Source organism: Brassicibacter mesophilus, from assembly GCF_050433385.1.
Lineage (GTDB): Bacteria > Bacillota > Clostridia > Tissierellales > Proteiniboraceae > Brassicibacter > Brassicibacter mesophilus.
This window is the reverse complement of sequence record NZ_JBNPXI010000009.1, coordinates 57,672-115,342: the sequence shown is the minus strand read 5'-3', so window position 1 is coordinate 115,342 and position 57,671 is coordinate 57,672. Positions and strand designations below refer to the sequence as shown.

General features: G+C 28.3%; 69 protein-coding genes (2 of these 69 cut by a window edge). 66 read left to right on the top strand and 3 right to left on the bottom strand.

The window, feature by feature from the left end; translation table 11 throughout:
* From HNR33_RS11665 to HNR33_RS11515, 31 genes are all read left to right on the top strand, one after another.
* Nucleotides 1–236, top strand: the 3' end of a protein-coding gene (locus HNR33_RS11665; protein WP_429083485.1) for a DNA adenine methylase. It extends 808 nt beyond the left edge of the window; the window shows 236 of its 1,044 coding nt (coding positions 809–1,044); its start codon lies beyond the left edge, outside the window; its stop codon occupies nt 234–236.
* 166 nt (nt 237–402) lie between these two features.
* A complete protein-coding gene (locus tag HNR33_RS11660; RefSeq protein ID WP_429083483.1) occupies nt 403–990 on the top strand; it encodes a hypothetical protein in 588 nt (195 codons plus the stop codon).
* Between the two features lie 21 nt (nt 991–1,011).
* Nucleotides 1,012–1,596, top strand: coding sequence for a hypothetical protein (locus tag HNR33_RS11655; protein WP_429083482.1), 585 nt, complete (start codon nt 1,012–1,014; stop codon nt 1,594–1,596).
* 66 nt (nt 1,597–1,662) lie between these two features.
* On the top strand, nt 1,663–3,174 hold the full coding sequence (locus HNR33_RS11650) for a hypothetical protein (RefSeq protein WP_429083480.1): 1,512 nt from the start codon (nt 1,663–1,665) through the stop codon (nt 3,172–3,174).
* A gap of 111 nt (nt 3,175–3,285) precedes the next feature.
* Nucleotides 3,286–4,509 carry a hypothetical protein gene (locus tag HNR33_RS11645; RefSeq protein WP_429083478.1) on the top strand — a complete coding sequence of 408 codons (1,224 nt, stop codon included), beginning with the start codon at nt 3,286–3,288 and terminating at the stop codon, nt 4,507–4,509.
* 435 nt (nt 4,510–4,944) lie between these two features.
* Nucleotides 4,945–9,369: a M23 family metallopeptidase gene (locus HNR33_RS11640; RefSeq protein ID WP_429083476.1), complete on the top strand. Its 4,425-nt coding sequence runs from the start codon at nt 4,945–4,947 to the stop codon at nt 9,367–9,369.
* Between the two features lie 130 nt (nt 9,370–9,499).
* The gene (locus tag HNR33_RS11635) at nt 9,500–9,688 is read left to right on the top strand and encodes a hypothetical protein (RefSeq protein ID WP_429083474.1); all 189 of its coding nucleotides are present in this window, start codon (nt 9,500–9,502) and stop codon (nt 9,686–9,688) included.
* A gap of 107 nt (nt 9,689–9,795) precedes the next feature.
* Nucleotides 9,796–10,104: a hypothetical protein gene (locus HNR33_RS11630; protein WP_429083472.1), complete on the top strand. Its 309-nt coding sequence runs from the start codon at nt 9,796–9,798 to the stop codon at nt 10,102–10,104.
* 211 nt (nt 10,105–10,315) lie between these two features.
* Complete coding sequence (locus tag HNR33_RS11625; protein WP_429083470.1) at nt 10,316–10,987, top strand: JAB domain-containing protein; 672 nt, start codon at nt 10,316–10,318, stop codon at nt 10,985–10,987.
* Nucleotides 10,988–11,029: 42 nt separating this feature from the next.
* Nucleotides 11,030–11,164, top strand: coding sequence for a hypothetical protein (locus tag HNR33_RS11620; RefSeq protein ID WP_429083468.1), 135 nt, complete (start codon nt 11,030–11,032; stop codon nt 11,162–11,164).
* Nucleotides 11,165–11,274: 110 nt separating this feature from the next.
* Entirely contained in the window at nt 11,275–11,607 is a 333-nt protein-coding gene (locus HNR33_RS11615) for a DUF2958 domain-containing protein (RefSeq protein ID WP_429083466.1), read from the top strand.
* 16 nt (nt 11,608–11,623) lie between these two features.
* The gene (locus HNR33_RS11610; RefSeq protein WP_429083464.1) at nt 11,624–12,010 is read left to right on the top strand and encodes a hypothetical protein; all 387 of its coding nucleotides are present in this window, start codon (nt 11,624–11,626) and stop codon (nt 12,008–12,010) included.
* A gap of 11 nt (nt 12,011–12,021) precedes the next feature.
* Nucleotides 12,022–12,372: a hypothetical protein gene (locus HNR33_RS11605; protein ID WP_429083462.1), complete on the top strand. Its 351-nt coding sequence runs from the start codon at nt 12,022–12,024 to the stop codon at nt 12,370–12,372.
* 48 nt (nt 12,373–12,420) lie between these two features.
* Nucleotides 12,421–12,873 carry a hypothetical protein gene (locus HNR33_RS11600; RefSeq protein ID WP_429083460.1) on the top strand — a complete coding sequence of 151 codons (453 nt, stop codon included), beginning with the start codon at nt 12,421–12,423 and terminating at the stop codon, nt 12,871–12,873.
* 65 nt (nt 12,874–12,938) lie between these two features.
* Entirely contained in the window at nt 12,939–13,247 is a 309-nt protein-coding gene (locus HNR33_RS11595) for a hypothetical protein (protein WP_429083459.1), read from the top strand.
* Complete coding sequence (locus tag HNR33_RS11590) at nt 13,231–13,512, top strand: hypothetical protein (RefSeq protein ID WP_429083457.1); 282 nt, start codon at nt 13,231–13,233, stop codon at nt 13,510–13,512. The genes HNR33_RS11595 and HNR33_RS11590 overlap by 17 nt, the downstream gene beginning before the upstream one ends.
* A gap of 2 nt (nt 13,513–13,514) precedes the next feature.
* A complete protein-coding gene (locus tag HNR33_RS11585; RefSeq protein ID WP_429083455.1) occupies nt 13,515–13,994 on the top strand; it encodes a hypothetical protein in 480 nt (159 codons plus the stop codon).
* Nucleotides 13,995–14,053: 59 nt separating this feature from the next.
* Nucleotides 14,054–14,410: an AbrB/MazE/SpoVT family DNA-binding domain-containing protein gene (locus HNR33_RS11580; RefSeq protein ID WP_429083453.1), complete on the top strand. Its 357-nt coding sequence runs from the start codon at nt 14,054–14,056 to the stop codon at nt 14,408–14,410.
* Between the two features lies 1 nt (nt 14,411).
* Nucleotides 14,412–14,693, top strand: coding sequence for a type II toxin-antitoxin system RelE/ParE family toxin (locus HNR33_RS11575; RefSeq protein ID WP_429083452.1), 282 nt, complete (start codon nt 14,412–14,414; stop codon nt 14,691–14,693).
* A gap of 287 nt (nt 14,694–14,980) precedes the next feature.
* Nucleotides 14,981–15,982, top strand: coding sequence for a hypothetical protein (locus tag HNR33_RS11570; RefSeq protein WP_429083450.1), 1,002 nt, complete (start codon nt 14,981–14,983; stop codon nt 15,980–15,982).
* Nucleotides 15,983–16,071: 89 nt separating this feature from the next.
* The gene (locus HNR33_RS11565) at nt 16,072–16,926 is read left to right on the top strand and encodes a hypothetical protein (RefSeq protein ID WP_429083448.1); all 855 of its coding nucleotides are present in this window, start codon (nt 16,072–16,074) and stop codon (nt 16,924–16,926) included.
* A 200-nt stretch (nt 16,927–17,126) separates the two neighbouring features.
* Nucleotides 17,127–17,333 carry a hypothetical protein gene (locus HNR33_RS11560; RefSeq protein WP_429083446.1) on the top strand — a complete coding sequence of 69 codons (207 nt, stop codon included), beginning with the start codon at nt 17,127–17,129 and terminating at the stop codon, nt 17,331–17,333.
* A 142-nt stretch (nt 17,334–17,475) separates the two neighbouring features.
* Complete coding sequence (locus tag HNR33_RS11555) at nt 17,476–17,757, top strand: hypothetical protein (RefSeq protein WP_429083444.1); 282 nt, start codon at nt 17,476–17,478, stop codon at nt 17,755–17,757.
* A gap of 17 nt (nt 17,758–17,774) precedes the next feature.
* Nucleotides 17,775–18,497 carry a hypothetical protein gene (locus HNR33_RS11550; protein WP_429083442.1) on the top strand — a complete coding sequence of 241 codons (723 nt, stop codon included), beginning with the start codon at nt 17,775–17,777 and terminating at the stop codon, nt 18,495–18,497.
* A 102-nt stretch (nt 18,498–18,599) separates the two neighbouring features.
* Entirely contained in the window at nt 18,600–19,370 is a 771-nt protein-coding gene (locus HNR33_RS11545) for a hypothetical protein (protein WP_429083440.1), read from the top strand.
* Between the two features lie 17 nt (nt 19,371–19,387).
* Complete coding sequence (locus tag HNR33_RS11540; protein ID WP_429083439.1) at nt 19,388–20,311, top strand: hypothetical protein; 924 nt, start codon at nt 19,388–19,390, stop codon at nt 20,309–20,311.
* 1,539 nt (nt 20,312–21,850) lie between these two features.
* Nucleotides 21,851–22,336, top strand: coding sequence for a hypothetical protein (locus HNR33_RS11535; RefSeq protein ID WP_429083437.1), 486 nt, complete (start codon nt 21,851–21,853; stop codon nt 22,334–22,336).
* A 133-nt stretch (nt 22,337–22,469) separates the two neighbouring features.
* The gene (locus HNR33_RS11530; protein WP_429083435.1) at nt 22,470–23,015 is read left to right on the top strand and encodes a hypothetical protein; all 546 of its coding nucleotides are present in this window, start codon (nt 22,470–22,472) and stop codon (nt 23,013–23,015) included.
* A gap of 151 nt (nt 23,016–23,166) precedes the next feature.
* The gene (locus tag HNR33_RS11525; RefSeq protein ID WP_429083433.1) at nt 23,167–23,385 is read left to right on the top strand and encodes a hypothetical protein; all 219 of its coding nucleotides are present in this window, start codon (nt 23,167–23,169) and stop codon (nt 23,383–23,385) included.
* A 29-nt stretch (nt 23,386–23,414) separates the two neighbouring features.
* Nucleotides 23,415–23,576 carry a hypothetical protein gene (locus HNR33_RS11520; RefSeq protein ID WP_429083432.1) on the top strand — a complete coding sequence of 54 codons (162 nt, stop codon included), beginning with the start codon at nt 23,415–23,417 and terminating at the stop codon, nt 23,574–23,576.
* Nucleotides 23,577–23,929: 353 nt separating this feature from the next.
* A complete protein-coding gene (locus HNR33_RS11515; protein ID WP_429083430.1) occupies nt 23,930–24,598 on the top strand; it encodes a hypothetical protein in 669 nt (222 codons plus the stop codon).
* Nucleotides 24,599–24,652: 54 nt separating this feature from the next.
* On the opposite strand, the gene HNR33_RS11510 is transcribed toward HNR33_RS11515, so the two are convergent.
* Nucleotides 24,653–24,907: a hypothetical protein gene (locus tag HNR33_RS11510; RefSeq protein WP_429083428.1), complete on the bottom strand. Its 255-nt coding sequence runs from the start codon at nt 24,905–24,907 to the stop codon at nt 24,653–24,655.
* A 125-nt stretch (nt 24,908–25,032) separates the two neighbouring features.
* On the opposite strand from HNR33_RS11510, the gene HNR33_RS11505 reads away from it, so the two are divergent.
* From HNR33_RS11505 to HNR33_RS11405, 21 genes are all read left to right on the top strand, one after another.
* Nucleotides 25,033–26,199, top strand: coding sequence for a DUF4116 domain-containing protein (locus HNR33_RS11505; protein WP_429083427.1), 1,167 nt, complete (start codon nt 25,033–25,035; stop codon nt 26,197–26,199).
* Between the two features lie 56 nt (nt 26,200–26,255).
* On the top strand, nt 26,256–26,564 hold the full coding sequence (locus tag HNR33_RS11500; protein WP_429083425.1) for a hypothetical protein: 309 nt from the start codon (nt 26,256–26,258) through the stop codon (nt 26,562–26,564).
* Nucleotides 26,565–26,784: 220 nt separating this feature from the next.
* Nucleotides 26,785–27,006: a hypothetical protein gene (locus HNR33_RS11495; protein WP_429083423.1), complete on the top strand. Its 222-nt coding sequence runs from the start codon at nt 26,785–26,787 to the stop codon at nt 27,004–27,006.
* Between the two features lie 5 nt (nt 27,007–27,011).
* A complete protein-coding gene (locus HNR33_RS11490; RefSeq protein ID WP_429083421.1) occupies nt 27,012–27,227 on the top strand; it encodes a hypothetical protein in 216 nt (71 codons plus the stop codon).
* 11 nt (nt 27,228–27,238) lie between these two features.
* Nucleotides 27,239–28,096 (top strand): hypothetical protein, encoded by an 858-nt coding sequence (locus HNR33_RS11485; protein WP_429083419.1) that lies wholly within the window; start codon nt 27,239–27,241, stop codon nt 28,094–28,096.
* A 42-nt stretch (nt 28,097–28,138) separates the two neighbouring features.
* The gene (locus HNR33_RS11480; protein WP_429083417.1) at nt 28,139–29,779 is read left to right on the top strand and encodes a hypothetical protein; all 1,641 of its coding nucleotides are present in this window, start codon (nt 28,139–28,141) and stop codon (nt 29,777–29,779) included.
* A 213-nt stretch (nt 29,780–29,992) separates the two neighbouring features.
* Nucleotides 29,993–30,910, top strand: coding sequence for a hypothetical protein (locus HNR33_RS11475; protein WP_429083415.1), 918 nt, complete (start codon nt 29,993–29,995; stop codon nt 30,908–30,910).
* A 13-nt stretch (nt 30,911–30,923) separates the two neighbouring features.
* The gene (locus tag HNR33_RS11470; protein WP_429083414.1) at nt 30,924–31,196 is read left to right on the top strand and encodes a hypothetical protein; all 273 of its coding nucleotides are present in this window, start codon (nt 30,924–30,926) and stop codon (nt 31,194–31,196) included.
* Between the two features lie 57 nt (nt 31,197–31,253).
* The gene (locus HNR33_RS11465) at nt 31,254–31,532 is read left to right on the top strand and encodes a hypothetical protein (RefSeq protein WP_429083412.1); all 279 of its coding nucleotides are present in this window, start codon (nt 31,254–31,256) and stop codon (nt 31,530–31,532) included.
* A gap of 151 nt (nt 31,533–31,683) precedes the next feature.
* Nucleotides 31,684–32,223: a hypothetical protein gene (locus HNR33_RS11460; protein WP_429083410.1), complete on the top strand. Its 540-nt coding sequence runs from the start codon at nt 31,684–31,686 to the stop codon at nt 32,221–32,223.
* A gap of 176 nt (nt 32,224–32,399) precedes the next feature.
* Nucleotides 32,400–32,717, top strand: a complete 318-nt coding sequence (locus HNR33_RS11455) for a hypothetical protein (protein ID WP_429083408.1) — start codon at nt 32,400–32,402, stop codon at nt 32,715–32,717.
* A 61-nt stretch (nt 32,718–32,778) separates the two neighbouring features.
* Complete coding sequence (locus HNR33_RS11450; protein WP_429083407.1) at nt 32,779–32,937, top strand: hypothetical protein; 159 nt, start codon at nt 32,779–32,781, stop codon at nt 32,935–32,937.
* 35 nt (nt 32,938–32,972) lie between these two features.
* Entirely contained in the window at nt 32,973–33,464 is a 492-nt protein-coding gene (locus tag HNR33_RS11445) for a hypothetical protein (RefSeq protein ID WP_429083405.1), read from the top strand.
* 43 nt (nt 33,465–33,507) lie between these two features.
* Nucleotides 33,508–33,816 (top strand): hypothetical protein, encoded by a 309-nt coding sequence (locus HNR33_RS11440; RefSeq protein ID WP_429083404.1) that lies wholly within the window; start codon nt 33,508–33,510, stop codon nt 33,814–33,816.
* 15 nt (nt 33,817–33,831) lie between these two features.
* Complete coding sequence (locus tag HNR33_RS11435) at nt 33,832–34,206, top strand: hypothetical protein (RefSeq protein ID WP_429083403.1); 375 nt, start codon at nt 33,832–33,834, stop codon at nt 34,204–34,206.
* Between the two features lie 69 nt (nt 34,207–34,275).
* Nucleotides 34,276–34,794 (top strand): hypothetical protein, encoded by a 519-nt coding sequence (locus tag HNR33_RS11430; RefSeq protein WP_429083401.1) that lies wholly within the window; start codon nt 34,276–34,278, stop codon nt 34,792–34,794.
* A 149-nt stretch (nt 34,795–34,943) separates the two neighbouring features.
* Complete coding sequence (locus HNR33_RS11425; protein WP_429083400.1) at nt 34,944–37,898, top strand: hypothetical protein; 2,955 nt, start codon at nt 34,944–34,946, stop codon at nt 37,896–37,898.
* A gap of 382 nt (nt 37,899–38,280) precedes the next feature.
* The gene (locus HNR33_RS11420; protein WP_429083398.1) at nt 38,281–39,168 is read left to right on the top strand and encodes an ArdC family protein; all 888 of its coding nucleotides are present in this window, start codon (nt 38,281–38,283) and stop codon (nt 39,166–39,168) included.
* A 144-nt stretch (nt 39,169–39,312) separates the two neighbouring features.
* Nucleotides 39,313–40,188, top strand: coding sequence for a copper amine oxidase N-terminal domain-containing protein (locus tag HNR33_RS11415; RefSeq protein WP_429083396.1), 876 nt, complete (start codon nt 39,313–39,315; stop codon nt 40,186–40,188).
* A gap of 90 nt (nt 40,189–40,278) precedes the next feature.
* The gene (locus tag HNR33_RS11410; RefSeq protein ID WP_429083394.1) at nt 40,279–43,794 is read left to right on the top strand and encodes a hypothetical protein; all 3,516 of its coding nucleotides are present in this window, start codon (nt 40,279–40,281) and stop codon (nt 43,792–43,794) included.
* A gap of 180 nt (nt 43,795–43,974) precedes the next feature.
* Nucleotides 43,975–44,277: a hypothetical protein gene (locus HNR33_RS11405; RefSeq protein ID WP_429083392.1), complete on the top strand. Its 303-nt coding sequence runs from the start codon at nt 43,975–43,977 to the stop codon at nt 44,275–44,277.
* Nucleotides 44,278–44,322: 45 nt separating this feature from the next.
* Here the strand turns inward: HNR33_RS11405 and HNR33_RS11400 are convergent, their stop codons facing one another.
* Nucleotides 44,323–44,832, bottom strand: coding sequence for a hypothetical protein (locus HNR33_RS11400; protein WP_429083390.1), 510 nt, complete (start codon nt 44,830–44,832; stop codon nt 44,323–44,325).
* 136 nt (nt 44,833–44,968) lie between these two features.
* Complete coding sequence (locus tag HNR33_RS11395) at nt 44,969–45,697, bottom strand: hypothetical protein (RefSeq protein WP_429083388.1); 729 nt, start codon at nt 45,695–45,697, stop codon at nt 44,969–44,971.
* 1,112 nt (nt 45,698–46,809) lie between these two features.
* Here HNR33_RS11395 and HNR33_RS11390 point away from each other — a divergent pair.
* The 14 genes from HNR33_RS11390 to HNR33_RS11325 all read left to right on the top strand — a co-directional run.
* On the top strand, nt 46,810–46,968 hold the full coding sequence (locus HNR33_RS11390) for a hypothetical protein (protein WP_429083386.1): 159 nt from the start codon (nt 46,810–46,812) through the stop codon (nt 46,966–46,968).
* A gap of 1,333 nt (nt 46,969–48,301) precedes the next feature.
* On the top strand, nt 48,302–48,526 hold the full coding sequence (locus tag HNR33_RS11385) for a hypothetical protein (RefSeq protein WP_429083384.1): 225 nt from the start codon (nt 48,302–48,304) through the stop codon (nt 48,524–48,526).
* A 45-nt stretch (nt 48,527–48,571) separates the two neighbouring features.
* Nucleotides 48,572–49,324: a ParA family protein gene (locus tag HNR33_RS11380; RefSeq protein WP_429083382.1), complete on the top strand. Its 753-nt coding sequence runs from the start codon at nt 48,572–48,574 to the stop codon at nt 49,322–49,324.
* Nucleotides 49,317–49,625 (top strand): hypothetical protein, encoded by a 309-nt coding sequence (locus HNR33_RS11375; RefSeq protein ID WP_429083380.1) that lies wholly within the window; start codon nt 49,317–49,319, stop codon nt 49,623–49,625. The genes HNR33_RS11380 and HNR33_RS11375 overlap by 8 nt, the downstream gene beginning before the upstream one ends.
* A 121-nt stretch (nt 49,626–49,746) precedes the next feature.
* On the top strand, nt 49,747–50,271 hold the full coding sequence (locus tag HNR33_RS11370; protein WP_429083378.1) for a hypothetical protein: 525 nt from the start codon (nt 49,747–49,749) through the stop codon (nt 50,269–50,271).
* A gap of 4 nt (nt 50,272–50,275) precedes the next feature.
* Nucleotides 50,276–50,899: a hypothetical protein gene (locus HNR33_RS11365; protein WP_429083376.1), complete on the top strand. Its 624-nt coding sequence runs from the start codon at nt 50,276–50,278 to the stop codon at nt 50,897–50,899.
* Between the two features lie 104 nt (nt 50,900–51,003).
* On the top strand, nt 51,004–51,171 hold the full coding sequence (locus tag HNR33_RS11360) for an aspartyl-phosphate phosphatase Spo0E family protein (protein ID WP_429083374.1): 168 nt from the start codon (nt 51,004–51,006) through the stop codon (nt 51,169–51,171).
* 169 nt (nt 51,172–51,340) lie between these two features.
* Nucleotides 51,341–52,249 carry a hypothetical protein gene (locus tag HNR33_RS11355; protein WP_429083372.1) on the top strand — a complete coding sequence of 303 codons (909 nt, stop codon included), beginning with the start codon at nt 51,341–51,343 and terminating at the stop codon, nt 52,247–52,249.
* Nucleotides 52,250–52,256: 7 nt separating this feature from the next.
* On the top strand, nt 52,257–53,525 hold the full coding sequence (locus tag HNR33_RS11350; protein WP_429083370.1) for a PDDEXK-like family protein: 1,269 nt from the start codon (nt 52,257–52,259) through the stop codon (nt 53,523–53,525).
* Between the two features lie 181 nt (nt 53,526–53,706).
* Nucleotides 53,707–54,279, top strand: a complete 573-nt coding sequence (locus tag HNR33_RS11345; RefSeq protein ID WP_429083368.1) for a restriction endonuclease subunit S — start codon at nt 53,707–53,709, stop codon at nt 54,277–54,279.
* 241 nt (nt 54,280–54,520) lie between these two features.
* Nucleotides 54,521–54,712 (top strand): YegP family protein, encoded by a 192-nt coding sequence (locus tag HNR33_RS11340; protein ID WP_429083367.1) that lies wholly within the window; start codon nt 54,521–54,523, stop codon nt 54,710–54,712.
* 68 nt (nt 54,713–54,780) lie between these two features.
* Nucleotides 54,781–56,304: a type I restriction-modification system subunit M gene (locus HNR33_RS11335; protein WP_429083365.1), complete on the top strand. Its 1,524-nt coding sequence runs from the start codon at nt 54,781–54,783 to the stop codon at nt 56,302–56,304.
* A gap of 9 nt (nt 56,305–56,313) precedes the next feature.
* Nucleotides 56,314–57,609 (top strand): restriction endonuclease subunit S, encoded by a 1,296-nt coding sequence (locus HNR33_RS11330; RefSeq protein ID WP_429083364.1) that lies wholly within the window; start codon nt 56,314–56,316, stop codon nt 57,607–57,609.
* A gap of 33 nt (nt 57,610–57,642) precedes the next feature.
* On the top strand, nt 57,643–57,671 hold the 5' end (the start) of the coding sequence (locus HNR33_RS11325; protein ID WP_429083362.1) for a hypothetical protein. It continues 298 nt past the right edge of the window; the window shows 29 of its 327 coding nt (coding positions 1–29); its start codon is at nt 57,643–57,645; its stop codon lies off the right edge, out of view.

Genomic DNA, 57,671 nt, shown 5'->3' with positions numbered 1-57,671 from the left:
AAGTAAAAGAAGCATTTAAAACACTTATAAAAAGTAATCAAGCCAAGAATGTTTTTCTTTCATATAATGATGAAGGAATACTGTCTCATACAGAGATTATAGATATTTTTAATAGTAATAATTATCAAGTAGAACTACATAAACAAGAATATAAACGATATAAGAGTAATAATCATAAACAAAAAAGAGATAAAGTATATGAATATCTTTTCTCTGCTAAAAAAATAGTTTCCTAACAATTAACTCCTAGACTTCTAGGAGTTTTGTTATTAGACCAGATAAAATCAAATTTGTATTATATGCACGATATTTCTGCATAACATATAATGTTCCAATAAAAACAATATAAAAAGTTGTAATTAGACATTAAATGCATAATATGAAAGGAGAGTGAAATTGCTTATGTCAAATAATAAAGAATCCAAAAATCAATCCAAAAGAATTATAGTCACAGTAATTATTCTACTTCTATTACTTATTGTTTCAGTTTTAGTTTTGTCTTCAACAGGATATATAAATTCACAAAGAAATGATAAAAATCAAGAGGAACAAGTTAAAAAAGATCTGGATAAGTATAAGTTGAAATTAACGGGTGATACTGATGGAATTATAGAAGGGGAACTGGATTTATCAAACGTAAAAGAAATTAAATTAGATTTGCAAGCAAAAACAAATGCTTCTTATGTTAATCACAAGGTAAGCAATTCCTGTGAATTTGAAAATGGTAAAGCTAAAGGTAATTATTTTATACAAAATAGTCCAGAAAATAAGGTTTTAATGCAAGTGGAAATTGAACATGATGATTTGGGAATCATTTATAAGTCTCCTGTAATTAAGCCTAATCAAGGTATTGAAAGTATTAAATTCGACAAAGAATTAGAAAAAGGGCTACATAAAGTAACTACTCATGTTAAATTTTATGACATGTCTTCTCTTTTACAGGTAGGCAAAACTGAGTATGAAAGTGTGAAAATTTTAATCAAAAATTAAAGAAAGGAGAGTGTTTTTTTTATGAAAACAAATTTTAAGTCATTAATAAGCATATTAATAATTTTAGTATTATCATCAAATGGGGTAGTATTTGCAGAAACAGGTGATGTAGCTGTAAATGGAGATATTCAAGCTACAGTATTAAATGTAACTGTTCCAATATCAACAGGATTTGTTATTGATCCGAATGGTGCTACCGCTGAAGAGAGATTTATAGCACCAGATTTTACGGTTTCTAGTGGAACAAATGCCCCTTTAAAAGTCTCTGTTAGCAGTTTAGAGCAAGCACTTGATACACAATATTCTTTCACTGATGTATTACCTACAAATTTTACTGATGAAGAATGGGAAAAATTAGGAATAACAGATTCTTCTGCATATTTAGCATTAGCTTTAAAAGCAAAAGATAATACAGAATGGAGAAGTTTAACTCAAACAGATCCTTTATACGTAAAAGAAGTCTTAGATGCAGGACAAGCTGTAGAAATAGGCAGTTTAGATCCTAATAGTTCAGCAACATTTACATTAGAAGCTAAACATGGTAATGCTTTTGATTCAGCTATTCAGTCTAAATATACTATAACTTTTGTATTTGAGTTACTGTAACAATAAGGGGGAAAAATTCTCCCTTATTAAATTAATTATGATTTAATGAAAGGAGTGTAAATTTCTATGAAGAATAAAAAAATAATTAGCATTATGTTAATGATTACAGTTTTACTTTCAACATTTACAAGTAATGTTTTTGCAGAAGATAATATTACTGTATATCAAGATTTTGGAAATTGGAATGGGGAGCTTAAAAAGATGTCTGTTGGAGGAACTATATATGAAGATGGGAAACTATACTATACTCAATCTAATGATTATAAGATTAGAATTTATGATTTAAACACTAAGCAGGAGACAAGTAGTGAGCAATTTTTAAAAGATGAAGGTTTAATTGCGATTCAGCATATGGCCAAGATAGAAGAAAGTATAATATTTAATTATATGTATGGGAGCACTTCTAGCCCTAGTGAAGGGGTAGGGTTATATAATCTAACAACAGAAGAAGTTATATTGGATTATGGAAATGATATAACAGGAGATGTATTTGCTTCCACTTCAGGAACGACAAAATTTCCTGTTATTGTAGATAATAATAAAGTATATACGATTGATACAGGAAATTTAAATATCTATGATGATTCTGTTAAAGCTGGCACAGTAATAAATATTGCCTCTGAGTTGTATAGCCAATTTGCTAAAAGTTATCAACTACAAGATGTTGAGAAAGTAGGAGATAAATTATACTTTTTAACATTACAAAAAGATCTAATTTCATATGACCTAACTGATGGTTCATATAATCTTGAATATACCTTTGATAGTGTTAATAATTATGAAACCGTGGCAATAAACAATTTGATATTAATTCAACAAAGTGACAATAATATTTATAGCTTTAATGTGGATACAGGTGAATTTAGTAGTAGAATTGAATTAGTAGATAATACATCAAATAGCTTTGATTGGGCACATTTATTAAGTGATGGGAACTCTATTTTTGGATTTGAAAATGTCTTTGGATCAACAAATACATATTTTACTCAAAAATATTCTACAGGGCATGCATTTAAATTAATGCTAGGAACACAGATAGATCCAGAAGAGCCAGAACTTGATTTATCACAAGGAGAAATGGTAGTAAATGGAGACATTCAAGCTACAGTATTGAATGTGACTGTCCCAATTTCTACAGCTTTTGTTATTAATCCAAATGGAGCTACTCCAGAAGAAAGATTTATAGCACCAGATTTTACGGTTTCTAGTGGAACAAATGCCCCTTTAAAAGTCTCTGTTAGCAGTTTAGAGCAAGCACTTGATACACAATATTCTTTCACTGATGTATTGCCAACACAATTTACCGATGAAGAATGGGAAAAATTAAATAAAATAGATTCTTCTACATATCTAGCATTAGCTTTAAAAACAAAAGATAATGCAGAATGGAGAAGTTTAACTCAAACAGATCCTTTATACGTAAAAGAAGTCTTAGATGTAGGACAAGCTGTAGAAATAGGCAGTTTAGATCCTAATAGTTCAGCAACATTTACATTAGAAGCTAAACATGGTAATGCCTTTGATTCAGCTATTCAGTCTAAATATAGCATTACTTTTGTATTTGAGTTATTAGATTAAAAATAGAGCAATTGCTCTATTTTTTTTATGCTTATTCAAACTTCCGAAAATAATTATATTTACTAATGTGCATATAATGACAATATACAACTAAAATAGGAGGTGAAATATATGAACTTGAAAACAGTTATTAATCTTGTGATTATATTATTTTTTACAATGAATACGGTCTCAGCATTGGAAAATGCTATATCAACTGATGTAGAACAGAAGGAAATCTATTTAAGAGAAGAACTGCAATATAAAGAAGATGAATTAAAAAGTTTAGAAGGTATTTTAGATCATTACTATAATTTCAGAGAAGTAGATCTTAATATAGAAACCCTAGACATTAATCTAAATAGTAGTAAAAACCTTTTTAGAACGAATTTGTGGCTAGAAAACAGGAATAGTATAACAGCAGAAATAAAAATAAGATTGAAGTTTGATAATAGATATTCATTTGCTCCAGAGAGCTTGATAAAACCTAATAAAATAGACTTTTCCAATTTAGATACTAGAGAAACTCAAGATATAGCTTCATTAGGACTAGACATTAATAACAAAGACCATTTTATATCTAATAACAAAGACTATATTACAATCATATTAGAACCTAGGGAAAAGATAGATGGTAAATTCTTATTAGGAATAGGAAGAGCTTTTAGAGAACAAGTTAATTTTAATATTTTATTCAATATAGAAGCTAATCCTATAATTGATATTGCTGAAATAAAAAAAGAGGTTGAAGAACTTAACAAAGATATAAATGATATTAAGATACAAATCAGTTCTCTTGAAGAGCTAGGTGAAACTATAGAACAAGAAGAATTTGAAAATACTGAAGAACAGGTAAAAGAAAAAGTGGCTAATGAAATCGAAGCTATTGAAAATAAAACAGAAATTATAGGAGTTAAAGAAGGTTTGGGAAATAACACTGTAGAAGATGATAACACAATTACAGAAGGAACAGCTGATGCAGAAGAACAATATATCGAAGTTAAAGAGGTAGCTGAAGAGATAGAAGAAACAACAGTTACGGAAGACAAAGATCAAGAAGTTAATAAAGCGGTGATAGAATATAAGGTAGATAAAGAAGATCAAAAGAATGAAACCGTTGAAAAAACTGATGTAGATAGCTATATTAGTGATCAGGAAATAGAAGAAGCCCAGGATGATATAGTTGAAGAAGAACATTTAGAAGAATATAATGACCAAGAAACAATAGATCTGGAGGAAAATACTTTAGAGATAGAAAATGAAATTAATCAAGAAGACTTCAGTATTATCAATAAAAATAATGTAATTGAAGATCAGCAAGATAAAAAAGAAAATGATTCTATAGAATATCAATAAAAGTAAAATTGAAATTAGTTGAATAATTCAAGATTTAAGTGCATTACAATATAACAAATGAAAAAACAAGTATGGATTTGATAATGGTTCTTAATATTTAAAGGGGATAGAATTTACATAGGTATTTAACAAAGATATAAGTTTCCCAGAGGATTAGGGAAAAAAGTTGAGGGAGCTTGGCAAAACCCTCATAGAAGACTGTAAAAGTAAGCAGAAGTCTTTCTTATGATGATGGTTTTATTGAATATGTGCTAGTAGTTAGATGTTAGTATTAGGCTAATACACTATTAGATATTCATAAAGCCTAGTAAGGAAGGTTTTTTTGTTGTATAAACCTATTTAATATAGGTTTTTCTTATGGATGATAAATGAGATGCATATGATGATTATATAAAGTTCATAAATAGACATTATTGAGAAAGGAGGATAAATAATATGTTTAACAAAACAAAATCAAGAATTAAGAAATGGTTAATTGTATTAGGTTTAAAAGGAGCAGTAATAATTGCTGTTATTATGATAATTGTTATTATTTTTTCATGGGTTTTCAATATGCTGAATAACTTATTTGAGTTCGAATTATATGGAGGAGATATAACACAAAAGGAACAACAGCAATTCGATAAAAGTGTAGAAATGCTAGCTCAAAGATCATCGGATACTTCGTTCTACCAGATGCTATCTCCAATAGGATCTTATAATCAAAGCTGGCTAGACAAGACTTTTGATCAATTGGATTATAAGACTCAAGAATTAATTAATAACAACATTAAATATACGAGGGATGCAAATGGAGAAAAAACATTCTTAAAACCAGCAAAAGCATTTGATGTTACTGATAGTAAAATAGATGAATATTATAGAAGTGCTGATGGAGCAGAACAGCAATATATATTCAGCCCTGAAGCATTGATTGTATTAAACCAAGAACTAAATGATGAAGGAATATTTAATGGTAATACAAAAGTTTTCTATTATGAAGCTTTTACAAAACCTGTAGCATTTGTTTATGACTATTTAAGAGTAGATGAATTAAATAATGATTTTATTTATATTAAGGAAAGATCAGAAGATGGTATTATCATTAATCAAGATAAATTAGAAAATAGTAGAGTTTATGATTTTGAATATGAATATAACAATATTGAATATTTTAAAGAGACTGATAACATTCATCTTCAAATACCTAAATCAGCAGAGTTAGGAGATAAGGAAGAAAATAAATTTGGTAATGAAGCTGAATCACTAAAAAGAAGATATTTTGAAACTGATAATGAAGGAAATCCTATTATTACTGAAGGTGAATTAGAACCAAGAAAATATCTACAGTTAGTAGAGCTTACAGATAAAGATGGAAAAGTTAATATTCAAAGTTTAGTAAAATACAATACAAGCACTAAAAGAGAAAAAAGAGCTATTATTACGGAAGATGATGAAATAGAAATAGAAAGAAGAATTGATGAATATTTTGAACAAAATCCAGTTAATAGCTATGAAGGAGATTATTATTCTGACTATCAAGTTAAAAAGGATAATATTAGAAATGAGTATGAACAAGAAAAGCTTGAAGGAAAAGAAGGGGAAGATTGGTATTGGGAGTATGATGGTAAGGTAGAGTTTTTAGGAGATAGTCAAAAAGACGGTAGCTTAAACTATAATGCCAACAAAGAAGATTTTAGGTATATTGCAGAAAAAGATGCTTCAGGCAAAATACATATTATTGATAGAGCTTTAGAAGATCCAAAATATGAATTTAAAAATCTAGCATATGCTTGGAGTGATGAAGCTATTAGTCCTAATGGAGAAAGGGGAGCATTGGTTAGTAAAGAGACAGGAGAACCTATTCCAATGGAAATTGAAAGTGTTAGAGATTATGGATTAGGAGTCATATTCTCATATTTTGAAGCTAGAAGTGTTAAATTCAATCAATCACTAGCAATGGATGAAGAAAGAGATTCTAAAAAAGTTGAAGAATATATTGTTAATAATTATAGCGAAGCATTTCAGGAAGCTGAAGATGGTTATTATCCTAAATTTATTGAATTAGAAGATGAAAAATTAAAAGAGTATAGCTATAATACAGAAGAATTAAATTATTTTAATGATATGTCAGATAAGCATGGAAAACTAGGACAAACCAATCCACTTCTAACAGAAGAAACAATAGGGACGAATGGAGAATTCCTAGGAATAGGCGAATTTAATAACCACGAAATAAACAATAAGATACAAGTAAAAGCTCCGTATATTAAAAAGGGATTATTTAATTTTCTAAGTGATATATCAAAGAAAAATCAAGTTCTAAACCCTGAAAAATATTATTTATATTGGTTTGACAAAATAAATCAAGATAATAGAACATTAGAATATTGGATGCCAGAGGTTGCTTCAATTGCTGAAAAAGTAAATGAGTTTGTTAATAAAGATGAGAAAGTAAATGCTAATATAGATTTAGAAAAATATAGTTATAATGAAAAACTTGAAGATAAAAGAGAAGAATTAGCTGAAAGAGGAGAATATTATCTTACCCAGCCAAGCTGGACAGAAAGAATGTATCTATTAGATACTGCTTTGACTTTTGCAGGAAGATTCATGGAGACTTATGTTGAAGAAGTTAGAGTAGATAGACCATTAAGTGATTTAGAAGAGCAAGCTGTCATTGATCTTTATGAGTATGATAGGCATTGGTTAGCTAAAAGTTGGACAACCACACTTGAAATAGAAGAGAAAACATATAGTAGAGAAAGTGAAGTGATAGAACACGAAGATGGAAGCATAAGTATTAATTACTATTGGGAAGCTAAATATGATACAAGATACATTGATGTATCAAATAATGTAGATGGAGATGTTAGTCCTGATTTAGTTTTTTATCAAAGTCATATACCAGGTTTAACTTACAAAGAAAGTGATTCAGGTAAGGTTATAGCTGAAAATGGATTTGATAAAGACCAAGAGTTTAAACCTAATACTGATATAGCAACATATGAGTTAAAAGTTCCTAAAGTGAAAGATAGCATAGTAGGTAGATATACTTATGAACGAGGAGAGTCTAAATCTAGTAGCTATAAGAGAAGTAGAGTTACAGGAGTAGAGTATGAACTTGATATTGAAGACAATAGAAATAAAGGAGAAATAGGAAATCTATATAGGCGATATGAGGGAGCTATTTATGAAGTCAGACCATTCCCTAATGAGACATATTTCAATGAAGAAAGGTTAAGCGATTGGAGAAATAGAATGACAGTAACAAATGAACATACAAGCCTAGAAGCCCGAAGAATTAAAGATGAAGAAAATAATACTATTAAATATTTATATGACTTTATCAAAAACTATGAAAAAGATATTCCATTGCAGGTATTACAAGATGAATATGTATTCGAACAAACAGAAGATTATTATTGGGATGCAGTTCAAACACAGGATCATTCAAAAGAAGTTAGCAAAGAATTAGAGGGATATAGAAATACGGTATTAAGTGTTTTATCTTCATCAGAGTGGAAAAAGGCTTTTGATAAAATGAATTTAAATCAGAAGTATGATCAATATATGGTTAGTGATATTATTTTAGGTGTGATAGAAGAAGAAAAACTCCTAGATAATCCTAATACAGAAGGTTTTGCTAATATATATTTCCCTCAAGAAAATAGTTCTATAGATGCTAATGAATTTTGGATTAATGGCAAAGAGTCTAGGACATATAAATTAGATAAAGAAGATATAGAAAATCCATATAAAAGTATTAGTTATGTAACTGCTTCGTTGAGGAATCTAATATTAAGATATGATGGAGATATATTAAAAGCTGTGTTTGCTTATCATATAGGACCTGAAACATTAGATGAATTAGTTGATAGAAATCCTGATACCTTCACACATAGAAGTAAAGAAGAAATTCTAAATATAGCAAACTCCTATTGGAGAGGAAGAAACTTTGAAGATATTAATCCTAGATTTGTTGAAGATGTATTAAGCTATGTAGATGCAAATGAAGCAAAGCAGAAATTAGCAAATACTAATACAAAGTGGTATGAAGAACTATGGGACAAAATAAAAACTTCAACTAAGAGTATAGTTTCTGCAGGAGATTTATTATTAGAAAGAATATCAAACGGATTATATACTTCAATGGAGAACAAAGGAATTATTCATATAAAGAACCATAAGTCAGATGACGAAGTGAAATGGACACTTTTAAGAATGTTGAGTTTGAAGAAGAAAGTTCCAATTGATGAAATAACATGGGAAGTGTTCGATTTCTTCGGTAAAGGTAGCTCTACAGTATTATCTACTAGCAAATCTCCGAATTTAGAGTATTTTAGAGACTTAATTTATAATATTGATGACTATGTAACCCCATACTCAGATCCTGATGTAAGAATAAGTTCCTCTTGGGGATGGAGAATTCATCCAATTTTAAAGACTAAAAAATATCATACAGGAATTGACCTAGCAAAGCCAACAGGAGAGCCGATACAGGCAATAGCAGATGGTGAAGTAATTAGTTCGGGCTGGCGAGGGGGCTACGGTTATGCTGTGTATATTAAACACCCTATTGAAGAAGGCAATACCAAAGATTATATTATTAGTTTATATGCCCATATGGTTAGACAACCGATGGTAAGAGTTGGCGAACAAGTTAAAGCTGGACAATTAATAGGAGAGACAGGAAATTCAGGAATGTCAAAAGGAGCACATCTTCATTTTGAAATGAGAGGCTATATAAGTAAAGAAAACAAGAATTATGACAAGTGGATGGAGATAATAGATTTAAATCATAATAACAGCTTTAATCCGTTTTGGTTCTCTAAGGCTAATCCAACTCCTGAAGATATTGAAAAAAATATAAAAGAGTAGTTATAATGTTCTAATATAAACAATAATATATAGTATATTAAATATTCTAGGTGATATTAAAATATCAGATAAGTAAGGTTAGAAATCACTCCTTATTAGTAAGTGTGCAAAGTTTTTGGAGGTGTTAGAAATGAGAAATAATTATAATTTTTATAATTATGTTATGTTTATGATTAACAAGGTTAGAAACACAAAGGGATATGTAAGAGGTCTGCCATATTCACCAGATGCATTAGGTAAAAGAGGTTATATGAACTACAGACAGCTAAGAGAAGTTTATAGAAAAGTTCAAGCAGACCAAAGAAAAATGGGCTACTAGACATTAGAGTTTAGTAGTCTTTTTTATTGAAATTATTCTGTTTGAATGGAATTAAGGGAAAATACTATATGCCATTATAAGATTATCAAAGAAAAGGAGGAAACAAGATGAATATAACAAAAAATTTAATACTAAAATTTGAAGAAATAACAGGTGAAAAAGTAATTGGGAAGGTAAAAAAAACAGCTATCGAAATAGATGGCTTTTTTGGAACTTCACTTGTTGAAGTGAAAATACTATCTACTAAAAAAGGTGAATATTTTATAACAGATAATCCAGAATTCGTCTTATTATCTATGTTTAATAAATTAGATGTTGATATATTGATAGAAAGAGAGGAGCAGAGTAATATTTGTTACGTAAAAAAGAATGACGATTATTTGGAAGAAAGATACATAATAGAAATTTTTAATTGATAAGTATCTGTAATAGAAACACTTTATATACAAACTAGAATACTATGAATAAAGGAAAGAGCTTTGAATTAATCGAGGCTCTTTTTTTCATGCAAAAAAATTATTAAATCCTTATGTCCTATCTATAATATAGTAACACAAAAATAAAAAAGTAGAAAAATTCAAAAGGACTCTAAATAAAAATTTAGGAAATTTTAAGGAGGAAGAAATCATGAGTAATGCACAAATGAAGTTTATGGTAGGAAATGAAGCGGTAAGGGGTTTTGAAAAGGAAAGAAAAGATATTTTAAAAGAAAGAATTAATACCTATGGTATTGCATCGCTTCTTAATTTTGAAGCATTATCTTTTCTTACGGGAATTAAAGAGGAAGAACTTAGAAAATTTGAAAATTTACAGGATTTAAGAGAAGAAATTGAAATGTTAAATGCTACTGATTTACAAAAACAGAAGCTTAAAGCATTTTTCACTATGGCAGTCAGATATTCTCAAGAGAGAAGAGGAGAGATAACAAAAATTTCATCACCATCAGATGTGGCGAATCTATTAATGGACGATATGAAACATCTTAAAAAAGAGTATTTTAAGATAGTAATTCTTGATACTAAAAATCAAGTAATTTCAGTAGAACAAATATCAGAAGGAACATTAAATAGTAGCCTAGTTCATCCCAGAGAGGCCTTTAAACCTGCTATACAGCGGTCGGCTAGTGCAATAATACTTTGCCATAATCATCCATCTCAAATTGCTAATCCCAGCAATGAAGATATTAACATTTCAAAAAGATTGATTGAAGCAGGAAAAATAATAGGAATCTCTGTATTGGATCATGTGATTATTGGTGGGGATAAATACTACTCTCTAAAAGAAGAAGGTTTAATCTAGCTATAATGTTCACATAAAAACATTTTAGAAAGGGTGGTTATGATGAAAATTTTGTCGAAAGAGGAAAAAGAATTTTTAGACTTTGTTTCAGAAGAAATAGACAGAGATTATGATGCTGTAATGGAACAACTTTTTGAAGATTATAATTCAGGGCTATTTGATCCAAAGTTAAAATGATGTGTTAATAACTATTAATACAACATTCTGTTTAATTGGAATTTGATTACATTCTATTAATTAATAATGTGTTTGTAAGTAATTAAAAAATAAGAAGGAGATGGTTGTTAATGAAATTGTTAACACAAGAAATTAGAGAGGCACTACCTAAGCTTTATGAAACAGAGGAAATTAAACTGAACCAAAAAGTAGTTATAGCAAAATACTTTTGTGGCTCTTTCACTTGGTATGTGATTGAGGGTGAAGAAAGAGAAGATGGAGATTTTCTATTTTGGGGATATGTAAAAAATGAAGCTGACAATTTTTGTTCTGAATTTGGTTATTTTACATTATCTCAGTTAGAAGAATTAACCCTAGAAAACAGAAGAAAGCTTCCATTTATTGAAAGAGATTTACACTTTCAGCCTCGAAAATTAATAGAGCTATTAGGTAGAAAATTTTAAAAGGGAGAGATTATAAGTGAAAAACTATTACTACTTTGAGCGAAGAAAAGGTATGTTTGATAAAGAGTTATTAAAGGACATTAAGAAGGTTTTATATTCATTTAAGAAGAGAAATCTTATTCAAGAAGTCGAAGTTAATGAATATAAGATTAAATTTAGCAGTGACAAAGAAGAATTTTATTTAACTCCTAATAATACTAAAAGAGTTGAAGCTAAGAGTGATTTTATCTGTTGTATTCTACTTTTAATTATTAAAAAGCATTATCTTGATAGCTTTAAATTTACTAGCCAATGTTTTTTAGAGAACCAAGTAGAGCCAGTTTGGTATAGAGGTGTTAAATATGTAAATAAGATGCTAAATACTAGAATTCAAATAATTAATAATCTAGTAGTAGTTAGATAGGAGGAGCTTTAATGGAAAATATGAATATTGAAAAACTAGATTTTCAGGACTTACTAGATAATCAAAACAAAGTAGAAGGTTTAGTTATGTTAGGTGCTGGTGGTAATCTAAATGATTGGTTAAATGGCTTAAAAGATATGCTAGTTGAAGAAGATCATGTGATAGTAAAAGATACTAATAACACATTCTGGAAAAAGGCATACGAGCTAACTACAACAGGTGGCAGGACAGATCTTGTATTGATTTTTAACGATAAGAATCAAGTTAATTGGGGAAGTCTTGCACTATGGAGGTTAAGATTTGGTAATTGTAGTTGGTTAAGTGATTACATCATAAATTATCAAGAACGGCATCAAGAATAATAAACAATTAATAATGTTCATATAGGAACTATAAAGGAGAGATTCTAAATGGGATATACACATTACTTTAACTTCAAAGAAAAGCAAAATATGTTTGATGAAGAGGTTTTAAAAAAGCTAAAGAAAGTAACTTATTGTTTCTTTAATAAAGGGATTATTCAAGCAGAAAATGATAATCCAGAGAAGCCTGTCGTTACTCCAAGGGAGATTGTTTTTAATGGTATAGGAGAAGAAGGACATGAAACATTCTATCTAACACCAGATACTATTGAATCCAATTTCTGTAAGACAGCTCATAAAGATTACGATTTTCCAACTTGTGTAATACTTTTAATTTTAAAAGTTCATTATCAGGATATTTTTGAATTAAGATCAGATGGGTTTTATGGAGAGCTTGATGAGAATTGGAGAAAAGCAATCACTTATGTAAATAAGCTATATGGAGAAACGGTAGTTTCTATTAAAGATATCAAAGACAATAAAGTAATTAGAATTTATTAAGGAATAGAGGCTCTAGTATTTAATATTAGAGCCTTTAAACTAACTTAACTTGAGAGGTGAGAAATATGAAAAATAAAGCTGTTAAGGGTTTTTATTACTATCCAGCAACAAAGGAGTTCGTAATAGGTAAGTTTTATCCAAGGGGAGGAACAGAAGGTGAATTTAGAATAGTTTGGACTAATCTTTATGACCAAGAAGTTCCTCAACTTATAGCCTTTGATGATTCTTGGAAAGTATTATCGCAGTGCCAAGAATTACTTGCAGAGCTATCAAAATATAGTAACAATAATCTTACTGCTGAAAAGCTAAAAACAATTTTATCACAGCTAAATTATTTTGATATGGAGGGAATTGATAATGACAAAGAAGATTAAAGTAATCGTTAAGTCAAAACTTTACAAAAAAAGTGATAGTAAAAATATATTCAATATTATTTTTGAAAAAGATGATTTTACTAATAAGCTGGAGGTAAATTTAAGAAAGTCAAGAGGGGTTCATTCTCACATTGGACAAGACAATAAATTATATACTTCTGAGCTTGAATTTTGCTTTTTAAGGGCTTTAATTGATAATTATGAGGAAAGTATCCTAGGTGCAATAAATAGCAACAAAAAGCAAATTACAATGTGGGAGGCTTAATCATGAGAGAATATCTATTTAAGATTAAATATATTGGAGAGACTACTAATCATTTTGTTAAAGGTAATGAATATAAGGTTATTGAGATAGATTCTGATGGGGATTATGTAGTAATAGATGAATTTCTAAATCCCATATCTGAATATAAAAGCAAATTCCAATCACAAGAAGAGAAGATCAAAGTAAAAGGTAATTTAGTAAAAAGCATATTCTATCAGACAGCAGACCTATTAGTTAGAAAAAGACTATATCAGGATTGTAGTGTGTTTAGAATAATTGGTAATCAAGATGAAGACAAAATCCCAGAAAATGGGCACTATGTCTCTATCAATATAAAACCTAGCGATGAATACAAATTTATTATGACTATAGGAACTATTAAAGCTGATCTACTTACCAACTATTTATTAATACAGAGCAATTCTGACATAGAAGATCTTCTCAAAATTCAAACTCAATTACTTAAGGCTTATGAACTATAAAGGGAAATGGGAGTAGAATATTCTGCTCCTTATAAAAACTAAAGAAGGGGGAAAATAAGTTGAATAATGGAAAAGAAAGTGCTAATATTATAGTTAGAAAGTTAGAAAGTAAAACCATAATAAGAAAGGCAGGTGAGTATATGTTAGGGAAGATTAAAGCAAAGAATCAGCTCACCATACCAACGGAAATTATGAAGGAATTAAAACTTAATATTGGAGACGATGTAAATATAGACATAATTGATAATAGAATTGTTATATCACCAGTTGTTTTAGTAGATAAAGAATTCTGGGATGAGAAACTAGCTAGCGAGGTAAAGGAAGAATACCAGCACTATTTAAAGAATAAAAATGAATATAAGACTTATAGCAATACGGAAGATTTATTTAATGACTTAGACAAGGAAGATAAATAGTATGATGTATTCAATCATATTTACAAATGCATTTAAGAAAGGATACAAGAAACTTCCTGATGCTATAAAAACAAAGGCTAAAAAAACAATAGAAATTCTTTCGGTAGATCCTAGTTATCCAAGTCTCAGAACAAAAAATAATTATTCTTGGAGTAAATATTTAAATTCAAAAGTTCATGAATGTAGTATCAATATGAATTACAGAATAATATTTACTTATGAAGAAGACAAAATAATTCTATTACATGCAGTTGGAGAACATAAAATTGTTGATAGAAATTAATGATAAGAGCCTGTATCAGAAATGATGCAGGTTTTTAAATGTCAAAAATCGAAAAGTTTGATATGATTATAAAGATTTATATTTATTAGAGAAATGAGAATACAGAGAATAGACAAATATAGAGACGAAATAAAATAAAAGCTTTCCAGAAACTAATTTAAACTCCTATCTTAGGTGTTTTTGTTTATAATAAGTATAATTTGTCAAAATACAGTCTATAATGTTTCTTGTAGAACATTATAAGCACATGTTATAATTAAACAAATAAGAGCAAAGGGGTTTCTAAGATGGATAGGTATGAATTAATTAAAAATGAGATAAAAGAAACTTGCAGTAAAAGCTTAGATGAAATCAAGAAGGAGTTTTCTAATAACCTTATAAGTGCTAATATACATAGTAATTTTTATATACCTAATCAATATGAGATATCAGATAAAAATAAAAACCACCTTCGTAAAAAGTTTAATAGTTCTCTTGGTCTTACAAGAAGAAAAATAGAAAGAGCTTCATTTGCTTATATAAATGGAGAGTATTTTCTTTTAACTGATGATTATTTATCACAAACAAAATACTTAAAATTAGATGAAGATGAAAAGAAGAGCAAGAAAAGTTCTAAAGAGATATCATTAAGCGATTATGTAGAAGAGGTAAAAAAAGAAATAGTAAATTATTATCTGAATAAGAAAGTCCCAGACAAGAAAACTATTAATATCATAAACGATATCGAGGATAAGACAAGTGAAAAAATATATGTTGATTTAGGATTAATTGTTAGACCTTTTCCTGATTATTTTAATAATCAGTATGATTTTAAAAAAATCAATGATGATATGAAAGTATATGCTGAGAAAGTTGTTCTTGAGACATATAAACAAGCAAAAGAAAGCTATATGACAAAGCAATATATTAATGGCGAAAATATTATTGATATAATGGAAAAGCATAAAGATTTTATTTTTCATGATACTTTGAAACTAGAATCAATAAATAGAAAGAAAAATAATCTAACTAAAGATGAGTTATTAGCTTATTACAAAGAAAATAATATAACTTCTGATATGGAAGTTATTGAAGAGCTGGAAAGAAATAGTCTTCTATATTACTATTACAAATTGAGTGCTAAGGAGCAAGAAGAAGATAAAGTTAAATCAATCATTAGATCCAAAGTTTTAGATGGAGCAAGAACTTTGTATAGAAGAGCAAATAAGCTTTATGAAATGACAGGAGATAATGAATTATATGAGCAAATTAAGAATTTAGAAAAATTCAAATCATATTTAGAAGAATAACACCTCGGTTGAGGTGTTTTTTTAATGTGTGATGCATATTATACTAAAAAGTTCTTTTATAAACATTAAAAGGGAAAGGAGGAAAAATGATGAATAGAAAATTTAAAATGATCGTGTTATTTATTTGTTTGCAGGTATTATTTCAAAGTTTAGTTTATGCTGATAGTTATAACCAAGAGTTCAGAAATACATTAGGGGAAATGGTTACATATACAGTTAATAAAACAGAAAATGGGTATGTAATCTCTGTTGATAATATAAGTGTAAGTGCAGGTGATCCTGATACAGCTTATGCTGAAATGAGAAGAAGATATTTTAGTGAAATACTTTTGCCAAAGGCTAAAGTAGAAGATCCAGAATTATACAGAAGGTTAATTGAAGAACAAAGGGCTAAACAAGAAGGGGTTCTAGAGGATGAAGATATTATTAGTGAAGGAGTAAATAATATAATGCAATTAATGCTCAAAGGTTGGAGAGTATTCACTATTTTATCAACAATTATAGCATTAATAGCTATTGTTATAACTTTAATAGATTTATTGAATTCTTCAAGCCATCCAGCCCAAAGATATACCCAGATGCTTCAGCTTAAGGAGAGAATGCTGTTTTTAGCTTTTTTAGGTTTTGACTTATCAAGTCCTATTATATATTTTATTATTAGATTTATATTAAGATTACAGAGTGATATACCTATGTTTGCTAAATTAGAAGTTTATGGAGCAATAGGAGCTGATTATCTTATAGCTATTTTGATAAAAGTTATTGGACTAGCCTTATTAACAGGACTACTCATGTTTTCAGTAAGATTTACTCAGCTTGCTACAAGTGCAGATAATCCTGAAAAAAGAGGAAGGGCTATTAACTCCTTATTCTATGTTGGTATTTTTATTACTGTAATTGGAAACTTTGGGATATTTGCAAGTTTAGTATTAGATATTTTCTAAAATAGTAATAATGTTATTATTAAAACAATATAATATAAAAAAGATGAACAAAGATGGAGATGTGAATTCACATTAATTCTAAAAGGGCGAAATTAAACTGTTAAGGAATTTGAAAGTAACAGGATCTTGCATTTTTAGGAATTATTATGGATAAGCATCTCTTTTTCGTTGAGAAAAAATATGAAAAGGAGGGCAAATATATGTTTAAAGAAGATTTAGAAAAATTAATAAACTGGATAATAAAATTAGTGATATACTCTTTTGTTTTAGCTGTAAGTTTTTCACTTAAAGATCCATATATAAAGGGGTTGGTAATTTCATTTGAGTTATTGATAGGATTTATTACTTTTATACTACCATTAGTGGATAAGTGGTATGACATAGGTATATACGAGATGTATCACTAGAAAGAGAAGGCTCATATAGAGCTTTCTTTTTAGGTTGCCCAAAAATAATTAAGTAAGCACTAATAAACTTATTGATATGAGAGATGATGCATATAGTTATAAAAAGTTCATTAATGAACATTATTGAAAGGAGGTAAAGAATATGGATATGCCTTTTATAATATCTATCATCTTATATGTTTTTGTTCCTATAATATATAAAATACTTTTGGTTATAAATACAGATTGGAAGCAGACTGAGCCTAATAATCCGATAGTAAGAATTGTCACTTTTCGAATCTTAACAATTACTATTATATCTTTGTGGTTCAAACAAACATTATTTCTAAGATCCATAGATGAGAGATATATGTTTTTAACTGTATTTAGCATGACTTTATGGTTTTATGTTTTAAGAGATAAGAAAGAAAGTAGAACAATTTAAGAAGGAGGAGAGAGTTTATGAAAAAAATAATTAGAGAACAATTAGAAGAACTAAAAAGCGAATATGGATTTATTCCATCTACATCACATTTTAAAAGAGCATTGCATGGAAAAATTTTAGAGACATATCCAAGTTTAAAGGAGTGTATTATAGATCTGTTTGGAGAAGATGAGTATAGCCAAAGGAAAAATAAATTGAATATAAATAAGGGAACACGGGCTAAAGAAGATTTTGTAAGAAGAAATATTGATCATAATTTTGTGGTTGAATATTGGACAAGAATGTTTAAAGAGATTGATTATATCCCTTCTACAATTGAATGTAGAATAGATCCATTAAATCTTTTCTATTCGAGTTTGATAAATAGTGATTTTAAAACTAAGAATAATTATATCGAGGCTTTTGGACTAAAAGAGTTACTTCTTAAATCTTATGAATATCAACAAAAGGTATCTAAGGAAGATAGAGAAAAAATATTAAATGAGAAAATAAAACCTTATATTGAAGAACTAAAAGCAATTACTTATGAATGGGTAAGCACGTTTAAGAGTCTTGGGTCAGTGCCACCTGAAGATTATATATCAAAATCTAATAAAGATGAGTTTAAAGAATTATATCTTGCAATTACATCTATTTATCATTCCTACAATAAGTTTATTGAAGACAATAAATTGATAAAAGAACAAGAGAAAAGTGAACAGTTTGAATCCTTATTTCGTAAATACACTAGAGAGGCTTAGACCTCTCTTTTGTTGCTCTTAGCTGATATATATAGTAAGATGTGCATATATTATAAATATAAAGTTAATATAAAAACATTAATAATATGTGGAGGTGTTAAAATGTATAAAGGATTTTTTAAAACAAATTATGGTTATTATGAAAACCATTTATATAATTTCATTATTGATGATGCAAACAAACCTGAATTCAAAGAAGACTTAAAAATAATTAAGAATAATCTTGTTGAGATAAAATATAAATTTCCGAGAAAAATTGAGAAAAAAAATATTAAACAATTGTCAAATATTGATGTAGAAGACTTTAGTAAAGAGCAAGCTGAGGATTATAAATTATCTACAATCAAACGATTAGTTCAAATTGATAGTATTTTTAATCTAATTGCTATGATCATTACAGTAGGCTTATTATTTACAATGGCTCATGTAATATTTGAGCTTGAATATTTAGATGATATTATTCTTTATTTTTTATTGGGAGCAAGTTTATTAATTAGTTCTTTTTTTGGTTATAGAAAAAACAGAAAAGGAATATATGATAAGTATTTTGGTTGTAAGATAAATGATCTTTATTTACCAGGAGTTATTTATATACTTTCGTTTATAACAGTTCTTTATCATACTATTAATTATTTTGAATTAATTAATACTGGGGCTTTTTTCATTGGAATATTAATTACTATTCTTATTAATAAGATCATCAAGAAAGAAGATGCTTACATAGATATGATTGAAAGTAATTTAAGAACATTAGAAAGCTTGGAATTTAAAAACGAAATTATAGTGTCAAAAATTGAAAGTGTAAAAATTACAAACATCAATGATTTTAGAAGCGAACGTGTTGACAGAAGAAGACGAGATATTAACAGATAATCAGGAGGTGAGGTGTGATGAAAGAGGAAAAAGGAAAAGAGCAAAATATTGAGGTGGAGGAAGATAACCAAGACTTATATGAAAAAGTAAGCGAATCTAAGGAAAAAAAGAAGTTGGGAATAGGAATTTATATTGTAATTGGTTTAATCATTTTTTCATTGATTTCAGTATCAGTTATCTTGATTAAAAGTGCTATTTTCAAAGAAGAGATTAAGGTTAATTCTGAGAACTTAGATGAAAATGGAAAATTGATTATTACAACGGATGAAGAGTATATTGATTCTGATTATGAAGATACCAGTGGATTGACTGACAGTGGATTAGGTAAGGAAGAATATGAAAAATTGAGAAGTGAAGAAGAAATTGAAAAAAGAAATTTAGGACTTCCCGCAACAAAGGAAGATCTACTAAGTAGTATTTATGATTATAGTTCCAAAGGTAAATATGTTAAAGCTTTAAAACAATTAGAGTATTATTTAGAAAACAATCCTGATGAGAAGGAAAATTTGTATTATCTGCTAGAGGATTTAAACAATCTTACATTAGCATTTGAAGATATTAATAGTGTTGAAGATGAATATTTAATTAGTTATACAAGAGACCAAGAACTTTATTTATACAGTTTTTTAGATTCTAGTTTAGACTATCAGATTGAAAATGTAAAAATTAAGGATTCAGTTGTTATTCCTGAACATAGTAAAGTATATTTAAGAGAGCAGATACAACCAATTGACCTTCCATATTTTGAAGACTATTTTGATTCAAGATCAATTAAGGGGAAAGAAATTTGGAAACTTACAACTCCAGTTAATGAATATACTCCAGATGCTAATTTTTATATCATATATGATTCAGAGCTTGAAACAAACCAAATATTCTACACTGAATACTCCGAGGATTTCCCAAATGAATATACAACAAGGTATATTCATTTGAATTAAAAAGAGTTAGAAAAAGAGGGGAAAAGGGGGAAAGGATTTTCTATCACAAAAAGACAGTTCTTACTTAACAGTAAAACTGTCTTTTATAGTGTAAAAATTCTTATCAGTGATTATTCTACTGAGACATAAAAACTCTCATACGTTTTAGTTTTTTGATTAAAAATGTCTTCATCGTAAAAAGCATTTATGATGAAGATAGATGACGTATATTATAGGAAATTTCAATATTCATATAATAATGTTAAAAAGTAAAAGTGGTAGAAAAAGTGAGAGAAAAAATGATGAAGACCTGTGGGGTGTCCATACTCCTGTATATTCCATATCCACTCACCACCAAAAACTTTATGTCTCTAGCGAGACAAAAGTTTTCGAGTGTTTCGTGGGGAATATATCAGTCGGCCACTTCCTTAACAGTCGTGGCAGATTACGGAAAACCCTAAAGGGCTTCGTTCCGTTTCAAAATAAAAAGCGATTTTGAAACTCCACTTCGGGTCCTCATTGCTTGACACTAAGGGGATAGAATATAGGGTATAAAGTATATTTGTGTCAAGCAAGTTACGGCCCTTTTCCTTTGAGTATGGACTCTCTGGGGTCATTTTTTTCTCTCACTTAAAACCCCCCTTTTCCCCTCTTTAAAAGATGCTAGGGTAGATCTTTCAGGTAAATTCAAAAGAAATCCCCCATTAAAACCCTCATTTACCTAACATAATTCCCATTATATTATATACCCCCCAATTACAAATCTTAATTTCTTCTAATTCGCTTCATAACTAGCTTAAAGTAGCCTAAAAAAAATCTTAATTTTAAAATTTTTAAGATTTTCCTAAAAAATATATTCTAATCCTGTCTATTACTATATTACCTTCACATTTCAAGACTTTTTAAGGCTTTAAGAACTGAAACATAAAAATAAGATCCTTCAGTATTAATTCTTGTTGAAAATCAACTAGGATCTAGTGTTAATGAAGGGTAGAAGTGATTTTTAAGATTTTTTAAGACTTTAAAAAAAATGTTCCTAAATCCTGTAATCAGGCTTATTAGATACATTTTTTAAGATTTTTAAATCCTTCTACTTACTAATAAGTGTTGCAGAGATGCTATACCCCAAATCATTGTATAAAACTTTAAGTATTAATTAAAAACTTCGGAATTACCCCTAATCTTCTTTATAAGTAGATTACAAAGGCTTATAGTAAGATCTTTATACTTAAAGATTCCGAAGTTTTGTTAAAATGTTCATCTAATAAAGATATAGACTTAATTACAAGCTTTTTTTGTCGATTTTCCGAAGTTTTTTCATTGGAAAAATTAAAGTTAAGAAATTTTTTCCGAAGTTTTTTAAAAATCTCCTGTAAGATACTATTTATCTATATTTAAAGCTTTTTATTATAAATTTCGAAGTTTTGCATCTGCCTATGTAATGCCCATTATCATTTGATTAGCTCATTTTCCGAAGTTTTGGCTTCAGGTTATGAGTTTATATGTTACTGCATAATATAATGTATACAAATGAACATTATAAAGAAAGGAGTGAAGATCATGAAAGAAGAAAAATATATATTTTACGGAGATGAATATATCTTAGCTGAGATTTGCGAAGTATTTGCCTATTTGACTTTACAAGCTATTGAGAATAAAAACAATGAAGCTGAAGAAGAAAGATTTGATCCTAAAACATTTAAAGATATAGATAATGAAATGGAAACAATAGATCCTGAAGAAAAAGAAAGTTTTAAAGTGATACTTGAAGCTATTAAAGAATTTTATAAAGGTAATTGCCCAAGATTTTTATTTGATTTTGAAGTTATTAATGAAGATGAATTTCTAAAATTAGTAGAAGATAGAAAACAAAATCTAAAGGAATTAAATGAAATAATTGTTGAATTCAGATCTAAATATAAAAAAGGAAGTATTAGCAAACACAAAGATTACTATGACAAAATTAATTATAGGATTAAGAAATTAGAATTACCTAAAACCGTATCTAGATTAATAAAGGAATATGAAAAGAAAGAAGCTGTCTAAAAAACAGTTTCTTTTTTTGATTCTATAAATTCAAACATTCTGTTTTGATGGAATTGTAATTTAACTGAAAGTGTTATCTTTAAATTAATCAAGTTAAAAATCAACTTGAAAAATTTAAAAGGAGTTGTTTATTATGATGAGAGAAGAATTTACAATTAAAATGGTAAATGACACAATGCAGTTTGAAGAAAAGTTTCTAAAAAATGAGATTGTTTTAACACCTTACCACTTTATAAGTATTTGTAAGTATTTTAACATTAGTCACGAAGAATTTTTTAGTAATAACTGTAATATAAGAATGGATAGAAATTACTTTCCAGTATTAACATTAAGAAATAAGGAGTTTTTAATTGATAATCCAGAATCTATAGTATCTAATATAGACCTTATATCAGCTAAAATAAGGATCAGTGAGTATATTGACTTTAAAAAACTCTACTTTAACAAAAACCTTAGTCAATATGATAAGGATAAAATATATTATACGATAGTTTCATTAGTATACTTAATAGCAGAGATAGAGGTAGAAGATATTGATATAACAGATATTGATTTCTTCATGGAGTTACAAGGAAACATAAGAGAGTCGATAGGAGAGTTGCTTAAAACAACTATTGAAAATATGTTTAAAAATGAAAAGGAATTTAAAGATAATACATTTTTTAATGACCATAGATAAGATATTAATAAGTTAGGATTAAAGAAGCTGTTCTCAAAGGGCAGTTTCTTTTTTACGAGTTAATATTCTGTTTTAATGGAATCTAAATTAGTTTCATTAATTAATAATAAGGTCGTAATAAAAAAATCAAATGATAAGGAGCTGGTTTAAAATGATTATGAACAATATTGTAAACTTCGACAAAATCCAAGAGCTAAAACGTAAAGGATACGAAAGGGTTGATCAAAACTATAAATTAGATAATAAATTTAAGGGTAGAGCAATGGATTATCAGTTAAAAAGAATGAAGCTACAAAATACAGGGGATATCCTCAAAGCTATTGATACATATATGTTAAAACACTATAAAAGACATATTGAGAATTGTTAATTTAAAAAAAATAAAAGGAGCTGATTTAGTTGAGTTATACGGAAAAATCAGAAATAGCATTTGATAAGATTGAGAGTAGAGAAATTTTATTAGATTGTCTAAATAATTTAAGTGGTAATTTGGACGGAGCGAAATCAGTAGCAAAAGACAAAATGATGGAAATGATTGATAAAGGTGATCTCGTAGGGTAGATAAATACAAAAAATTAGTAGAAATATTAGTTGAATTTGAAGAAAAAATGATACATATATGTTCAAACATTACAAAAGACAATTTAAAGGATTGAACATTGTCAATGAAGAACAAGTAATAAGTTAAAAGTATAAGAAAAAAGTAATAGTATTTGTAATATTTGCATTATAGTATAAGGATACAAATCAAAAAGGAATGGTTACTTTTTAGAATCATTAATTTCTAAAAGGCTGGAACAATTGAATTAGGTAGGAAATTATAGTCTTTAGAAATAGTAATGTAGGATTTTTAAGAAGGATCATCCCTTTTAACATGAAAACCAATGATTAAATAATAGGAGGAATGATATAATATGAACTTAGTAGCAATTAATGGGTGGGTAGAAAAGGATAGACCTTATAAAGGAAAGTATAGAAATGAGGAAGGATTAGGATTAAGTGGTATATATAGAAGGGATTATAAGAAGGTATCTCATATATTAAGACTGTATAATGGAAATTTAAACCTGAGATACAGTTTTCCAAAGGTAGAGATTCCTTTTTCTACACCGATGTTGAATTGGGATAATATATACTTTATAGATAGTAATTATAGTGACAAATTAGTAGAAGCTGTTTTAACAGCTAGAAAACCAATAGGGTTTATTGTAGTAGAAAAAGCAGAAGTAGATACATATATTAAAAAGATAGAAGATAAAGGTGTAGAATATCTTGTTAAACCTCATTTTTGGGAAGGACATTGTGAAATAGGAATTGCAAATAAGGGAAAGATCAGAGAACTATTCGATATAGAAGCTCTATTAGAATCTTATGACCTTATGAGCAAATCATATGGATATAGTCTCATAGATCAGGAAGATAAAGAGGAGTTAAATATTCTATTTAATAAAGAATTATCAGATTTTCTTACTGATTATGACTATGTTAATCCTATCTCAGATGCAATGTTTGTTTTAAATGGACTAATACTAGGTTATCCAATAGAATCTACCGTGGCAGTAATTACAGGAAATGTTTTATAATCAGATAAAGATTACTAAAGAAATAATTGAAAACAGTAAAAAAGAAGTTTAATATTAAACTTCTTTTTTAGGTTCATTTCGTATAATATTGATACCTTTATTATATAGCTCAATATAAAGAGTATCACCTTGAATATAACCAGCCAGAAGGGTAGAGTCTTCTTCAATGAAAAAATCTTCATTATCAAGAGCTTCTATAATATCAGAATGCTCATTAAGAAATTTTTTAAATTTATGAAATTCTATTTCACTTGTTAGATCTACACTACCCTGATAATACTCAAAACTCAAATCTATTTTTCTGCTCATAGTATGCCCCCTAAGAAGAAATTTCGTTATGTTGATATTATAAACAATAATAACACTAAACTACAAGTATGATATAATAATTGTGCAAAATGGTTAATAAAATATCATCCGAAGGGGAGAAGATAATGAAATTAAACACTTCAGAAGAAATTATAAAAACTTTACAAGATAATCCTTCACTTGTGTATATGGATTATGATATGAATGATATTGATGTTTATAAAACTTATTTAGAGATTCATCTTGGTGACTATGATTTTCTTAAGTATAAAGAAAATCCACTTAAATTCAAACCAGATGAACTAAAATCCAAGGAAGATTATATAGAAGCCTTGAAAGTTGACTGCAGAGCTATTGCATATATTCCCCAAAATTTATTAGATGAAGAAATCTTCTGGGAAGCTGTTAAGAGTGATGGTTTTAATTTAAGATTTGTTCCAGAAGAAATGAAAAATAGAGAGTTATGTTTAGAAGCTTTTAAATCAAATGAATTTGATTCATACGACTATATTCCTGAAGTCTACAAAACTCAAGATTTCTATGAAGAGGCCATAAAACTAAATAATTCTACATACTCAATGATTCTTGATGATGAAAATATAAGCAATGAGGTCAAAAGAAAATTGTGTTTAGATGCTATAAGCATTAACTTTGATAACATAGAATTAACATCTATTTCAGAAGAACTAAAAGATAAAGATTTTTATATGGTTTGTTTAAGTAATGATCCAAGGGTAACTTTGGAAGATATAATAGAAAATGAGCATTTGAATAAAGAAGAAATGGTTGAATTAGCTACAAAGGGATTAGAAGCTGATCACACTTTATTTTCAATGATTCCAAAAGAACTAAGAAATAAAATAGATATTGGTATGATACCTGATGAAGAGAAATTTTTATATTATGTTAAAAATTTAGATTTATTTGAGGACAAATACATATTTGCAAAACTTAGTGATACGATTAAAAATGAAGAAATAATAATAAAGGCAATAGATTTTAATAATGAAATAATTCAATACATACCAGGGGAATTATATAATGAAAAAATTGCTAATGCTATTGTTGAAATAAATCCTGTAGCTTTAAATAATATTCCAGAAAAATTTAAGACATATGAGCTGTGTTTACGAGCATCTATTTTAGATCCACATTCTATCTATAGTGTTCCATTAAATTATATAACTAAAGAGTTTTACATAGAATTCATTAATAATACAGATAAAGGACAATTATCGTTCTTATCAGATGAAGTTAATAGCTATGATACTTTTATCGAATCTATTAGTTAAAAGAAGTTTTTATAAAGTCATTGAGTAAGATCACCTAGAGATGGGAGATGAAAATTATGAACTACCAAAACTATTTAGAAAAAGTAAAAGAAAATGGACTATTAATAAAGGAAGTTCCTGAAAAATACATTGATAAATTAATGATACTAACAGCTATAAATGAGAATAAAGATGCTATTGACTATATTAAAGTAAATATGATAAATGAAGAAATACTGTTAGAGATCATTAGACAAGATGCTTCTTATATGAAGTTAATGCCTAAGAAAGATAGAAGCAAGGACTTCTGTGAAAAAGCTTATAAAGTTAATAACAAGGTTAAAAAATATATACCTGATGAAATAAGAAAAGAATTGAACATATAATAAATCATAATCTAACTTATTAAAATCAACCACTGGAAACTACCAGTGGTTTTAATTTTTTTGGGCCTACATTAAATTTTCCTTTATAGTTTCTTTAATGTTTTCATGTGGACATTATTAAAAAGATACTACATAAGTTTATTTATGAAATAAAGGATAGGTGCATATATTAATAATATAAAGTTAATATAATAACATTAATAATATGGAGGTGAAATTTATGACTGACAATAAAATTAAAACTATTTTAACAGGAGGACTAATATTATCGGTTTATATGCTTTTAACAGTAATTTCATTATTTTTTTACAAGCCATTAACACCAGAGGTATTCTTAGAAATATTCTTTTTTATAGCACCAGCATTTATATTAGGTTATTTTATGTGTAGTAATATAAGAAAACAAATTATTAAAGAAGTAGAGGAAACAAAAGAAGATTAAATTATATGAAAGGAGCGGTATTAATGCAAAAGAAAGAACATCTAATATCGGAAATATCTTTAGCCTTAGCTTTAGATTATATAGAAAAAAATAAGAGTAATAAAAAATCACTAATAAATGAAATAAAGAGTTTAGAAATATTAAGTGAAAAAACATTAGAAGAAATGTTTATGACTAAATATAAAGACATATTAATTAAGACTTTATCTAGTAGTAAGTAGGGGGTGATAGGATGGCTAAAAAAAGAAGAAGTGGAAGTGCTAGAAGAAAAGCAAAACAAAAAGCGAATTGGAAAAGAGAAGAAAACAAACTCTTAGGAAGACAATTTCAATATGGAGAAAATATTCTACATAAAGATGATATTATTAGATTGGTAGGAAAAAATGAATATTATATTTTGAAAAAAGGTGGCTATTTAGAAGCTATTCAAAATGCCGAGAAAGGTCATTTTAAATCAACAGAAAAATTTAGAAGAGAATTCAAGCTTCATGTTGATGGCAAAGCTAAATTTGGAGGAAGTGGATCGACCGTTCATGCAAAAGGTGTTAATAATATTATCAATATACTTCCTGATAAAGCTAAATTAGAAGGAAGAGTAAGCAACGAGACAGAGTTAAAAGATGAATTCAAACAATTGAAAACTACTGATGCTTATAAAATAGCTTTAAAAGAAGAAAAAGAAAGACTGGAAAACCAAATCAAACAAATAGAGAATGATTATAGAGCACATAAGATTGATGAGGCAACATATTTAATTGATAGAAGAAATACTAGAAATGATCTTAAAATTATTAATGATAATAAACGTGGAGTATCCCATTCAGATTTCAGAGTTAAATTAACGAGAAATGAAGCTGAGGAGACACTAGAAAGGTTGAGAGATGAAAGATTAAAGGTTTCAGAAAGCTACAGAAAACAATTTGATAAAGCGATAGTTAAAATGGAAAATATAATTTCTAGATCTACAACTACATCGATTGAATTAAATATAGAAATTGTAACAGCTAATTATGAATACAAAGATATCAAAGCTAAAGAGAATTATGAGACACTAACAGGTAAAGAGATTATTTATTTACCTGCTTATTAAAGTTCATATGGTAACAATATAGAAAGCATGGAGGTGAAGCAGATGAATGATTATAAAGCAATAAAAGAGAATATTGAAGCATTAGAAAATAAAGAAGAATTTCAATCAAATATATGGGGAAAAAGCATTTTTAATATAACTGTAAGTGATAAAAATGTTTTTGATCTTACAGAAAATGATGAGCTTGTTTTAAAGATTATATATCATTTAGAAAATGTATTTGTAGAGCATTTAAAGCTTATTCTAAAACCAATTTTTACTGATTATGGCTTTAGAAGAATGACTAAGCGGTTAGAGGATGAAAAATGGATCTGGTCTAAGAATCTTAATCTAGGAAGGGTATATGCTTTAAATGAAAAGGCTGTTAAGTTAATTAAGCCCCATGATGCAATTCAAAAGAAGATTAATATTAGTGAAGCTAGTGTGTATCTTAACTATGTTAAAGGAGCAATTATAGCTAATAAAATTGAAAGCCTAGCTTTTCAGAAAGTCAGTAATTCATTTAAAAAAGAAAGTGCTCAGTTTAAGGAATTATATATCTATTATCAATACATAAAAAATATCGTTTATAAAGGTTTTTTAAAAAAGTCAGATGAGGAAAAAATAAATGAATTAAAATATGTTGGATATTCAAAAGAAGAAATAGAACAGTTCATAAATGGTAGTAAGCTTAAAAAGTTAAATGCGAATGAAATTAAGAAATTCCAGAAGAAGTATAAAAATAAATATAACGAAGTCTCAAAAACAAAGATGTATAAAGCTTTTCACAAAAGGTTTATTGGAGCAGATCCAGTTGAAGGAATGTATTTTTTTAAAGATTACCGTTCAAATTTATTTGCTAAGACTAATAATATTGATCTACTTAAGTTCTTTATGAAATCCAAGAATAACTATTTAAAGCATAGTAATAAGAAAGTTAGAAATGAAGTGCTTGCTTTATTAACATCAACAAGTAAGATTGCAAAACCATTTACTTACAGCAAAGATAGTGATGTAATACTCTTTAATGGAGAAAGTCTTAAATCCTATTTAGAGCTTGAAGAAGAATTGTCTTTTTATAGGAAAAGACTAGAAAGAGTTATGGGCTTTGAAAGAAGATATGCTAAGGATATAGTTGAACTTAAAAAAAGAGAGAATGATGAAGCTTTATTAGATAATAAAAATAAGAAATATAGGGCTGTCGAAAAATACCTAAATGAGATTAATGATAAGATAGCAAAGCTTGAAGAATATGTTTCTATAAATTTAAATGATAAAGAAGATGATCAAGCTTTAGTAAGACCAATGACTTTTGACATACTAAAAGATAATGGCATTTTTAGTGATAATTTAAGAAAAGTAGGTAATCAAGCAATTGTTGAACTTGGTATCGTTGATAATCTAAAGTATGGATTAGAAACCTCGGTTTTATTTAAAAGAATCTTCATGGCAAAACAATTTTTTCTTTTATTAGGAGAAGATGTCAAGATAAATTATAAGATCTATACATTTACAAAGTCCAGATATGATTATATAGAAAGTAGAATACCTTTGTTAGAAGATAAATTCAAGGGATTTACTTCAAAGGAATTTGGACAAGAAATAGATAATCTAGAGATCGTCAATTTAGAAAGAGAAAAAGTCTTAGAACATTGGCAATTCTACAATAAGATAAAAAAAGAAATTGAAGAAATTGCAAAGTAAAACAGCTCTAAACTCAAATGTTTAAAGCTGTTTTTTTAATACTAAGAATAGGGAGTAATAATTGATTATATGTATTTCTCTGAAAAAAATTCACTATAGATTATTATCAGATCAATTGATTTTGTAAAGAGGTAGGGTGGTGCATAAGATTAGTAATAAGCAAGATTATTATAAAGTTATTATTAGAACATCAAGAGAAAGGAGGATTATTCTATGGAAACTAAAAAAGAAAATTTTATTTTATTTAAGAAAGGGAACGATATTTTAGATTTGACTCAAGTCAGAAAAGAAAATACAAAGTATTTCTACATAATCCCTGAAATGAACTTTCCCACATCAAAGAAAATAGCCAAAGATAATATTGATAATTACAGGATAGTTGATTTAACGGGAAAACAAGAGTTAAGTTATTACATTGATCTTCTTTATGGAGATGTAGAAACAGTTATTAAAAGACTAGAGGAAATATTTATAAGCTATCAGTCTTTAGGTTTAGAATCTGAAAGGAGTGCTTTTTATCAATCATTAAACTTAGATTTATTAAGAAAAGCAATCGTGGTTGTAAAGAAATTAAGAGGAGACAGTGCATCATTAACAGATCTATTTGCATTATTGATTAGAAAAGACAGCAGGAAAATGATAAATGATTTTTCTAGGTTGCCAGCTAATCAAAGTGAAGTGATAGAGCTTGATTATATTAAAGATTACTTATTAAATGATTATTTCATGGACAAGTCTAAGACCTTTTATAATACTACATCATTAAGGCTATTTATTAATTATTTAGTTCAAACAATTAAAGCAAATGGTAAGAGATATACTTTATTTGACAAGTTGTTTGATGTAGATGTATTTACTTTTCCATTAAATATTAGAGAAGAAACTAGATTTTTATATCTAAATATTGTTGAGGAAATTATCAGTGAATATTTGACTACATTTGATTATGATAAGGTCGAAATCATTTCAATAGAAAATAGTGATTACAGTTTCAGCAGACTAAATAAAATTAGTTCTTTTCTTAATATGAATTCTAGATATTTTAGAGATTATTATAAAAAAGAAGATAAGGAAGTATTTATAGATTTTAGCAATACTGAAAATAGAATAATAGGATTTCCAATAATTTAGGGGGTGATTTAGGGTGAAGTATTATGTTGTGATTTATAGAAATATTCCAGAGGCATTAATTACTGATGACAAATCAGTAGCACAGGGAGCTAAGGGGCTATGGTCAGAGATTAAGGAATGTAGTAATTATTTTGAAGCAGAGAATATAAAGAGAGAACATATTAAAGAAGTTAAAAGTAGTAATTTCAACAATATTTCATATAAAAAGTGGTTAAAAGCCAAAAGAAATGAAGGGATTGAAATAACAGAAGAAGATTTAAATCTTCCTTATAATAGATTAGATTAATTATAACATTTTTATAATGTTCACAATAAAACAATATAGAGAGGAGAGTAGATTATTATGAATAAAGTTAAATATAGGTCTTGTGATAAGTATTTTGTTGTTTGTTATTATTCCGTGAGAGAGCCTAAAATATATGAAGAACTAGAGAAAGCATTAAAAGAAGTAGAAGATAAAGAGTATCCATTGCTTAGAGGTTATCAAACCCTTAGAGAAGCAAGTAAATTTAAAGAGAAGTATTGGGGCGACTGGAAGAAGGGAGATGTAATTTGTTACTGTTTATTACCAGATGAGCTAGAAAGAATATTAGCAAAATATAAAATTTCTCCATCAAAATAATTATAAAACAAAAATTTATGCTTAATATATAATAAGAAAAATAAAAATGGTCGGATTTGAGAGTTCTTATTGAAGAATTCATAAGGGTAGAGAGTTCATAGGTGCTCTCTACTTTTTTTATCAAAATCTTAAAAATGTGAGGTGATATTTAATGAAACGAATAGTCATTATAATCTTAGTTTTTATTTTTCTCTCTATTACTGTAACGGTAACATATGCTGATCTAATTACTGTTGATGATTTTCTTAGAGATTACAAAGATGAATATTATGAAATACGAATATTTACTTCAGTAGAAGAGTTTGAAAAGACTATAGTAACAAAAGAAGATATGGAAAGGTATAAGAATTTATCTTTTCATGAGCTTCCACGAAAATATGTTATTAATAATATTGATACACTTGATGAGTTAAATAAGAAGTATATAACTTTACCAATCGTTAAAATAATATGGATTGAAAATAAAGTATCTAATAAATTGTATGAAGTAATTTATTTTCTACAAAGAATATCAGAACCAGTGGGAATTATAGTTTTTATAATAGGAGCTTTCTTGATGTTAATAGGAACTCTTAATAAGAGATATTTTATCAAGGGGTTATGGGCTACTTCAACAGCTTGTTTATTTACAGGAATTATTATATATAGTGAAATTATCTTAGACGTATTCTGTAGTTGGCTTGTTAGTTAATATTTCTATAATGTCATCAAGAGAACATTAAAGGCACTTAATGCAGGTGTCTTTTTTCATTGTCTGAAATGCTTAAAATCTTGTTTAAAATGTATTTATACATAAAAAAGGTGATGCATACAATGTTAATATAAGGTTAATAAAAAAACATTATAGATTGAAAGGAGTTGTAATTTATGAAAAATGAAAAATTAGTTTATAAGACTGATATTGAAATTAGCAAACAAGGAATTAATATTCTATTTAAAGATATTGCTCTTTATTATGGAGAATCAAATGATTTAGAAGAAGCAGTTAACTTTGGTTTACACGAAGAGGAAAATAATGATTTCAAAGGTTATTACATAAAAAGTAAAAATATTAGAAATGGCCAAATTAAAGGTTTATATGAAAAAAGAAATATTGATACATATGATTTATCGGTTTTTGAATATGATATTCTATTTAAAATCGAAAGTCTAGCTATTGAATTAGGACTTATTAAGGAAGATTAACATTCTCTTCCTACTGACATTTATTAAATAAAAAAATGTATGAAAAGGAGTTGAGGTAAATATGGGTTATTATAAAAGAAAAAATAATAAGATTGATAAAGATAAGGTTTTATCATCTTTAATAAAAGAAGATATATATGAGTATTGTAATAGAAATGTAGGAGAACAAGTAGCAAATGCTTTAAAAGGGATTATTAATGATAAAGTAATAAATTTTTAGATACGGTAGGACATAGAAAAGATAAGAGATCTAACTTGGAATACGGAAAAGAGTTAGCAAGAGATAGTGTTTTGAGAAAATGGTTAGTAAATGATTCAGGATTAGAAGAATTGAATAATTGTATTGAAGCAGGATGTGATGCCATAGAGACTTTTAGAATAGATAATAAAATAGATAATACACCAGATCTATATGATCCTGAAACTGATACATATTATGAAGTAGTTAGTGTATATACAGATTTCTTAGAGGAAAAGGGATATATTCATTTTAGAGATAGGAAGCTTCTGCACTTAATAGAGTTACGAAAAACAAAAGAAGTTAAGATTGTTATTGTGGATATTACCAATAAGAATTATAGAATTATTGATGTTACAGATATTTATAAAACTACAAAGGTATTTGAAGATTTAGGATTCAGATATTTATTCTTTATTCCTCAGTTTGGTGATAAAGATGGCCATAGATTGTATTTAGACTATACAAAGTTTAAAAACATATATTTAAAAAACAAATTATACATATAGTATAATGTTCAAATCAAAACAATAAAGAAAGGAGAGATTTATAATGGACAAGAATAAATTAGAAAGACTTCAAGAATTAATTGACAAGGGTTATAAGAGAATTGATTCTAATTACAAATTAACAAGGGGAACAAGAGAGTTAATAACAAATGCTATAACTGAAAATAAAACAAAGAATAGATATGAATTATGTAAGGTTATTGCTGATGAGTTAGAAGGAAGGTATAAAGGAAAGTGTCTTGATTATCAATTAGAGAGAATGAATTTAGAAACTACTGGTGATATTCTAAGGGCAATCGACACATATATGTTTAAGCATTATAAAAAGAGTATTAAAGATAAAATTGAATAATGGAGGTGAGGTGATATGAAAAGGAGTATATTAGTGATACTTATTATTTTACTTGGAATTATGTTAGTTACTACAGAAGTCTTTGCTCATAATGAAGTAACATTTGAAATTAAAAACGGACAATTTGGAATAAAGAATTTAAAAGAAGATAGCAGAGAGGTTACAAATGGGTTCTTTGAAAGGTATAGAGGGTTTATTGTAGGTGTTACTGGATTAGGAGCTTTAACTATGATAGTAATGTTTATAATTAACTTCATTAGATTAGGTGTTAGTGCTGGTAATCCTCAGACTAGAACACAGGCAATAAAAGCTTTGTTTTGGACAGGCATATCAGCAACAGGTTTAGGAGGAATTACTATTTGGGCAGGTTTCTTCTATAATGCAATTTAGAGTTGATGGATAAACACAGAAATATTATAATGTTAATATAAACACAATATAAACAAGGAGGTGGAATACATGGATAAAATAACTTATGAGTATAAAACAATACTTAATATAGAAAAAATGATACATTTGACATATCTTATCATTTCTTTAACATTGCTATTAACAATTAAACCTGGAGCTCATACTTTGTTATTTTATTTGAATTTACTGTATTTTGGATATTTGTTTATAATTGAGAAATTCTTTTCTCTTAGTATTTTATATAAAAGTTCATACAATAGGTTTATAGGGGAAGCAGAGAGTAGAAAAAAAGATATTAATCTATGTGCTATTTTAAAAGATGAAAGGATTATAGAAGGACTAATCGTTATTAATGGAATTGTTCAATTGATTTTTACAGTTTTTCTATCAACTATAAAACCTATCATTGATAAGATATTTAATACAAGTATTCTACAAATTGATAATTTAATACAACAAGATAAATTGCTGTTTGTCTTTATGATTTTTATAGTAACTTGTATAGTATTCATTGTTCTAAATTCAGTTTTGAAAAGACGATTATATATTCTTGAAAAGGAAATTTAAAGCCCACTCTTATTTTAGTATGAAGAGGGCTTTTTTAGTAGAACAGCTAAAATCTCTGAAATGCAATTTAAAATTATGTATCAATATAGTGATGCATATCATAATAAAAAGTTCCAATAAAAACAATAAAATGAAAGGAGGGCATATTAATGAAGAGAACATTAAGTATATTTATTTTGACCATTATATTGTTGAATATTTTTATTGTTCCAGTCTTAGCGATTGGTGGTGAGAAGCATGAACATATTATGATACGGTCTTTATTAGATTTAGATAATAAGATCGTTCAAATTACTACCGATTCCAATGGAGCAAAAGATAATAAAGATCACTTAGAAGCAGTTTTTGGAAACTTTAAAGACTTTAGGGTGGGAGATAATTTAAAGCCTATTACTTTTGATGAAAAAAGATCGGATCATGTAGGAGTAGAATTAGAATGGAATCAGTTATTACCAGAGGAATACTTTGTTAGTGTTAGAAGCTTAGGAAATGGACAATATGAAAGAGTATTTTCTTCGGGTGATATTGATAAAGATAGATTTCCTTATATTGATAAAAGAAGTCTTGGAAACAATAAGGATGATAGAAAATTAGAAAATAAAGTTTATAATCATACTTCAAATGGAGATTTTAGATTTTTAGAATATCCATTTAGAACTTATAAAGAAAATGGAAGTTTAAATAGTGTTAGCAGTGGTGAAAGGGATAAGGCAGAAGAGGTAGCAACAAGACTGCAACACGGGGTAAGTAATCTAGTCAATTTTATATATGATGACAGAAGACCTGAAGATAAATACGAATTTGTTTATTTATTACAGAGGTTTATTCAAAATGTAGATGTTTCAGGAGGCAGTTTTGAATTTAATGGAGAACAACTAAATTTTAAAATTGGTAATCCAAATGGAAGTAACTATGATCAAAAGAAAGACAATGAAGCTAATAAAAACAAAACAAGTTATTTTTATGATATAAAAAATGATATGATTCAAATTTTTATGTGGAGAGGAAATAAACCTTTTAATGAGTTGAGATATGATGAATATAAGGTTACTGATTATGCTATTCCAAAAGGGTATCATTTTTTTAATGGTAAAGAACCTGAAATTGAAACTATGTATAATTATGATGAAGATAGTAAATTTTTCACATTACATCAGCAAATTTTAATAGCTTTAACTCAATATAAGACCAAATTGCAGACTGTAAGTAATACTACATTGATTGAACCTGATAAAGGAATAGTAGGAGATATTGAAAAATTTTTCGCAGGGGCAATAAATTTTATAACAAATTTAATGACAAGAGATTGGGATAATTTACTTTCACTAGGATATGTAGGATCGTCACTAAAATCATATGTATATATGTATTTACCAATTATGATAGCAATACATGTAATTATTACAACTAATAGGTTGGGAGTAGAGAAGGTAAAACAAGCATTGGCATTTTTGATTAAATCAGAAAAGCCAGATAACAAAATAACATATTGGGGAACTCTTGAAAATTCAGCAGTATCAACAGTGATTGTAATTTCTTCAATTCCATTATTATATGGGATGATGTTTTTATTAAAAGAGAATGGAAGTTGGCTTTTAGCATTAGCTCCATTAGGAAAGAATAGTTTAACAAGTGATAAATTGGATATGGCTATTGGAGGGCTTATGGTGACAATAGTTCATTTTATTATATATATCAATGCAATGGTGCATGTTATATTAGCACATATCAGATGTTTTCTTTCTCCTTTTTTAGTAGATAAAGACGTTTTTGTTAATCGAACACCACTAGGATTACCATTGTTATTATTCTGGGATATAGCCTTTACACCACTTTCTTTAATCACTCTAGGAGTAGCTTCTAATTTTGCTAATAGCTTAAATGTAAATCCTTTTGACCGTATAATTGTTACATTCATATTAATTCTTTCTGTAACTGGAATTTTGACTACAATAACAGGAATAGATATTTGGAACGTAACAAAAGCCATTGGAACATTAGGCAAAGGAGTAGCTTTAGCAGGGGCCACAGCAAAAGGAGCAGGTGGAGCTATGGAAAGATCAGGACAAAAAGGTCTAAGCAACAGAACTTCAAGTGGGGTAGCTACAAGTGGCAATAGTTCTTCAGCACAAGAGAATAGCAATTCAAGAGAAACAAGAACAGCAGATAGATCAGCAATGGCTACACAAATATCACAAAACTCTTCTAAGTTATCAGATAAAGTTTCAGATGTTTCAGAAAGAATATCAAATGACTTTAAGGAAGCATATGAATCAAGAGGAGGAGCTAGTGAGAGTATAGGAAATAAAGTATTAGCAGGAACAAGAATGGCAGGTAGAGGAGCACTTAATACAGCTAAATTTGCTTCTAGAAATTTAGGAAGAGCTACTAGAGGATTGGGTGGAGGCTTAGAAGCAGTAGGAGGTTTAGCTAGTTTAGATGCAGGATCATTTGCTAGAGGAGCTAAAACTTCTCTGGATGCTGGTTTCGATACATATGATAGTGCTAAAGGAACTGTATTAGATGGAGCTGATTATGCTAAGGGAGCAATAGCAGAAGGAGAATATAATAGAGATTTAGAAAGAAGACATGGAATTGATAATATCTCAAGTTCAACAGTTCCAAATAGATTTATAAGTTATGAGAGAGATATGAATCATCTATACAACAAAGGTGTAACATCTATCGCTAATAATAAAGGACAAATTGAAATGGGTTATGATTATTTTAAAGCTCCTGAATCTATGCAAAAGCAGTTAGATAAAATTAAAGAATATGATAAATCAGAAAAGAAAAGAGAATTACTTCATGAGATGGGTATAAACCAAGTCAAATATGATTACAAAACAGATAAAGTAAATGGTTTAACCTTAAAAGCTAAAATAGCACTACCAAACATGAATTTAAATCAACTGAGATTTGACTCTATGAATAACAGAGTTATAGAAGGTAAGAGTCAAGAAATGTGGAATAAAAATCCTAAAACCTTCTATGTTCCTAATGTAGATAGATATGAAAGACAAAGAATGGAGCAACAAGCAAATAAGACAGAACAAGTAAGTCCTAATGAAATATTAAATAAAAAAGCAAGTTTTAATAATTAGACTAGCCTAAAATGGTTAGTCTTTTTTTATAGTTCTGTTGAGAACACTATCATTCCTTGAATACTCCTTTCTTCAGTGTTAGCAAGAGGGAGTAGGTAGTATTCATCGTCAAGTTAAAAACTTCTTTAAAAACTGAAGTGAGGTTTTAAAACTCAAGAAGTCTTCATTGAAAGTTATGTTAAAAATTGTGTTTAAAAAGTTATTATATGAACATTAAGAGCTTATAATATAAAAATGTCAAAAAAGGAGCTTTAAAAGCAAATTAAGAGGTTGGAATTTTAAAAAGGTATAAACTTAAAAGTTGTTGGAGTTTATATGGTTTAAGATTCTAATCTTTTGTTGTTTTTGAGTTCCTTTTATTTATTATAGGGAGGAATTTAAGATGGCAAAGAATAAAGTTTATCAAATTGTTCAAGAAAGGTTTATTAAATTAATTGAGGAAGCGATTAATGGTGATGATAAGAAATTGCCTTGGGAAAAACCTTGGGTAGGAAGACCAAAAGTAAATTATGTTACAAGAAGACCATATAGAGGAATGAATTTATTCTTACTTCCAGAAGATGAGAATGAATTTATTACATTTACTCAATTAAGTAATCTAAGAGAAAAAGATCCAAGCATAAAACTAAAAAAAGGATGTAAAAAACATATGGTATTTTATTGGAACATAGTTGAAAAAGAAAATGAGGATGAAGAAACTGAAACTATTCCTATTCTTCGCTATTATACTGTCTATAGCATAAATGATGTAGAGGGCTTAGAAAGCAAGTTTCCTACTTTTAATCATGAAGATAGTATAGAAGAAGCTAACAAATTAATAGAGGAGTATATTAACAATAGTAGAATTAGTTTTAAAGAGGTAGATGGAAGTGATAGAGCTTTTTATTCACCAAGTAGGGATTACATTCAAGTTCCAGCTAAATCACAATTTAAAGATTTAGAAGAGTTTTTTTCTACATCATTTCATGAAATAGCACATTCAACAGGTCATCCTTCAAGACTTAACAGATTTAAAGAAAGTGAAAGTAGCATCTTTGGATCTGAAAATTATAGCAAAGAAGAGTTGACTGCAGAGATGACTTCGGCTATGATTCTAGGTGTGCTAGGGATAGAAAATAGAAAAGTAGAAAAGAATAGTGTAGCCTATCTTTATGGATGGATGAAGGCTATTAAGGAAGATATTAATCTAATTATAAGTGCATGTTCAAAAGCACAAAAGGCAAGTGATTTTATTTTAAGCAATATTGAAGAACAAGAAGAAGTTGCTTAAATAGGGAGGAGAAAAATAATTTCATATGATACATCTCCTAAACTTGCTTAAGATATGCCTTTTGAATATCATATGCACTTATGCATAGAATCTAAGGACAAACAATATAGACAATAAAAATAAAAAATTATGGAGGTGTTTGATATGAAAAAAATGTTATTCAGTTTAATTTTAGTAAGTGTATTTATGTTATTGTTTTCTGTAAATGCTTTTGCACAAGAAGTTCCTGAAAATGATGTTAGGGCTTTCTATAATAACGAAGAAATAATTCTCCCAGAAGACTATGGGAAAATTCTAATTGATAATCAGAGTAGGACTATTATTCCCTTGAGAGGTATTTCAGAGGCATTAGGATTAAAGGTAGATTGGGATCAAGATACATGGACAGCAACTATTGATGATAAAGTAAAAGTAACCATAGGAGATAACAAAGTAGTAACTCCTGAAGGAATAGTCAAAATGGACACAAAGGCAGTTTTAATAGAGGGTAGAACCTATGTGCCTTTAAGATTTATTTTAGAATCATTAGACGGGTTTGAAATAGACTATAATTTTACATCAGGATTTCACAGAATAGATATTTTTTCATCAGTTGAATCTGAGTTTGAGGAAGAAGATAACAAAGCGAATGTAGAAGTTAATTTTAAGGAAAACTCAAAAGCTAAAGATTTCGAAGAAAAATACGGAGAAGATAAGGTAGACATTACTAAAGGACATATTACAGCAGACAAACAAGGATATAAAGGTAAGTTTGCTTCACTTCAATTATTTCATTATCCACTTGAAAATGTTTATTCTTTAACAGTAGATAACCTGCAAGGTGAAAACAGAGAGATGTTTAAAGATATGTTATGGGTAATTGATATACCTTTTGAACTTTCAGAATTCTTAATTAAAGACTGGGATCAGAAAGGAAAACTATTCGAAGCAAATAGGTGGAATACTTATAATGATGAAATTCAATATAGAGTGGAAGAAAGACAAATTGGAGCAGAATATTTCTTTAGGGTAAAAAAGTAAGCAGTCATAAAAACATGACTGCTTATTTTTTTCTAAGTTATGCATAAAATGTTTATATATGAACAATAAAAATAGAAAGGAGGAAAACAAATGAAAAAGTTCAAGTTAATATTTTGTTTTATTATATTAGTTAGTTTAACGATGAGTATGGACAAAGTATATGCTGATAGAGGAGGAGAAAGATTAAGATCAGACTCGCATATTCTGTTACCTTCAGGTCAAGTAATGCCACATTGGTATGAGCATACAGATCAAGAGGATGGAGTATATAAAAGATGGTATCTTTATGATACGGCCTTAAAAGAAGTGTTAGAATTTCAAATTAGTGAAACGAAAATTTATGGACAGACAGGTCAATTAAGTTATTTTACTACACCAACTGATAATCCAAAGAATTTAGCACCACTAAAAGATCCTAATAATTTTGATGATACATTTGACAACACATCTAATCGAAATAACAGTATAGGTTATTCTTATATATCTAGATGGGGTAAGAGATACCCTACTGTATACCCAAATATACCTATAATACCAAATTATTTGGTTGGTTTAGATAATTACAACTTCAAAGATGGGTCTCATGATGTTTATACATATATACCAGACCCACAACCAGACCCAGATAAAATGTTTTTTACACATCCAAGTGGTATTCAAGGAAATGTGAGACAAACGATGACATGGGATGGAATTTCAACTTCGTTTATTCATATGACTGTTGACCATATATCTGATGAAGTTAATGGATATCAGACTAGGAAGACGTTAATAAAAGAACCGTGGAAAAAATACCCGTATAGAGTTTCTGAAGGATTCTTTAACAAAGAATTCAGAGAAAATGGTGAGGTAGTAACCGAAGAATATACACAATGGTATCAAATATTTGCTTATTATAACAAAGGCTTAGAAGAGAGTATTAAATATCAATGTAGTTTAAATGGATTACAGCCCACATTAGAAAATCAAGTTAAGATGTTTTTTAAATACTTCTCGATTGATTATCCACCAACAATTGATGCCTATGGACATGCTAGAGAACTTCACACAAGTGGTGGGAGTGTTTGGTCGGCTAGTGTTCAAGCACCTAAAATACTTCCAGTTAGAAATTTGCGAGTAGCTTCTGAAGAATTCCCTTTAGGAGATTATAAAGGAATTGAAGTATATAGAAATGGAGTTAAGTTAAATCCAGAAACGGATATTTTAAAAGTAGGAGATAAGCTTGAAATTAAATACTATGTAGGTTTAGAGACATCGATGGAAGAAGAAGTAACATTTAATAAGTCAATTAAAACGAACATTGGTTATTTACTAAACGACAATACAGACTATAGCTATGCTGATTATTTCAAACCTCTAGTTAGTAGTAAAAATTATCCTAATACTCCTTTAAAACCTGTTTCTAACGGATATTTAGTTATAGGAGATAATATTAGACTAGATTACCCTGAGAATGTAGCAACATACGAAGAAGGAATAGTAGTTCCAGAGCACACAGGAGCAGGAGAAGGTGTTAATAAGATAACTATTTATGGTGTTCTACCTTATCAAAATGATTTTTATACAAGTGATAATATAGATGAAACTGATAATCAAAAAAGGGATGATGATATTAGCACAATTACATTTGAAGTTGAAGCTAAGAATTTAAACGATCTAGAGGTTAGCAGTATTGAGCTGAGAAATCTTAACGGAAGTAAAGTAGATGAAGTAATTAAAGGACAAGATTATAAGTTAGTCTTTACATATAAAAATATAGGACAAGAAGAAACAAATATACCTATCAATTTTGGTATTTATACTAATACATTAAAAGGTCAGTATTTCAATATAAAAAGAGATGGAATTATAGGTAATACAGTTAATAGTGTTCTCAACAGAACATTATTAAAAGGACAAGAAGCAGAGTTTATAGAAGATATCCATATTCCAGTAAATACTTTAGATAAAACGTTCGAGCTTACAGCATTTATTCCAAAGAATTATGATACTTCAAAAGATAATATTTATATTGAAGCAGATGATATTAAAAAATTAGAATTACCTATTAAAGGTATTACAGAAATTCCTGAGAATTTAGCTATTAAGGATATTAGGTTAATTAATACATATTCTAGAGAAATTTATGATAAGAAAAATCCTGATGGAAGTTATTGGTTCGAGTTAAATAAAAGTTATGAAATAGAAGTTATTGTTGAGAAGACACATGGAGTAACAGCTATTGATTATCCTAAACTTGAATTAGAGATTAGAGATAGTCAAGATGCTATACAGCAGTTTAATTTGACAGGAGATAAAAGGCTTCAAAAAGTTGGAGATACTACAACATTTAGACTGAGGGGATATAGAATAAATAACAGCTCTAACATTATAGATGTTTTTGCTAAAATTCCTGATGCATATACAGCACAGGGGCTTGACGATAATCCAGCAGACAATACGATGTTTAAGCAGTGGAGATCCAGCATTGATATTATGGTCACACAATTCGAATTAAATCCACGTAGAATTAAAATTGGATCTGAAGAAGAGCTTCCTACTATAAATATTGGATTTAATGCTACCGTCTCAATTAATACAACAGAAGATATAGATTATTTAGATGATATATTAGCAGTTGTTCAAGACAATTCTAATAGAATCGTGTATCAAGAAAGAGATATAGTTTTTACCAATAATAAGACAATCATTAATTATACTGGAGAAATAGAAAATTATAGAGTTAAGGACGGCAATAATCCGTTTAGACTAATTGCTAATTATGACAAGAATGTTTATGAGTGGAATGGAACAAGTAATCCTTATTCTAATAATGTAGCAACAGCCAATTTACTTGTAGAAAAAGATAGAGAGTATCCAGAGGAAATTCCATGTAGTGATTATAATTTACAAAATAACTGGTCTGTTACGTTTAGAATGTTTAAGAAGACTGGAACATTAGAATCTAAAACAGTATCTACAAAAGATGGTGGAACAAAAACAATCTACTATTGTGTAGATGTGGAAACAGAATCTTGGGAAGAAACAAGAAGCTATTATGAAAAGTTCCAAATCGAAGCAGTAATGTTTAGATCTCCTTCCACTATAGATAAATATGGTGGAGACGGATGGATTAACATTAAGGGTAATAGTAATGGTATCGTTAGAGCGGGACAATGGTATGAGTTCTATATTGTAACTTATTACAACACCAACAGGACAAGTGTTCCTTCTACATATAGACGGAATAAGTGCAACTACCAAACCAGGTCTCCAAATGCTCCTTCAATAGCGAATGTAGATAGAATTAGTTTAGCTATTAGTGGATATGGTAAAAAGGAAGTCTATATGCTAAACCAATATTCAACCAGTGGATCTTGGTATAATCAAAGAAAGTATTTTAGAGCACCATTAAAAACTGATGCTATGGGAGAAACGGTAACGAGAAGATACATTCCAACAACAGGTGAAAATGGAATTATTAACTTAAGAATAGTAACCGAGAAGTTTGATGGATATACTCACGATGAAGATTACAATGGACTACCCCTACAGGATTGTAGAAACGAAAAGATCTATGTAAAAAATCCTTTAAATGTGAGGTCTCAGAAAATCGGAGGTAATTAAAATGACAAAACCCTTGAAAAAAAGGGTTTTGTTATTTTTTTATACTTTTTTACGTAAGAGGTTGAAATTCAAATAAAAAAATGTCAATATGAATTAATAAGACTTTTAAAGATTTATTTAACTAGAAGATAAAAATATTTTAGGAATTATTAAATACAACTTACGAAAAGGAGATTGATTATGAATTCAAAATATAAAGTAAGAGCTAGTTTTAAGTTTGATTATTGGGAAAAGGGAGTAACAATGGAAAGCAAAAAAAGTATTTCTACTATTGAGGAAGCAGAAAAAGAAGTTTATCATTTTTTACATAACGTTATAGAAAAAATACTAAATAAAGATGGTATCGAAGTTGAGTATGATAAGATAATATACGTTCCAGACGATTATACAGCAACTTTTGAAAGTGGAGAAAGGTTATTTGGAAGATTGGAAGGCAAATTATGCAATGAAGAAGGGGAACTCTTTATTGATATTCTAGGCTAAAATATAAGGCTCATTGGGGACAGTAAAAAGCCCCAGTGGGCTTTTTTACTTATCAAGGTCTATAAATTTTAATTTAGAGTTAGTAGGAAAAACTTCATCATATACTACATCAATTCTAATATTAATTAAATCTTCAATTTCTTCATTATCAATAATATCTTTGAGGTTATATAAAACAAATGCTTTTAGGCTTTGAAAAAAGAAGTCATCAAAATCTTCTTCCTGTGTATTTACACAATTTACAGAACTAACATAAATATGTAGGAATTTATCTTTATCTTTCTGATAAAAATAGTCCATAAACAGTCTATAATAGAGTTTGTTAAAGATAAGCTTTTCAACTATCAATCTAGCTATTTCTTTCTCATTATCATTGGCTTTTAGGTGTTCGGGAGCATATAGAGCAAGATTTAATATGTCCTTTACATCAATCTTCTTACCTAATATTTCTGATATTCTACCGTCAAAATCCGACAATCTTATCATCCTTTCAATAAAGTAATTTGTTTCAGTGGGAGTTTTAACTCCACCACTGAAATAAAGAAGTCTTGCCAAAGACTTTTTTAACTTGACGAAAAGGCGACACCATCCTGCTGAAGCTGAGAAACAGGTCTTTGAGGAATGATGAAATGCTTTAACTTGAGCAAATACTATCTCCCTCTTTAGAGGGAGGGAGTATTTGTGTTAATGATTAGATTTCAAGTTCTTCTATATCTTCAAGGTGTTCTGGAAGTAGAAGAATTTCTTCTTCATTTCTTTGAGTTATATAATCTATAATATTGTCTTTATGTATTTTGGCAGTATAAAGTCTAGCATTGTCTTCACCAAATCTATTAGCAAAGAATAGAGCACTTTCTTCATCGATGCTCCAAGAAAAAGCATTATCAACTGTATTAGACTGAGAGCCTTCACCCCTATAAACAGTTAAGTAATCATCGCCATCAAAGTCTAACTCTTTAAGAAATTCTTTGTCATTTTGATATGAAAATACTTTCTTTATGAAATCACTATTCAGTTCAGCAAAACCGTATTCAGATCTCATATAGACTATTCTGAAACAAGGGAATTTAATATTGTCAGGGATTTTATTAAATAGATCTTCATAAGCCTTAAATAAGAATTGTTTATCAATCATAAAGAATAAGTCTTCAAATTCCTTTTTCTTGATTATATTATTGATTTTTTCTTTTTCAAAAAGAATTGATTCATAGATATTATACTGTTTTAAAGTATCTAAATCAGTAGCAGGTAATGGTAAGTAAACATAATCATTAAAATCTAAGTAGAAAAATTTAAAGTAATCCTTCTCGCTGTAATAAATATTATTTGTTTCTTCACCAAAATACTTTTTAAAATCTTCTAATGAATTTACTCCGATCTTTTTTAGTGCTTCATTGTTCATTTTAGTTATAGCAACCATACTAATTCCTCCTTCTTTTAGACCATTATATTTTATCATGAAGGTAAAAAGGGTTTCTATATAAATTTCTAAAATAAGTCGTGATAGAACTAATTCTAGTTATAATGTTACTATTAGGACAATATAATATAGTATATTAATAATAGTATGGTAAAAGTCATATTTTCACACCTTTCGTGAATGTTATACTGGAATATAATATTCGCTGACAAGTTTAAATTGACGATTAAGATTTATTGCATTGAAAAGGGATAAGCCATATATAAGAGAGCTGTTAATTTATTGTTTTCTTATGTAATGCTTATACTGAAATACAAAATAATAAACCACTTAGTTCGTTAGCCTAAGTGGTTAAAAACAATCACTTGTCTCTAAAAATTGAGGGTTTAATGATGTTTTTTCATAAAGCATGAAAATGCATGCTTTATGAACTTAAATATAGCAAGTAAAGCTATATTTATTAATATAAAACTTATAACTAGAGGTATCATGTCGATCCTACTTTCGTAAATTTATACGGCAATATAAATTTACAAACAAGTGTATATTAAAAAACATTGATTTGGCGATCAATGTTTTTTAATTGCAAGGTTCAGACGATATAGAACACTATTTTATAAAAATGTATTTATAAAGTTACTATTATAACAATATAATATATTATTAAAAACAAAATAGAAAATGTTCCAGTCGCTAATCAGTTTTGGAAGAACTGATTAGCCGATTGCCTTGTAAAGCAGATACAAGAACAATCACTTACTGAAACATTGTTATACTTAATAGTATGCAGTGGTAGGTGGATTATTCAATTAGATCGGATTATTCGACACTTATAAGTGTTTAATATATACAAGTGCTATCGGCTTAAAAGGCTGGTAGCACTTTTCTTATTATAAAAACTTTAAAATCCTATTATGAAGCAAAAAAAGTAATAGGTTCTATAAGGAGTGTAGGCTTCGATCTTTATAGAGCAAATTGAATAGAGAAAAACCTTACAATTAAAATAATTGGGGTTATACCTTTTAGAGTAGAGCCGAGCTGGTCGAATAATTTCTATAAAGATTTATTCTTTCAAAAAGTCTTTAACTTGACTACTCCCACTCGTGGGAGTTTTGAAGGATGAAATTAAAGAAGGTATATATCAGTTATTAACAGAGATTCTGATAATAAAAGAGAAGCTAGAAGAGGCTAAAAGCCAATATAAGTTTGAAAACCTTGATCGGGACAAATTTTTGATAAGTTTTATTGTCCTAGGTGAAACTGGTAATTAGGAAAATCCTAAGTTGCAGAGCTCAAAACAAAGAGGTGAGTAAAGACCGACTACGTTGATGTAAAAGTCAGCAGGTGTCACTAAGTATCTATATATGCAATCTACAACAAGATAGTAGAACCTGTTTAAAAAGGAAGTTTCCTCCTTTCTGAAATAGCACCTTCTTCGGCAGGTTTCTAGGGAGTGCCCCATAAGGAATAGCATAAATAGATCGGAATAGAAAATATTGATGCAATAGTTCAATATTTATCGTGTTCCAGGTGAGGACAGAGTGAGACTCGAAGATTTTCTTTTGGTTATTATCTTATTTATTGCTTCTAAAGTAAGATAATTTAGTCATAGAAAGCATTATAGCTTTTTTATGACCTTTAGAAAATAAGGGACTTAAGGTGAGATCTACCCTTTTTTAGAACAATGAAATTTAAAATATAAAATTTAAATATATTTTTTCTTCACATCAAACATTGTTTCATAATGAATTTAAAAACTCTTAAAGAGAAAGTTATTAAATAAGGAAAGTATTAATTCTCAATTATTTAAAGAACTCTTCTAAAAGAGAGCTATTTCTAGAAGAGTTTTAATGTTTGAATTATCATTGATTTAAACTTTCCAGAAGTTAAGATATTATAAATAATAATCAAATATTGAAGAGTTGGAAAGTTTTCCGATAACAGCAAATCAAATCTCAATATAAGTTATTATAATAAAAAATAAATTGCTTATGATTTGATTTGTCTGGGGTCTACCTAACGGGTCAGATCTGATAATGGCCAAAAAAGGAAGTCATTTATAAAATATATAGTAAAATATTTATTGAGTGAGAGCTTCCTTTTTTGGTTCTTAAGTAATCAATGAAACTCAAACTTTATCTCTTTCAGAGAATGACTTGATATACCATTAAAAAGTTAAGATAACAATTAAAAATATCTTTACAAACAAAATAGAGTATTCAGAAATATACCTTCTTGGTATGTTAAATAAACTCAACATAACTATATTAAATCAACAGTAGAAAATATAGTTAAAACAACTATTAAATAAACGGTTAAATAAATTAAATAATCAACAATGAAATAAAGATAAAAATAAACAATAGATTTAACAGTTAATTAAATTATTAAATAAACTATTTAAAATATTGATAATTCGACAGTAGAAAGAATTATTTTTTAAAGTGTTGAAAAAACGATATTTTCTATTAAAAAGTAGTTGATGAGTCAATATTGTTGTGATAACATGTTGCTAAGCTAGATGACCTTCTAAGTGTTGTAAACACTGAGGTGTAAGCCAAATAGAAAGAGGTGGTTAATATTAAAATTCTAGAAGTGTTTTATATGTTAGATGACAACTCTATGATCGGAGCTAATATCCAACTAGATAAAGATGAAGCACAATATTTAACTATAAACGATGAATCTGAAATGCTTGTAGATGAAGTTGAGTCAACTTTATTTAAGAAATGTGAAGTTATTTTAAATCAACTAGGCTATATGATAATTAATAGTTTTATTTATTATGATAAGGAAAGTAATATTTTAACTTTTGAAGTGAAAAAGTAGCTATTTAATAATGTTCACAAGAAAACATTAAAGGAGGGTTCTATTATGAAAAAAGTAGCTGTCTTCGGTAGAAAGGGAGGAATTGGCAAAAGCACCTTGAGTGTGAATCTAAGTCATGCTTTTAGTAAAATTGGATTTAAAACACTTTTAATTGATCTCGATTCGCAAAACGATTCAAGTCTTTTCTTAGGAATACATAAAGACCAATATAATAAAACATTTGATGATTTATTTGATATAAAAAATCCAACTAGACTAGAAGATGTCATTATTGAAGCCAGGGAAAACTTATATCTTATTCCCAATAATCAATTAGAGTATGTAGATTCGGAACTTCATAAATCAAGTAGAATTGACAAAATATTATCTCATAAATTAAAAGATTTAGAGCAAATGGACTTTGATATTGTTTTATTTGATAGTGCCCCCACCCGAAACAAGATTAACGATGCAGTTCTTTGTTATGTGGATAGTTTAATATTACCAGTCCAACTTCAGAGTGCATCCGTAAGATCGCTAGGAAATATTTATGATTATATCTCAGAAATGTATTTATCACCATCAATTATAAAGGCTGTCATTCCTAATATGTTTAATTCTATAACTAATGATAGTAAAGAAAATTTAGCTTTCTTGCATGAGTTCTTTTCAGAGCAGGACATTCTGACACCTGAGATACCTGTAAGAACTAAAATTTCAGAAGCTGGAAAGTTAGGAAAAACAGTTTTTGAATACGATCCAGAGGCTAGTGAAATCTTCTTGAAAGTTGTGGAAAGAGTGGTGAGCTTAATTGTCTAAGGAATTCGGAAACTTTGACCATATAAAAAAGCAAATGATAGAGCAGAAAAAAAGAGCCGAGGAGACAAAACCCACATTAGAAAAAGAAGCCCAAGATACTAAAGATAATCAGCAACCAGAAGAAGTATTTACAATTAGTATTACACCACCATCTGAGAAAGTAGAGAAGAAAGCAGTTAATTTTTATTTATCTAAATCATTAATTAAAAGAATTAAGAGAGGGGCTAAACAATATAACAAAAGAGACAGTATTTTTTTAGAAGAGGTAATGGATCAGGTATTACAGAGCATGGGGTTATAGCCTTTTTTATTTATAATATTAAATTCTGTTTTAATGGAATTATAATATTATCACAGGTGCTATCCTTTAATTAATCAAGTTAAAAGCTAGCTTGAAAAAATAAAAAAGGAGCTGATTTATTATGATGAAAATTGCAGTAGGAGAGAGTTTTCCATTAAAAATTAACACAGTAGAAGGTAATACACTACAGTTATTAGGAGATTTCCCATTCTTTATTAGTAAGTTTCGTTACCCTTGTAAAGAGGAGATTAAAAATTACACTAATGGAAATTTAGAGTTTAGAGTATTAAGTAATGAAAAAAAATCATTTCACTTATTACTAATTAAAATCGGGTCAATGGTTCAAGAATGTGTATTTAATTCTAATATATATGAAGATAATGAGCTAGAAAATTATATTATCAATGAAAACAATGTTTTTAACATTATACTTCTTAATTCTTATGATAGGGTAGAAGTTTTAAGAGCAATTGGACTTACAGAAAAGATAAGAAAAGCTTTATGTCAAATATGGACAGATATGATAAATAACAATGTAGACCAAGAAGAATTTTTAGGGTGGTATTGGAACTTAACAAGAAACTTCACCACTAAAGAACTTTGGAATAGAGCGACAGTAATTGGAAGAATGAGAAAGGAGGATTAATAATATGAGCAAATTAATTTATCCAAAAGAAGTATTAGATAAATTAGATAGTAAATTTGAAATCAAAGATATACCAGGACCATTAATAACCAAAAACTTATTGATAAGATTTGCTGAACTAGGTGGAGAGGATTTAGGTTGGAGAGCATCTGATAGATTTAAAAATATATTAGATAAAGATATACTAAATAAACTGCTTAACTGTGAAAAGCTTAATCATGAACTATTAGCCAGTTTATTAAATAAATTATATGACAATGAAAAAATTGTAGATGAAGAATTAGCAAAGAAAATTGTAAATAGATTTCCACATTTGTATGATTATATACCTATAAATTCTAGAACAGAAGAAGTCCAAATATTAGCACTTAGTAAATTTGAAAAGGAACATTACCAAATAAAAAATTATTATTTCTATAGATTTTATCGTTCTATTTTAAAGGACAGCTTGGAACTTATTAATAACGTTAATAAAGAAGACTTGAGAAGGTTTGGTAAAGAATTATTTGAATCTATTGTAGATGGTTCTAAGGATAGAAAAAAGTATGTTCTAAATTTCTTAAAAGAAAACACAGATAATCAAAAACTTATTAACCAAGTCAGAGCTTTTAGATTAAATAGTCAATAATGTCTACTTCAAAAAATTATAGGAAAAATACAGTTTTTCTTGAAACTTGGATGAATTTTACATATAATGTTGGATAGTGTCAATTAGGAAAGGGGAATATAGGCTTGACCAGAAAGGAACAACTACAACTAGAAATAGAGTCTCGTAAAGAAGACTTGAATAGAAAAATAATAGACAATAATGTATCAAAAGATAAAATATTAAGTCTTAGCCAAGAATTGGACGAGCTAATAGTTCAATATACTAAAATTGAGTTTGATATCTTTTTATAAAATTTAATGATGTAATGTCAGGACACCTAGATTAGGTGTCTTTTTAAATTTATACTGGTTTATAATGTTACCTTGATAACATTATAGATGTTTGTATATAATTAGACTGTTAAAAATATCAATAATCACTTACAATGGAAGTAAATAGTTTTATAAAGGATTGATTCGGATGATGGATTTAATTGGTGAAGTAAGAGACTATATTAATGAACCACATACACAATATAAGTTAATGAAAAACTTAACTCATTGGCATCAAGTTTGTAGTTCTCTAGATGTATTGGAAGATACTACATGGGGAATTGAATTCTATAATAATAGCGACTATCCTGCAGAGGTAGGAGGAAAGTATCTATATACATATGGCTTATTACAATTATTATTTGTTCAGCAAGATGCTATTAAGCATCTATCAGAGATATTTAATATAGAAGTGAACCTAAAAAGGGACTATCCTGAACTTTATGAGATTAGAGAAATCAGAAATGATACAATAGGACATCCAACTAAAAGGGGACATAAAGATCCATCCTATATCTATATATCACAGATAACTTTAAATAAAAGAGGATTTCAATATTTATCTAAAATTATAAATGAAGAAATGGAATTTAAAGATGTTAATATAATTGATTTAGTTAAAAAGCAGAAAAATCAAGTTTCTAATATACTAAATGAGATTATTAACAAGCTTAACAATGAAAATAAGTCACATAAAAGTAAATTTAAAAATAAAGCATTAATGGATATGATTGATGGATCTATTTACTATGACTTTGCTAAACTTTATGATAATGACACCTTTATTCAAGTAAATCTTGACTGTATAAAAGATGTTTTTTCAGAAATTAAAGAAGGCATAGCTGAAAGGTATTTTTCTATTGAAGCATTGGATTCGGTATTTCATTTATATAAAGATATAGATTACTTGATTAATAAATTAGAAGGATTACTAAATACTTATGAAGAACTAAGTGACATGGAATATAAATTAACAATAGAGTCGTTAGAACAGAAATATGAAAAATTAGTAAAAATCTGTGAAGAGATAGATGAAGAATTTGCTATGGAAGAGTAGGGATACTATGAAAAAAGGTTTCGATATTATTAATTATCAATCACTGTTATCGCAAATAAATACTATTATTGAAAAGTATAATACTGTTCAGAAGGAAACTGGAGGATTCTTTAATATATTTTCTATTTTAAATATGGAAAGATTAGAGGTTCAAACTCACTCAGCATTTATATTTGAATTATTAAATCCCGAAGGAAGTCATAACCAAGGGATTGAATATCTAAAAATTTTTATAAATGATATTTTAGAAATAGATGATTTTGATTTTACTACTGTCAAAGTGGAAAGAGAAAGAAGTATTGGAAGCCTAGGTAGGATTGATTTAGTTATTGAGAATAAAGACAATATCTTTATTATAGAAATTAAAATTGATGCAGGGGATCAGAGAAACCAACTTAAAAGATATAATGAATATGCTTTAAAGACAGGCAAGCAATACTATATATACTATCTAACATTAATTGGGGTAGAAGCAAGTGAATTTAGTGTAGGGGATAGCGATATAGTCTATCAATGTATATCTTTTAAGCACCACATCATAGAGTGGATTAATGAATGTATTTGTTCTGGTAGAACACCACTACTTCCTATAATCAGAGAAACATTAAATCAATACTCTAAATTAATAGAGAAAATTACAAATACAGTTGATGAGGGATTGAAGATGGAGATAAAAGAATTATTATTAAGGGGCAATAATCTTGAAATAGCAGAACAGCTTGCACAAGTTATTCCTTATGCTAAAGCTGAATTAGAATATAATTTTTGGATGGAGCTTCATAAGAATTTTACACCTCAAATTGAAGCTTTAGGATATAAATTCATTGATGATGGATTCTTCAAAGATAATAATGAAGATATAGAAGAAATAGTAAGTGCTAGAAGTAAAAAATCAGGAGATATTTATTTTGAATACCTTATAGGAAAATATAATGAACAAAAATTAATCTTGTGTATCGGAAATAGTGGATATGATAATCATTTATATATCATGTTAGTTCTTTATAATGGAGAGAATGAAAGATATATTAAATACACTGAGTATGATGAAGGACTACTTGAAGCAATTGAGGATTTAGGTTTCGATAAAAATTCTAATTATAAATATACATATTTAAATCATGATCTAAACTTTCATAGTAATGGAATTGTAAAACTAACAAGCGAAGATTACTTAATAGAAGCTGTTAATCAAATAGGGAATCAAATTTTAGAGATAGTTAAAAACATTAATTCTAATATTGAATTAAAGAATCTTTTAAGTATATGCAAATAACTTTATCCTCCTAAATTTATAGGAGGTATTTTCATAAAATAAAAATGTTATTTATGGATTACAACAAAAATAAATAAAAATTTATGCTTGACACTGGAAAATATATGTTATAATATAAAGATGAATCAAGATAAATATTGTATAAAGACAAAAATAACATTTAGAAAGGAGGGAGGTGCATATGAGATTAGGTGATGTTAGTGATATCAGAACTGGTTTAGTTTTATCAAGGAAAAAAGCACAAATAGAGTCTGATATTATTAAGAAATATAAAACTTTAACTTTAAAGAGCTTTAATGAAGATGGTATTTTAAATTTAGATGACCTTGAAGATTTCGACAGCACTGAAAAATTAGATGAACGATATCTTACACAAAAGGGCGATGTAGTAATCAGATTAAGTCATCCAAACACTGCCATATATATTAGTGATAACATAACTGGATATATTATACCATCACAATTTAGTGTAATAAGGCTTGGAGTTGAAAGTTTAATACCAGAGTTCTTATCAATCTACTTAAATAGCACTAAGGTAAAGAAGAAAATTTATAAATCTCAATTTGGTGCAACAATTCCAGTCATTAAAAACAGTTTCTTAGAGAATTTGAGGATTAATGATTTGTCGATAGATAGGCAGAAAGCAATTGTAGATATACATAATCTACATCTAAAAGAGAAGGAATTATTGAAAGGATTGATAGATGAAAAAGAAATGTTATTTAAAGCTGTCTTTAGTCAGCTTATTAAATAAAAAATTCAGGTTAATAAAGAAGAATGTCCACGGACTGGCATCCATGAACATTCGTAAGGATTTCTATAAAACTGTATACTTAGTTATATTGTAATATAAGTTTATGAAAATTACAAATAGAAAATTCCTTACATACTTTATTAACCCCAGTAAAGGGGTGACTTTGGTGAATAGTAGTTAAAGTTTGATTATCGGATGTAATAAGACTATTTAAAAAACCAAAACTAAAGGAGGAATTTTTATGTATTTAAGTAACTATGGAAAATTTGAGATTTTTAAGGATAGGGCTGGAGAGTATAGGTTTCGATTAAAAGCTCCTAACGGTCAAATTATTGCTGTAAGCGAAGGATATACTACAAAAACTGCTTGTAAAAATGGTATTGAGGCAGTAAAGAGGTATGCTTCAACAGCAACAGTTAGTGACCTAAGTTAAAAATTTCCATAAGGGAGCTTTAAGCTCCCTTACAAATAATCTTAATACTAATCACAGGAGGAATTTAAATGGATAAAACAACGAAACAGAAAACTATTAACCAATCATTATGGAAAGCCTGCGATACTTTCAGAGGTAACGTAGATAGTAGTGTGTATAAGGATTATATATTAGTAATGCTTTTCCTGAAATACTTAAGTGATATATATAAGGAACATGTAGAGGAGTATAGCAAGAAATATAATGGAGATAAAGTTAGGATTGAAAGAGCATTAAAAAGAGATAGGTTTGTTTTAGATGAAATTTGCACATTTGATTATCTTTACTCTAAAAGAAATGAACCTAATATAGGTGAAATTATTAATACAGCATTAGAACACCTTGAAGAAGAAAACAAGACAAAATTAAGAGGTGTATTTAGAAATATTGATTTTAATAATAAAGCAATCTTAGGAGATACAAAAGAAAGAAATGCAATGTTAAAACACTTATTAGAAGACTTTAATGCTCCTGAATTAGATTTAAGACCAAGCAAGTTAAATAATGAGGATATTATTGGAAACTCTTATATGTATATGATAGAACGTTTCGCTGGTGATGCAGGAAAGAAAGGGGGAGAATTTTTTACTCCTTCAATGGTTTCAGAACTTTTAGCTAGGTTGGTAAAGCCAAAAGAAAATGATAGAATTTATGACCCTACTTGTGGATCAGGATCTCTTCTTATCAAAGTAGTAAATCAAGTGCCAAGTAGAAAGATCGCAGTATATGGTCAAGAGAAAAATTCTCAAACTCATGGCTTGGCGAAGATGAATATGTTCCTAAATAGTATTGATGACTCTATAATAGAACGTGGAGACACGATTTCCAACCCACTTCATCTTGAAAATGATGATTTAAAGAAATTTCAAGTAGTGGTAGCAAATCCCCCGTTTTCCTTGGATAAATGGGCAATGGGCTTTTCAGGTAGTAATGAGAAGAAATTCAAAATGGAAGCTAGTTTAGATCCTTATAAAAGATTTCAATGGGGAGTTCCACCTAAATCTAGAGGTGATTTTGCTTTTGTATTGCATATGATTCATAGTATGGCTGATGATGGTAGAATGGCAGTAGTATTACCTCATGGAGTATTATTTAGAAGTGGATCAGAAGGGAAAATTAGAGAAGAAATAATTGAACATAACTTACTTGAAGCAGTCATTGGACTTCCAGAAAATCTATTCTTTGGAACTGGTATTCCAGCTTGTGTATTAGTATTGAAAAAAAATAGAAATAGAAAAGATGTTCTATTTATTGATGCTAGTGCAGAATATGAAAGAGGAACTAATCAAAATGAACTAAGAGAAGAAGATGTAGTAAAAATAGTAGAAACTTATAATAAATATGAAGAGTTAGACAAATATGCTTATGTAGCTTCACCTGAAGAAATAAAGGAAAATGACTATAATCTAAATATACCACGATATGTAGACACATTTGAAGATGAAGAGCCAGTAGATATTGATACTGTCAAAGAAAATATATCAGAAATTAACTCTCAACTTGAAGCAGTAGGAGAGGAATTAAGTAAACGTCTTGAAGAGTTAGGACTGTAGGTGATGATTATGGATAAAGAAGTCAAGGAAAGAATAGAAATGATTGATAGAGGAGAAGTTCCTAAAGGTTATAAAGAGACTAAGGTTGGAATTATACCTACTGATTGGAAGTGTAAACCTTTATACGAGATAAGAGATAAGAGTGATCATTATTCTTTTACTGGTGGGCCTTTTGGATCTGATTTAAAATCTGAACATTATACTATCAATGGAATCAGGATAATTCAATTGCAAAATATAGGAGATGGAAAGTTTTTAGATGAATATAAGCTATATACATCTGAAGAAAAGGCAGATGAATTAATAGCCTGTAACATATATCCAAATGAAATAATAATTGCTAAAATGGCTGAACCACTTGCACGTGCATGTATTATGCCCAGTAAAGATAAAAGATACTTAATGGCCTCTGATGGAATAAGGTTAAAAGTTGATTCTAGATATTATGACATTCACTATATTCTCAATCAAATAAATTTTATTAAATTCCGCAAGGAAGCTATTAGAAGAGGAACTGGAACAACAAGATTGAGAATAGGTCTAGGAGAGTTAAAAAAGATACCTCTTTTATTACCTGAATTTGAAGAGCAGAAGAAGATAGGAAGCATTCTAACTCAATGGGATAAAGTAATTGAGTTAAAAGAAGAGCTAATCATTAAAAAACAAATATACAAAACTGGAGTAATGAAAGAACTATTAACTGGACAAAAGAGACTTAAAGGTTTTAATAAAGAATGGAAAGAAACAAAGCTTGGTAAAGTCTTAAAAGAGAGAAAAGAAACAGGATATGAAGATTTAGAATTACTAGCAATTACTATGGCCAATGGAGTTTGTAGAAGAGATGGTTTAGACTTAGTAGATAATTCAAGTAGTGATAAGAGTAAATATAAGAGAATCTTACCTTTGGACATAGGATATAATACAATGCGAATGTGGCAGGGAGTGTCAGGGGTATCATCAGAACTTGAGGGTCTGGTTAGTCCAGCATATACCGTATTAAAGCCTACTGACAAAGTAGATTCATATTTTATGGGTTATTTATTCAAATTGCCCAAAGTGGTTGATACATTTAGAAGATATTCACAAGGATTAGTAAGCGATACCTTAAACTTGAAATATGAAAATTTTAAAGGAATAAAGCTCACTATACCAACTGATGTTAAAGAGCAAAAGGCTATTGCTGAAATACTAAAATTACAAGATAAAGAAATAGAGCTTCTAAAAAAAGAAGTTGCACTATTGAAAGAACAGAAAAAAGGTTTAATGCAATTACTATTAACAGGAAAAGTAAGAGTGAAGTGTTAAAAGCTTCACTCTGCATCCTTGGAGGCGAGTAAAGTGGATATTTGTATGACTTTAATATTAAA

Bases quoted from the DNA above. Each gene is read 5' to 3' on its own strand.
- HNR33_RS11575 (WP_429083452.1), top strand. From the start codon at position 14,412: ATGATGTATTCAATCATATTTACAAATGCATTTAAGAAAGGATACAAG.
- HNR33_RS11340 (WP_429083367.1), top strand. From the start codon at position 54,521: ATGTATTTAAGTAACTATGGAAAATTTGAGATTTTTAAGGATAGGGCT.
- HNR33_RS11410 (WP_429083394.1), top strand. From the start codon at position 40,279: ATGAAAAAGTTCAAGTTAATATTTTGTTTTATTATATTAGTTAGTTTA.
- HNR33_RS11510 (WP_429083428.1), bottom strand. From the start codon at position 24,907: ATGAGCAGAAAAATAGATTTGAGTTTTGAGTATTATCAGGGTAGTGTA.
- HNR33_RS11600 (WP_429083460.1), top strand. From the start codon at position 12,421: ATGGGATATACACATTACTTTAACTTCAAAGAAAAGCAAAATATGTTT.
- HNR33_RS11635 (WP_429083474.1), top strand. From the start codon at position 9,500: ATGAGAAATAATTATAATTTTTATAATTATGTTATGTTTATGATTAAC.
- HNR33_RS11540 (WP_429083439.1), top strand. From the start codon at position 19,388: ATGAAAGAGGAAAAAGGAAAAGAGCAAAATATTGAGGTGGAGGAAGAT.
- HNR33_RS11405 (WP_429083392.1), top strand. From the start codon at position 43,975: ATGAATTCAAAATATAAAGTAAGAGCTAGTTTTAAGTTTGATTATTGG.
- HNR33_RS11500 (WP_429083425.1), top strand. From the start codon at position 26,256: ATGAACTACCAAAACTATTTAGAAAAAGTAAAAGAAAATGGACTATTA.
- HNR33_RS11330 (WP_429083364.1), top strand. From the start codon at position 56,314: ATGGATAAAGAAGTCAAGGAAAGAATAGAAATGATTGATAGAGGAGAA.
- HNR33_RS11450 (WP_429083407.1), top strand. From the start codon at position 32,779: ATGGGTTATTATAAAAGAAAAAATAATAAGATTGATAAAGATAAGGTT.
- HNR33_RS11585 (WP_429083455.1), top strand. From the start codon at position 13,515: ATGAGAGAATATCTATTTAAGATTAAATATATTGGAGAGACTACTAAT.
- HNR33_RS11555 (WP_429083444.1), top strand. From the start codon at position 17,476: ATGGATATGCCTTTTATAATATCTATCATCTTATATGTTTTTGTTCCT.
- HNR33_RS11480 (WP_429083417.1), top strand. From the start codon at position 28,139: ATGAATGATTATAAAGCAATAAAAGAGAATATTGAAGCATTAGAAAAT.
- HNR33_RS11380 (WP_429083382.1), top strand. From the start codon at position 48,572: ATGAAAAAAGTAGCTGTCTTCGGTAGAAAGGGAGGAATTGGCAAAAGC.
- HNR33_RS11630 (WP_429083472.1), top strand. From the start codon at position 9,796: ATGAATATAACAAAAAATTTAATACTAAAATTTGAAGAAATAACAGGT.
- HNR33_RS11625 (WP_429083470.1), top strand. From the start codon at position 10,316: ATGAGTAATGCACAAATGAAGTTTATGGTAGGAAATGAAGCGGTAAGG.
- HNR33_RS11560 (WP_429083446.1), top strand. From the start codon at position 17,127: ATGTTTAAAGAAGATTTAGAAAAATTAATAAACTGGATAATAAAATTA.
- HNR33_RS11535 (WP_429083437.1), top strand. From the start codon at position 21,851: ATGAAAGAAGAAAAATATATATTTTACGGAGATGAATATATCTTAGCT.
- HNR33_RS11345 (WP_429083368.1), top strand. From the start codon at position 53,707: ATGAGATTAGGTGATGTTAGTGATATCAGAACTGGTTTAGTTTTATCA.
- HNR33_RS11570 (WP_429083450.1), top strand. From the start codon at position 14,981: ATGGATAGGTATGAATTAATTAAAAATGAGATAAAAGAAACTTGCAGT.
- HNR33_RS11350 (WP_429083370.1), top strand. From the start codon at position 52,257: ATGAAAAAAGGTTTCGATATTATTAATTATCAATCACTGTTATCGCAA.
- HNR33_RS11425 (WP_429083400.1), top strand. From the start codon at position 34,944: ATGAAGAGAACATTAAGTATATTTATTTTGACCATTATATTGTTGAAT.
- HNR33_RS11525 (WP_429083433.1), top strand. From the start codon at position 23,167: ATGATTATGAACAATATTGTAAACTTCGACAAAATCCAAGAGCTAAAA.
- HNR33_RS11545 (WP_429083440.1), top strand. From the start codon at position 18,600: ATGTATAAAGGATTTTTTAAAACAAATTATGGTTATTATGAAAACCAT.
- HNR33_RS11550 (WP_429083442.1), top strand. From the start codon at position 17,775: ATGAAAAAAATAATTAGAGAACAATTAGAAGAACTAAAAAGCGAATAT.
- HNR33_RS11335 (WP_429083365.1), top strand. From the start codon at position 54,781: ATGGATAAAACAACGAAACAGAAAACTATTAACCAATCATTATGGAAA.
- HNR33_RS11430 (WP_429083401.1), top strand. From the start codon at position 34,276: ATGGATAAAATAACTTATGAGTATAAAACAATACTTAATATAGAAAAA.
- HNR33_RS11355 (WP_429083372.1), top strand. From the start codon at position 51,341: ATGATGGATTTAATTGGTGAAGTAAGAGACTATATTAATGAACCACAT.
- HNR33_RS11645 (WP_429083478.1), top strand. From the start codon at position 3,286: ATGAACTTGAAAACAGTTATTAATCTTGTGATTATATTATTTTTTACA.
- HNR33_RS11505 (WP_429083427.1), top strand. From the start codon at position 25,033: ATGAAATTAAACACTTCAGAAGAAATTATAAAAACTTTACAAGATAAT.
- HNR33_RS11660 (WP_429083483.1), top strand. From the start codon at position 403: ATGTCAAATAATAAAGAATCCAAAAATCAATCCAAAAGAATTATAGTC.
- HNR33_RS11515 (WP_429083430.1), top strand. From the start codon at position 23,930: ATGAACTTAGTAGCAATTAATGGGTGGGTAGAAAAGGATAGACCTTAT.
- HNR33_RS11455 (WP_429083408.1), top strand. From the start codon at position 32,400: ATGAAAAATGAAAAATTAGTTTATAAGACTGATATTGAAATTAGCAAA.
- HNR33_RS11440 (WP_429083404.1), top strand. From the start codon at position 33,508: ATGGACAAGAATAAATTAGAAAGACTTCAAGAATTAATTGACAAGGGT.
- HNR33_RS11475 (WP_429083415.1), top strand. From the start codon at position 29,993: ATGGAAACTAAAAAAGAAAATTTTATTTTATTTAAGAAAGGGAACGAT.
- HNR33_RS11460 (WP_429083410.1), top strand. From the start codon at position 31,684: ATGAAACGAATAGTCATTATAATCTTAGTTTTTATTTTTCTCTCTATT.
- HNR33_RS11415 (WP_429083396.1), top strand. From the start codon at position 39,313: ATGAAAAAAATGTTATTCAGTTTAATTTTAGTAAGTGTATTTATGTTA.
- HNR33_RS11395 (WP_429083388.1), bottom strand. From the start codon at position 45,697: ATGGTTGCTATAACTAAAATGAACAATGAAGCACTAAAAAAGATCGGA.
- HNR33_RS11465 (WP_429083412.1), top strand. From the start codon at position 31,254: ATGAATAAAGTTAAATATAGGTCTTGTGATAAGTATTTTGTTGTTTGT.
- HNR33_RS11650 (WP_429083480.1), top strand. From the start codon at position 1,663: ATGAAGAATAAAAAAATAATTAGCATTATGTTAATGATTACAGTTTTA.
- HNR33_RS11370 (WP_429083378.1), top strand. From the start codon at position 49,747: ATGATGAAAATTGCAGTAGGAGAGAGTTTTCCATTAAAAATTAACACA.
- HNR33_RS11485 (WP_429083419.1), top strand. From the start codon at position 27,239: ATGGCTAAAAAAAGAAGAAGTGGAAGTGCTAGAAGAAAAGCAAAACAA.
- HNR33_RS11640 (WP_429083476.1), top strand. From the start codon at position 4,945: ATGTTTAACAAAACAAAATCAAGAATTAAGAAATGGTTAATTGTATTA.
- HNR33_RS11385 (WP_429083384.1), top strand. From the start codon at position 48,302: ATGTTAGATGACAACTCTATGATCGGAGCTAATATCCAACTAGATAAA.
- HNR33_RS11605 (WP_429083462.1), top strand. From the start codon at position 12,022: ATGGAAAATATGAATATTGAAAAACTAGATTTTCAGGACTTACTAGAT.
- HNR33_RS11615 (WP_429083466.1), top strand. From the start codon at position 11,275: ATGAAATTGTTAACACAAGAAATTAGAGAGGCACTACCTAAGCTTTAT.
- HNR33_RS11495 (WP_429083423.1), top strand. From the start codon at position 26,785: ATGACTGACAATAAAATTAAAACTATTTTAACAGGAGGACTAATATTA.
- HNR33_RS11420 (WP_429083398.1), top strand. From the start codon at position 38,281: ATGGCAAAGAATAAAGTTTATCAAATTGTTCAAGAAAGGTTTATTAAA.
- HNR33_RS11590 (WP_429083457.1), top strand. From the start codon at position 13,231: ATGACAAAGAAGATTAAAGTAATCGTTAAGTCAAAACTTTACAAAAAA.
- HNR33_RS11655 (WP_429083482.1), top strand. From the start codon at position 1,012: ATGAAAACAAATTTTAAGTCATTAATAAGCATATTAATAATTTTAGTA.
- HNR33_RS11365 (WP_429083376.1), top strand. From the start codon at position 50,276: ATGAGCAAATTAATTTATCCAAAAGAAGTATTAGATAAATTAGATAGT.
- HNR33_RS11620 (WP_429083468.1), top strand. From the start codon at position 11,030: ATGAAAATTTTGTCGAAAGAGGAAAAAGAATTTTTAGACTTTGTTTCA.
- HNR33_RS11530 (WP_429083435.1), top strand. From the start codon at position 22,470: ATGATGAGAGAAGAATTTACAATTAAAATGGTAAATGACACAATGCAG.
- HNR33_RS11490 (WP_429083421.1), top strand. From the start codon at position 27,012: ATGAAAGGAGCGGTATTAATGCAAAAGAAAGAACATCTAATATCGGAA.
- HNR33_RS11565 (WP_429083448.1), top strand. From the start codon at position 16,072: ATGAATAGAAAATTTAAAATGATCGTGTTATTTATTTGTTTGCAGGTA.
- HNR33_RS11435 (WP_429083403.1), top strand. From the start codon at position 33,832: ATGAAAAGGAGTATATTAGTGATACTTATTATTTTACTTGGAATTATG.
- HNR33_RS11595 (WP_429083459.1), top strand. From the start codon at position 12,939: ATGAAAAATAAAGCTGTTAAGGGTTTTTATTACTATCCAGCAACAAAG.